The 56,155-nt window shown below is 60.2% G+C and carries 51 protein-coding genes and 1 pseudogene (2 of these 52 running past the window's edge); 25 read left to right on the top strand and 27 right to left on the bottom strand.

The features are described from left to right. Both ALTER154_RS13475 and ALTER154_RS13470 read left to right on the top strand, forming a co-directional pair. Positions 1–349: the 3' end of a YCF48-related protein gene (locus ALTER154_RS13475; protein ID WP_160090126.1), read on the top strand. It extends 725 nt beyond the left edge of the window; the window shows 349 of its 1,074 coding nt (coding positions 726–1,074); its start codon lies beyond the left edge, outside the window; its stop codon occupies positions 347–349. 15 nt (positions 350–364) lie between these two features. After that, positions 365–2,719 (top strand): RND family transporter, encoded by a 2,355-nt coding sequence (locus ALTER154_RS13470; RefSeq protein ID WP_160087813.1) that lies wholly within the window; start codon positions 365–367, stop codon positions 2,717–2,719. Positions 2,720–3,062: 343 nt separating this feature from the next. Here the strand turns inward: ALTER154_RS13470 and ALTER154_RS13465 are convergent, their stop codons facing one another. The 6 genes from ALTER154_RS13465 to ALTER154_RS13440 are packed head-to-tail and all read right to left on the bottom strand — an operon-like array spanning position 3,063 to position 9,878. Next, entirely contained in the window at positions 3,063–4,703 is a 1,641-nt protein-coding gene (locus ALTER154_RS13465; RefSeq protein WP_160087811.1) for a BatD family protein, read from the bottom strand. Next, complete coding sequence (locus ALTER154_RS13460) at positions 4,700–6,460, bottom strand: VWA domain-containing protein (protein ID WP_256665635.1); 1,761 nt, start codon at positions 6,458–6,460, stop codon at positions 4,700–4,702. The genes ALTER154_RS13465 and ALTER154_RS13460 overlap by 4 nt, the downstream gene beginning before the upstream one ends. Next, positions 6,457–7,488, bottom strand: a complete 1,032-nt coding sequence (locus ALTER154_RS13455; RefSeq protein ID WP_160087809.1) for a VWA domain-containing protein — start codon at positions 7,486–7,488, stop codon at positions 6,457–6,459. The genes ALTER154_RS13460 and ALTER154_RS13455 overlap by 4 nt, the downstream gene beginning before the upstream one ends. Further along, positions 7,481–7,975 (bottom strand): DUF4381 domain-containing protein, encoded by a 495-nt coding sequence (locus ALTER154_RS13450; protein WP_160087807.1) that lies wholly within the window; start codon positions 7,973–7,975, stop codon positions 7,481–7,483. The genes ALTER154_RS13455 and ALTER154_RS13450 overlap by 8 nt, the downstream gene beginning before the upstream one ends. Then, positions 7,972–8,913: a DUF58 domain-containing protein gene (locus ALTER154_RS13445; protein WP_160087805.1), complete on the bottom strand. Its 942-nt coding sequence runs from the start codon at positions 8,911–8,913 to the stop codon at positions 7,972–7,974. The genes ALTER154_RS13450 and ALTER154_RS13445 overlap by 4 nt, the downstream gene beginning before the upstream one ends. Before the next feature lie 5 nt (positions 8,914–8,918). Next, a complete protein-coding gene (locus tag ALTER154_RS13440; protein WP_090252347.1) occupies positions 8,919–9,878 on the bottom strand; it encodes a MoxR family ATPase in 960 nt (319 codons plus the stop codon). A gap of 185 nt (positions 9,879–10,063) precedes the next feature. On the opposite strand from ALTER154_RS13440, the gene ALTER154_RS13435 reads away from it, so the two are divergent. Then, on the top strand, positions 10,064–14,905 hold the full coding sequence (locus ALTER154_RS13435) for an NAD-glutamate dehydrogenase (RefSeq protein ID WP_160087803.1): 4,842 nt from the start codon (positions 10,064–10,066) through the stop codon (positions 14,903–14,905). Positions 14,906–15,006: 101 nt separating this feature from the next. Here the strand turns inward: ALTER154_RS13435 and rnt are convergent, their stop codons facing one another. Both rnt and pyrC read right to left on the bottom strand, forming a co-directional pair. Beyond that, complete coding sequence (rnt, locus tag ALTER154_RS13430; protein WP_090252353.1) at positions 15,007–15,681, bottom strand: ribonuclease T; 675 nt, start codon at positions 15,679–15,681, stop codon at positions 15,007–15,009. After that, positions 15,678–16,724: a dihydroorotase gene (gene pyrC, locus ALTER154_RS13425; RefSeq protein WP_160087801.1), complete on the bottom strand. Its 1,047-nt coding sequence runs from the start codon at positions 16,722–16,724 to the stop codon at positions 15,678–15,680. Before pyrC ends, rnt begins: the two co-directional genes overlap by 4 nt. Positions 16,725–16,929: 205 nt before the next feature. Between pyrC and ALTER154_RS13420 the strand changes: the two genes are divergently transcribed. The 3 genes from ALTER154_RS13420 (at position 16,930) to gloA (ending at position 19,690) form a co-directional block, all read left to right on the top strand. Then, positions 16,930–17,853 (top strand): OmpA family protein, encoded by a 924-nt coding sequence (locus ALTER154_RS13420; RefSeq protein WP_160087799.1) that lies wholly within the window; start codon positions 16,930–16,932, stop codon positions 17,851–17,853. Between the two features lie 131 nt (positions 17,854–17,984). Then, positions 17,985–19,202 (top strand): argininosuccinate synthase, encoded by a 1,218-nt coding sequence (locus tag ALTER154_RS13415; protein ID WP_090252361.1) that lies wholly within the window; start codon positions 17,985–17,987, stop codon positions 19,200–19,202. Between the two features lie 95 nt (positions 19,203–19,297). Continuing rightward, the gene (gene gloA / locus ALTER154_RS13410) at positions 19,298–19,690 is read left to right on the top strand and encodes a lactoylglutathione lyase (RefSeq protein ID WP_160087797.1); all 393 of its coding nucleotides are present in this window, start codon (positions 19,298–19,300) and stop codon (positions 19,688–19,690) included. A 69-nt stretch (positions 19,691–19,759) separates the two neighbouring features. On the opposite strand, the gene ALTER154_RS13405 is transcribed toward gloA, so the two are convergent. The 9 genes from ALTER154_RS13405 to metG all read right to left on the bottom strand — a co-directional run bounded on the left by ALTER154_RS13405 (position 19,760) and on the right by metG (position 29,141). Further along, positions 19,760–19,939, bottom strand: a complete 180-nt coding sequence (locus tag ALTER154_RS13405) for a PA3496 family putative envelope integrity protein (protein WP_090252365.1) — start codon at positions 19,937–19,939, stop codon at positions 19,760–19,762. Between the two features lie 107 nt (positions 19,940–20,046). Further along, positions 20,047–20,685 carry an endonuclease III gene (gene nth, locus ALTER154_RS13400; protein ID WP_160087795.1) on the bottom strand — a complete coding sequence of 213 codons (639 nt, stop codon included), beginning with the start codon at positions 20,683–20,685 and terminating at the stop codon, positions 20,047–20,049. Further along, a complete protein-coding gene (locus ALTER154_RS13395) occupies positions 20,682–21,395 on the bottom strand; it encodes an electron transport complex subunit E (RefSeq protein ID WP_160087793.1) in 714 nt (237 codons plus the stop codon). The genes nth and ALTER154_RS13395 overlap by 4 nt, the downstream gene beginning before the upstream one ends. Continuing rightward, entirely contained in the window at positions 21,388–22,002 is a 615-nt protein-coding gene (gene rsxG / locus ALTER154_RS13390) for an electron transport complex subunit RsxG (protein WP_176600645.1), read from the bottom strand. Before rsxG ends, ALTER154_RS13395 begins: the two co-directional genes overlap by 8 nt. Before the next feature lie 29 nt (positions 22,003–22,031). Then, the gene (locus ALTER154_RS13385; protein ID WP_160087789.1) at positions 22,032–23,063 is read right to left on the bottom strand and encodes an RnfABCDGE type electron transport complex subunit D; all 1,032 of its coding nucleotides are present in this window, start codon (positions 23,061–23,063) and stop codon (positions 22,032–22,034) included. Positions 23,064–23,102: 39 nt separating this feature from the next. Next, positions 23,103–25,790 carry an electron transport complex subunit RsxC gene (gene rsxC, locus ALTER154_RS13380; RefSeq protein ID WP_160087787.1) on the bottom strand — a complete coding sequence of 896 codons (2,688 nt, stop codon included), beginning with the start codon at positions 25,788–25,790 and terminating at the stop codon, positions 23,103–23,105. Then, positions 25,787–26,362, bottom strand: a complete 576-nt coding sequence (rsxB, locus tag ALTER154_RS13375; RefSeq protein ID WP_160087785.1) for an electron transport complex subunit RsxB — start codon at positions 26,360–26,362, stop codon at positions 25,787–25,789. Before rsxB ends, rsxC begins: the two co-directional genes overlap by 4 nt. Continuing rightward, positions 26,359–26,943 (bottom strand): electron transport complex subunit RsxA, encoded by a 585-nt coding sequence (gene rsxA / locus ALTER154_RS13370; protein WP_090252381.1) that lies wholly within the window; start codon positions 26,941–26,943, stop codon positions 26,359–26,361. Before rsxA ends, rsxB begins: the two co-directional genes overlap by 4 nt. A 155-nt stretch (positions 26,944–27,098) precedes the next feature. Continuing rightward, entirely contained in the window at positions 27,099–29,141 is a 2,043-nt protein-coding gene (metG, locus tag ALTER154_RS13365) for a methionine--tRNA ligase (RefSeq protein WP_160087783.1), read from the bottom strand. A 156-nt stretch (positions 29,142–29,297) separates the two neighbouring features. Between metG and apbC the strand changes: the two genes are divergently transcribed. Continuing rightward, on the top strand, positions 29,298–30,389 hold the full coding sequence (gene apbC / locus ALTER154_RS13360; RefSeq protein WP_160087781.1) for an iron-sulfur cluster carrier protein ApbC: 1,092 nt from the start codon (positions 29,298–29,300) through the stop codon (positions 30,387–30,389). A gap of 108 nt (positions 30,390–30,497) precedes the next feature. On the opposite strand, the gene ALTER154_RS13355 is transcribed toward apbC, so the two are convergent. Further along, positions 30,498–30,707, bottom strand: coding sequence for a cold-shock protein (locus ALTER154_RS13355; RefSeq protein WP_090498617.1), 210 nt, complete (start codon positions 30,705–30,707; stop codon positions 30,498–30,500). A gap of 323 nt (positions 30,708–31,030) precedes the next feature. On the opposite strand from ALTER154_RS13355, the gene dcd reads away from it, so the two are divergent. Next, a complete protein-coding gene (gene dcd, locus ALTER154_RS13350) occupies positions 31,031–31,597 on the top strand; it encodes a dCTP deaminase (protein ID WP_090252387.1) in 567 nt (188 codons plus the stop codon). A gap of 59 nt (positions 31,598–31,656) precedes the next feature. Here dcd and nadE read toward each other — a convergent pair whose 3' ends face one another. From nadE to ALTER154_RS13325, 5 genes are all read right to left on the bottom strand, one after another. Next, positions 31,657–32,484: an ammonia-dependent NAD(+) synthetase gene (gene nadE, locus ALTER154_RS13345; protein ID WP_160087779.1), complete on the bottom strand. Its 828-nt coding sequence runs from the start codon at positions 32,482–32,484 to the stop codon at positions 31,657–31,659. Between the two features lie 362 nt (positions 32,485–32,846). Continuing rightward, a complete protein-coding gene (locus ALTER154_RS13340) occupies positions 32,847–35,360 on the bottom strand; it encodes a penicillin acylase family protein (RefSeq protein WP_372239954.1) in 2,514 nt (837 codons plus the stop codon). Positions 35,361–35,512: 152 nt separating this feature from the next. Next, complete coding sequence (locus tag ALTER154_RS13335) at positions 35,513–35,977, bottom strand: DUF2489 domain-containing protein (RefSeq protein ID WP_160087775.1); 465 nt, start codon at positions 35,975–35,977, stop codon at positions 35,513–35,515. A 7-nt stretch (positions 35,978–35,984) separates the two neighbouring features. Further along, on the bottom strand, positions 35,985–36,188 hold the full coding sequence (locus ALTER154_RS13330; protein ID WP_160087773.1) for an SEC-C metal-binding domain-containing protein: 204 nt from the start codon (positions 36,186–36,188) through the stop codon (positions 35,985–35,987). Between the two features lie 5 nt (positions 36,189–36,193). Continuing rightward, positions 36,194–36,685, bottom strand: a complete 492-nt coding sequence (locus ALTER154_RS13325; protein WP_090252400.1) for an LEA type 2 family protein — start codon at positions 36,683–36,685, stop codon at positions 36,194–36,196. 112 nt (positions 36,686–36,797) lie between these two features. Here ALTER154_RS13325 and ALTER154_RS13320 point away from each other — a divergent pair, with 112 nt between their 5' ends. Continuing rightward, positions 36,798–37,370 carry a hypothetical protein gene (locus ALTER154_RS13320; protein ID WP_160087771.1) on the top strand — a complete coding sequence of 191 codons (573 nt, stop codon included), beginning with the start codon at positions 36,798–36,800 and terminating at the stop codon, positions 37,368–37,370. A 59-nt stretch (positions 37,371–37,429) separates the two neighbouring features. On the opposite strand, the gene ALTER154_RS13315 is transcribed toward ALTER154_RS13320, so the two are convergent. Both ALTER154_RS13315 and ALTER154_RS13310 read right to left on the bottom strand, forming a co-directional pair. Then, positions 37,430–37,900 carry a YchJ family protein gene (locus ALTER154_RS13315; protein WP_160087769.1) on the bottom strand — a complete coding sequence of 157 codons (471 nt, stop codon included), beginning with the start codon at positions 37,898–37,900 and terminating at the stop codon, positions 37,430–37,432. Between the two features lie 4 nt (positions 37,901–37,904). Then, complete coding sequence (locus tag ALTER154_RS13310; RefSeq protein WP_160087767.1) at positions 37,905–38,402, bottom strand: DUF6231 family protein; 498 nt, start codon at positions 38,400–38,402, stop codon at positions 37,905–37,907. 437 nt (positions 38,403–38,839) lie between these two features. On the opposite strand from ALTER154_RS13310, the pseudogene ALTER154_RS21050 reads away from it, so the two are divergent. From ALTER154_RS21050 to ALTER154_RS13290, 4 genes and pseudogenes are all read left to right on the top strand, one after another. Continuing rightward, a pseudogene (locus ALTER154_RS21050) lies at positions 38,840–39,193 on the top strand (OmpA family protein); the annotation flags it as partial. A gap of 127 nt (positions 39,194–39,320) precedes the next feature. Then, positions 39,321–40,058 (top strand): OmpA family protein, encoded by a 738-nt coding sequence (locus ALTER154_RS13300; protein ID WP_160087763.1) that lies wholly within the window; start codon positions 39,321–39,323, stop codon positions 40,056–40,058. Between the two features lie 189 nt (positions 40,059–40,247). Next, positions 40,248–40,550: a DUF1145 domain-containing protein gene (locus ALTER154_RS13295; RefSeq protein WP_160087761.1), complete on the top strand. Its 303-nt coding sequence runs from the start codon at positions 40,248–40,250 to the stop codon at positions 40,548–40,550. Next, the gene (locus tag ALTER154_RS13290; protein ID WP_160087759.1) at positions 40,543–41,304 is read left to right on the top strand and encodes a collagen-like protein; all 762 of its coding nucleotides are present in this window, start codon (positions 40,543–40,545) and stop codon (positions 41,302–41,304) included. The genes ALTER154_RS13295 and ALTER154_RS13290 overlap by 8 nt, the downstream gene beginning before the upstream one ends. A gap of 51 nt (positions 41,305–41,355) precedes the next feature. Here ALTER154_RS13290 and ALTER154_RS13285 read toward each other — a convergent pair whose 3' ends face one another. Then, the gene (locus tag ALTER154_RS13285) at positions 41,356–41,820 is read right to left on the bottom strand and encodes a CopD family protein (RefSeq protein WP_160087757.1); all 465 of its coding nucleotides are present in this window, start codon (positions 41,818–41,820) and stop codon (positions 41,356–41,358) included. A 194-nt stretch (positions 41,821–42,014) separates the two neighbouring features. Here ALTER154_RS13285 and dinG point away from each other — a divergent pair, with 194 nt between their 5' ends. The 5 genes from dinG to pdxH all read left to right on the top strand — a co-directional run bounded on the left by dinG (position 42,015) and on the right by pdxH (position 49,282). Then, positions 42,015–44,159, top strand: coding sequence for an ATP-dependent DNA helicase DinG (gene dinG / locus ALTER154_RS13280; RefSeq protein ID WP_160087755.1), 2,145 nt, complete (start codon positions 42,015–42,017; stop codon positions 44,157–44,159). 208 nt (positions 44,160–44,367) lie between these two features. Further along, the gene (locus ALTER154_RS13275; protein WP_160090122.1) at positions 44,368–46,503 is read left to right on the top strand and encodes a beta-agarase; all 2,136 of its coding nucleotides are present in this window, start codon (positions 44,368–44,370) and stop codon (positions 46,501–46,503) included. A gap of 116 nt (positions 46,504–46,619) precedes the next feature. Beyond that, positions 46,620–47,765 (top strand): serine hydrolase domain-containing protein, encoded by a 1,146-nt coding sequence (locus ALTER154_RS13270; RefSeq protein WP_160090120.1) that lies wholly within the window; start codon positions 46,620–46,622, stop codon positions 47,763–47,765. A gap of 94 nt (positions 47,766–47,859) precedes the next feature. After that, on the top strand, positions 47,860–48,546 hold the full coding sequence (locus tag ALTER154_RS13265) for an OmpA family protein (RefSeq protein ID WP_090252426.1): 687 nt from the start codon (positions 47,860–47,862) through the stop codon (positions 48,544–48,546). A gap of 88 nt (positions 48,547–48,634) precedes the next feature. Next, on the top strand, positions 48,635–49,282 hold the full coding sequence (gene pdxH, locus ALTER154_RS13260; protein WP_160087753.1) for a pyridoxamine 5'-phosphate oxidase: 648 nt from the start codon (positions 48,635–48,637) through the stop codon (positions 49,280–49,282). A gap of 4 nt (positions 49,283–49,286) precedes the next feature. Here the strand turns inward: pdxH and ALTER154_RS13255 are convergent, their stop codons facing one another. After that, positions 49,287–49,526 carry a hypothetical protein gene (locus ALTER154_RS13255; protein WP_160087751.1) on the bottom strand — a complete coding sequence of 80 codons (240 nt, stop codon included), beginning with the start codon at positions 49,524–49,526 and terminating at the stop codon, positions 49,287–49,289. 175 nt (positions 49,527–49,701) lie between these two features. On the opposite strand from ALTER154_RS13255, the gene ALTER154_RS13250 reads away from it, so the two are divergent. The 7 genes from ALTER154_RS13250 to ALTER154_RS13220 form a co-directional block, all read left to right on the top strand. Then, on the top strand, positions 49,702–50,163 hold the full coding sequence (locus ALTER154_RS13250) for a glycine zipper domain-containing protein (RefSeq protein ID WP_090254068.1): 462 nt from the start codon (positions 49,702–49,704) through the stop codon (positions 50,161–50,163). Between the two features lie 325 nt (positions 50,164–50,488). Further along, positions 50,489–53,281, top strand: coding sequence for a monovalent cation/H+ antiporter subunit A (locus ALTER154_RS13245; protein WP_160087749.1), 2,793 nt, complete (start codon positions 50,489–50,491; stop codon positions 53,279–53,281). A 1-nt stretch (position 53,282) separates the two neighbouring features. Further along, a complete protein-coding gene (locus tag ALTER154_RS13240; RefSeq protein ID WP_160087747.1) occupies positions 53,283–53,612 on the top strand; it encodes a Na+/H+ antiporter subunit C in 330 nt (109 codons plus the stop codon). Then, positions 53,609–55,114: a monovalent cation/H+ antiporter subunit D gene (locus ALTER154_RS13235; protein ID WP_160087745.1), complete on the top strand. Its 1,506-nt coding sequence runs from the start codon at positions 53,609–53,611 to the stop codon at positions 55,112–55,114. Before ALTER154_RS13240 ends, ALTER154_RS13235 begins: the two co-directional genes overlap by 4 nt. Continuing rightward, positions 55,111–55,614: a Na+/H+ antiporter subunit E gene (locus tag ALTER154_RS13230; protein WP_160087743.1), complete on the top strand. Its 504-nt coding sequence runs from the start codon at positions 55,111–55,113 to the stop codon at positions 55,612–55,614. The genes ALTER154_RS13235 and ALTER154_RS13230 overlap by 4 nt, the downstream gene beginning before the upstream one ends. Further along, positions 55,599–55,868, top strand: coding sequence for a K+/H+ antiporter subunit F (locus ALTER154_RS13225; RefSeq protein ID WP_090252444.1), 270 nt, complete (start codon positions 55,599–55,601; stop codon positions 55,866–55,868). The genes ALTER154_RS13230 and ALTER154_RS13225 overlap by 16 nt, the downstream gene beginning before the upstream one ends. 23 nt (positions 55,869–55,891) lie before the next feature. Then, positions 55,892–56,155, top strand: the 5' portion of a protein-coding gene (locus ALTER154_RS13220) for a Na+/H+ antiporter subunit G (protein WP_160087741.1). 69 nt of this gene lie beyond the right edge of the window; only the first 264 of its 333 coding nucleotides appear in the window; it begins with the start codon at positions 55,892–55,894; the stop codon falls past the right edge of the window.

Raw genomic sequence — 56,155 nt, 5'->3', positions numbered from 1 at the left:
TGAAGCCGGTGCGTTGCTGGTCTATGGCCTGCGCGGGCATCTGTTCCGTTCGGCAGATTTTGGTACGACCTGGCAGGCAATCAGCTTGAACACGACTAACAACGGTCCTTTGGAGTTTGGTCTGGCTGACGGTAATCGTCTGGCTGACGGTTCCATCGTGGTGGTTGGGCATGGCGGTACCGTACTCAAGAGCACCGACAGCGGCCGCACTTTCAATGTGACCAATCGTGCCGACCGGCTCTCGCTGGCAGGCGTTGCAGCAATGGAAAACGGCAATCTGATTCTGGTAGGGCAGGGTGGCGTCCATGCTGCTACGCCTACTGGCGCCGATCTGGGCCAACAACAATAAGCCGGGAGCCTTTGCATGAGTAAGCATCAACAACAATCTGCCTCCTTCCTGGAGCGGTTGATCTTTAACAATCGCCCGGCCGTGATTCTGCTGTGCCTGTTGATCAGTCTGTTTCTGTTCTACCAAGCGGCGCAGGTGCGTCCGCAGACCAGCTTCGAGAAGATGATTCCGCTGGGGCATCCGTACATCCAGAAGATGCTCGAACACCGCAATGACCTGGCTAACCTGGGCAACACCGTGCGTATCTCGGTGGAAGCGGTGGATGGCGATATCTTCAGCAAGGAATACATGGAGACGCTGCGTCAGATCAACGACGAAGCCTTCTATATTCCGGGCGTTGACCGTTCCGGGCTGAAGTCACTTTGGAGCCCAAGCGTACGCTGGACCGAAGTGACTGAAGAGGGTTTTGCCGGCGGCGAAGTGATCCCGCAAACTTACGATGGCTCTTCCGAAAGCCTTGAGGAACTGCGCAGCAATATCCTCAAATCCGGGCAGATCGGCCGTCTGGTCGCCAACAATTTCAAGTCGAGTATTGTTGACTTGCCATTGCTGGAGACCTATGCCGATCCGAACGATCAGAGCAAGCAGATCCCGCTGGATTATCAGAAGTTCTCCCACGAGCTGGAAGAGAAGATCCGCGATAAGTACCAGGCGCAAAACCCCAACGTCAAAATCCATATCATTGGCTTTGCCAAGAAAGTGGGTGATTTGATTGATGGTCTGATCGGCGTAGCGCTGTTCTTTGCTGTGGCAATCGCCATTACCTTCGTGCTGCTGCTGTGGTTCACCCACTGCTTCAAGAGCACCTTGGCGGTGGTCGTGGCAACCTTGATCGCCGTGGTTTGGCAGCTGGGCCTGCTGCACACCCTGGGCTTTGGGCTGGACCCTTACTCGATGCTGGTGCCATTCCTGGTCTTCGCCATTGGCATTTCCCACGGTGTACAGAAGATTAACGGCATCGCCATGGCCTCCGGCGAAGCAACTGATTCGTTGTCCGCTGCACGTATGGCTTTCCGTCAGCTGTTTGTTCCTGGCTTGGTGGCATTGCTGTCGGACGCCGTGGGCTTTATCACCCTGCTGCTGATTGATATTGGTGTGATCCGTGAACTGGCCATCGGCGCATCCATGGGTGTGGCGGTGATCATTCTGACCAACCTGATTCTGCTGCCAGTCATGATTTCCTATGTCGGTATCAGCAAGAAGGCGGTGAAGATCAGCCGCGAAGAAGCCGACAAGGAGCACCCGTTCTGGCGCTTTATCTCCAACTGCGCGCATCCGATGGTAGCGCCGATTTCCGTGGTGGTTGCGGTCGCGGCGTTGGCCGGTGGTGTGTGGTACGGGCAGAACCTGAAGATCGGTGACCTCGACCAGGGTGCGCCTGAGCTGCACCCGGATTCGCGCTACAACTTGGATAACGACTTCGTCATCCGCAATTACTCCACCAGCTCCGATGTACTGGTGATCATGGTCAAGACGGCAGCTGAAGGTTGCTCGACTTATCCGACGCTGTCGGCCATGGATGAGTTGATGTGGAAGATGGAGAACACCGAAGGCGTGCAGTCGGCCATTTCCATGGTCACCGTGTCGCGTCAGGTGATAAAGGGCATGAACGAGGGCAATCTGAAATGGGAAACCCTGTCGCGCAACCAGGACGTGCTGAACAACTCCATTGCCCGAGCTGATGGCCTGTACAACGGTGATTGCTCGGTGGCGCCGCTGCTGGTGTTCCTCACCGACCACAAGGCAGAAACCCTGTCGCGTGCGGTTAAGGTTGCCGAAGACTTTGCCAAGGAAAACAACAAGGACGGCCTGGAGTTCATCCTGGCAGCGGGTAACGCGGGTATCGAAGCCGCTACCAACGAAGTGATCGCCAAGTCCGAGACCACCATGCTGCTCGCGGTATACGCCGCAGTGGGCATCATGTGTCTGCTGACTTTCCGCTCCTTCGCTGCGACGCTCTGCGTGATGCTGCCGCTGGTGCTGACTTCGGTACTGGGTAACGCCCTGATGGCCTTTATGGGCATCGGTGTGAAGGTAGCGACTCTGCCGGTAATCGCCTTGGGTGTGGGTATTGGTGTCGACTACGGCATCTACATCTACAGCCGTCTGGAAACTTACCTGCGTCAGGGGTTGTCGCTGCAGGAGGCTTACTACGAGACCCTCAAGTCGACTGGTAAGGCTGTGCTGTTCACCGGTATCTGCCTGGCGATCGGTGTGGCCACCTGGATCTTCTCGGCAATCAAGTTCCAGGCTGACATGGGCCTGATGCTGACCTTTATGTTCCTCTGGAACATGATTGGCGCTATCTGGCTGCTGCCTGCACTTGCCCGCTTCCTGATTAACCCTGAGAAGCTGCGCAACAAGGCTTGAGCCTGATACGCAGTCGTAACACTAAAAGCCGCGGCCCCCGGGTCGCGGTTTTTTATTGTGCGTGGATTAAGCCGGGTTTTTTGCCGGTTGCTGTTATGCGAATCGCGCAGCATCTGACTTGTAGTCCATTGGCGTTCTGCGGACACGTCATTGGTGCTATCCGGGCTAAACACTGCAGAAGCATGCTTGCCCGCGACTTGCACAAGCCGTTAGCAGTATCGCGGACTCGCCTGTGCTCAACGGCTAATAGTTATCCTTCCAACAACCGTGAGGGGAGTGGAGGGCACGGCTGCTGAACCGTTGTGGTTCAGCGCCTTAAGGCACCGTGATGGAGTTTGACTGGCTAGCGCGGATACAGCGGAGGCAGAGCGCTGGTATCCGGATTGGTGGTGCTCTCAAGGTCTTCTGTGGGGGGCAGACTGCGAATCGCCAGCCACAGGTTACGGCCCTGCCAGTGCTGGCCGCTTTCGCTGTACAGTGCGCCGTTCAGGCCGTCTAGGGCTTCAGACAGTGGGATAAAACGCGCGGCCATATCGGCGAGGGTTTCCGGCTGCTGCCGGGCCCAGGCGTCCAGCGCATGGCGCGTGGCCTGCGAGTCATTCGCCAGGCAGCTTCGCTTAAGGTCATCGAGCAGGTTGCGCTGGCTTGGCCCCGTCTGCTGGCTAGGCAGCACTGGAGGCTGGCGCCGCGCGCGCCACCACAGGGTAAACCCGAGCAGGGTGGTCAGGCCTAGGAGTGCAGTGCTGAGTTGCCAGGGCCAGAGGTGGGCATTGTCCACCTCGCGCACGGTTGGGCTTGCTACCTCGATCGGTAGGGTTTCCAGGTTAGGATTTGCGGCCACCTGCAACTTACGCGTGGGCAGGCTGCTGCGTTCGAGTTGGTCGGTTGTGGTGTTCCACCACAGCACTTCGATTGCCGGCAGGGTGATCTCGCCTTCACGGTTGGCTACCAGTGCTTCACGCTCTTCACGGCTGGCCACTAGGCCGTTGTCGCTGGTCTGGTTGGCTAATTGGGGTTGGTCGGGGTAGCGGCGTAGGCCGGCTACCTGGGTGGCCGGCAAGGGCGGTAATTGTGCGCTGGCCAAACCTTCGACCTTGAGCAGTAGGCTGCGGGTCAGCGAATCACCGGCGCGGGCCGTCTCCGGTTGCGGACTCCAGACTTCACTCAGGCTAAGTGCGCGCGCTGGCAGCCAGGGCGCGTCGGTAGGGTAGCCGGCCGGCTTAGCTTTTACCGTCAGCGGAATTTCCGGCGAACGGACCCGCACCACTTTGCCGGGGCGTGGACCGAACGGGTTGTAGGCATTGCTGGCGGAGCGATCAACTGCAGTGGCGGTAAAGGCTTGCGAGGGGATCAGCAAGTCGCCACTTTCCTGGGGAAAAATCGCGTAGCGCAGTTCTATTACCCCATGGCGTATGCCGTTGATGTCCTTCTCATAGGTGCGCGGTTCACCAAGCGCTTCAACGCGCGCCTGGGGCATCTCCAGTTGGGTCAGGCTGCTGTCGTCGTACAGTGAAACGGAGTGGTAGATGCGCAGTGTCAGCACGGTTTGCGCCTGCACATAGACACTTTCCTGGTCCAGGCTGGCATCGATAAACACCGGTGCCAGGCGACTGTCATCGGCGCTCGCGGCTTGCTGAACATGCAGGGTAATCGGCTCGCTTTGCAGCTGGCCGAGTGTGAGCGGCGGTATCACCACATAACCGCTGTGTTTGGGTTGCAGGGTGACGATCCAGCGCGTGCTGGCCTGGGCACCGTTGCTGCCGCTGGTCAGGCGGTTGACCTGGCGGGTGCCTAGCACCTCAAACAGCTCATTGAGCGGCTGCAGATCGGGCTTGCCGAACAGCGTGGCGTCATCCGATTCCAGGGTCAGCTCAACGCTCTCGCCGGCATCCAGGCGCGTGCGGTCAACGCTGGCGGTCAGGCTTTGCGCGCTGACGTTCAGCGCCAGCAGGCCAAGCAGAAGGGTACAGAGCAGTCGGCTCATTGCAGTTGTTCCTGGCGCTGTTGTTGTTCCAGCCTGAATTTACGCCGCAGTAGCTCGCCCGGATCGTCCGGAATCTGCCGCAGCCATTGTTCCAATGCCTGACGCCGTTCGCCATCGAGGGCCGGCTCGGCGCTGGCGATCTGTTCTACGCCGCTGTCGCTGTCGTCTTCTTCTGGTTGTTTCGGCGGTGTATCCGCGTCTTTGTAGGCGCTAGGTTGTGCGGGTTTTTCGCCCTGATCTTCAGGCTCTGAAGGCTCGGCCTGCGATTGCTCAGCCTGTTGCTGTGCGTCTGGATCGGACTGGCCTGCCTGCGGCTGGCTGCTGGGCTGATTCTGCTGCTCGTCGGGTTCTTGCGGGTCGTCGGTTTGATTCTGCTGTTGCTGCTGGTTTTGGCGCAGCAGCTCTTCGACCAGAGCTTTGTTCTTTTGCGCCTGAGCCAAGTCGGGTTGCAGTTCCAGCGCCTGGGTGTAGGCGTCTAGGGCCGCTTCCAGTTCGTTGCTACGCGCCAGGGCGTTACCACGGTTGTAGTGATCGCTGGCGCTTTCGCCATTGGCGAAGCGTTCGGCGGCCGCAGCGTAATCGCCGGCCTGGTAGAGCGCCTGGCCTTGCCAGCGCGGATCGTGGAAACGCTGCGCGGCTTCTGCCGGTTGTTGCGCCTCAAGCAGGCGCTGGCCTTGTTGGTCGGCACGCAGCCAGAGGTCGTCGAAGCTGAAGGCGTAGCTGTTCTGCGGCAGGCTCAGCAGTAACAGTGGCAGGCAAAGCAGCCAGCCGCGGCGAGCAGCGCAGGCAGCGAGTAACAGCAGCGGCAGGAGTAGCCAGTGGCTCTGGTCTGCCCAGGCTTGCAGCTGGGTCAGCTCACCATCGCGGCGCAGCTGTTGCGGTGCGTCGAGTAGGCCGAGGTTGCGCAGGTCGCGTTCATCCAGCGTTACGCTCTGATACAGCCCGCCCAGTTCACTGGCAAAGCGCTTGAGACCGTTGCTGTCCAGGCGTGGCAGCAAGATGGTGCCCTGTGCGTCCTTGAGGAATGAGCCGTCCTCCTGAATGATCGGCGCGCCCTGGGTGCTGCCAATGCCGAGAATGCGTAGGCGCTCACCACGGCGGCCGAGCGCCTGGGTGATGGCCTGGCGCTGCGTTACGTCGAGGCTGCTGGTTAGCAGCAGCAGGCGGCCATTGCCCTGGGCGCCCCGCTCGAGCAGTTGCAGCGCCTTGATCACCGCCAGGTCAGCGCGCTTGCCAGGCTCGGGCATGATTTCTGGGCTTAGTGCATCAAGCAGGTTGCGGCTGGTGGCCAGGTCGTCGGACAGCGGCACCAGGGTGTGTGCGCTGCCGGCATACACGACAATGGCGGTTTGCGCATCCTGGCGCGCCTCCAGCAGGTCGAGCAGCTTGCGCTTGGCCTGGGCCAGGCGATTGGGCGAGGCGTCGCTGGCGAGCATCTCTGGGGTCAGTTCGAGCAGTACCACCAGCGGGTCTGCCGGCTTGGGGTTTTGCTGTTCGATGCGTTGCCAGCTCGGGCCGAGCAGTGCCAATAGTGCAAGCAGCCAGGCCAGGCCGAGGGCCAGCCAGGGCAGGCGACTGTTGCGCCCACCGGTGGCGGTTAGCAGCGCGGACTGGAACGCGGCCGGCAGCAATGCTTGCCAGCGACCGCTACGTTTCTCCCGGTGCCAAAGCTGCCAAAGCAAAAAGCCCAATAGCGGTATCAGCAGCAGCCAGAAGGGTCGTTGCCAGTGGGGCCAGAGGCTGGTCAGTTCGCTCATGACGGTTTCCCCCGTAGCCGTGTCAGCTGAGTACGCCAGCGTTGTTGCAGGCTTGGCCAGAGTGTTTGGCTGACCAGCAGCAGGCTGAACAGCAGGGCCAGGCCCAGCGGCCAGGGATAGAGTGGCAAGGTCGGGCGCGCCAGAGTCGGTTTCTGCGCCACCGGCTCCAGTCTATCGAGAGTGGCTTCGATCGCCTGCAGTTCTTCACTGTCGCGGGCGCGGAAGTATTCGCCGCCGGTGGCTTCGGCAATTGCCCGCAGGCTAGGCTCGTCCAGATCGATACCGGGGTTGAAACCGAGCATGCCGAGTACGCCGCCTTTCTCGGGGTCGGCACCGATGCCTATCGGGTAAATGGTGATGCCTTCCTCTGCGGCCAGGCGTGCGGCAGTCAAGGGATCGATTTCGCCGCCATTGTTGGCACCGTCAGTCACCAGCACCAGTACGCGGCTCTGCGCCGGACGCTCGCGCAGGCGCTTGACCGCCAGGCCAATGGCGTCGCCGATGGCGGTCTGTGGTCCGGCGATGTTTTTCTGCGCTTCATCCAGCCAGGTATGCACGGTCTGCCGGTCGAAGGTCAGCGGCGACTGCAGGTAGGCGCGGCTGCCGAATAGGATCAGGCCAACCCGATCACCCTGACGGCCATCGATAAACTCACCGAGCAGGTGTTTGACCAGGGTCAGACGACTGACTTCCTGGTCCTCCCACACCATGTCGGAATAATCCATGGAGCCGGATACATCCACCGCCAGCAGCAGGTCGCGGCCGCTGGCCGGCAACGGCAGCGGCTCACCCAGCCATTGCGGGCGCGCGCAGGCGAGCAGCAGTAACAGCCAGATCAGTGCAAACGGTGCTTGTTGTCGCAGGGCAGGTAGCCGTACGCGGGCGCGGCGGCCGCTCAAACCTTCCAGTTCGGCCAGGAAGCTGATTTTCAGCGCTGCTTCGCCGCTGTCCGCAGGCGGTAGCCAGGCGCGCAGCAGCCAGGGCAGCGGGGCGACCAGAAAGACCCAGGGCCAGGCAAACTCAAACATGTTTGCGAATCCAGATCGCTACGGCCTGGTTGAGCCCGGCGATGGCCTTGTCATCCAGGTTGCAGTGCGGGCGATAAGCGCCTTCCACCAGGATCATCCAGCGAGTCAGGCCGGCGGCTGGGCAGCGGCTGTCGAGAAAGGCCAGCCAGGCGCGGCTGCTGAGGATATGGCTGTTGCTTTGTGGGTAACGTTCGCGGCACAGGCGTTTGAGGATGGCATTGAGTTGTTGCAGCCAGGGGCCGGCATCTACGCCGTCGTAAGGTTTGCTCAGGCGTTCGAGTTCGTTCAGCGCGGCCTGGCGCAATGGGTCGAGCGGCGCTTCGGCCAACTGCCCGGCCGCTTTGCGCGGCAGGCGTTTAAGCAGTTTGAACGCGGCCCACAAGAGTAGCGGCAGTAGCACCGCGAGCAGCCACCAGCCCGGTGCCGGCGGCCACCAGCTGATCGGTGCAGGGGCGATCAGCGGTTCGAGTTGATCCAGCGGGTTCACAGGGCTTTCCTCGGCCGCTGGGCATTCAGGTGCTCGCGCAGCTGCTCGATCATCTCGCTCTGGGTGTTCAGGGCCAGCAGCGGCACGCCGAGCTTCTGCGCCAGGCGCTGCCAGCGCGCCTGGCGGGCATCGGCCAGGCTACGGTAGGCCTGGCGCAGTTCGGCGTCCTGGGTGTCCAGCTCCAACTGTGCGCCATGTTCGGTAAAGCGCAGCAAACCGGCATTGGGCAGGGCGTGGTCGAGCGGGTCGGAAAGGGGCAGCAACAGCAGGTCGGTATGCCGCGCCAACAGCAGCAGCTGCTGTTCGCTGCTGTCGCTCAAGGTGCGCTCATCACACAAAATCACCACTAGGCTGCCGGGGCGCAGTACTTCGCGGGCGCGGCGTAAGGCCAGGCCGAAGCTGTCGCGGCCGCCCTGACTGTCGTTGCTCAGGGCCTGATTGGCTTTGGCCAGGCGGCTGAGCAGTTGCAGCAGGCTTTGCTTGCTGCGACGTGGTTTGATTTCGTGGTGTTCCAGATCACCGAATACCAGGCCGCCGATGCGGTCATTGTGGCCCAGCGCGGCCCAGCCGATCAGGCTGGCGGCCTGGGCGGCGAGCACCGATTTGAACATCAGCCCGGAGCCAAAGAACAGGCGTTTGCTCTGCTCGACCATGATGTAGATCGGCCGCTCGCGCTCTTCATGGAACAGCTTGGTGTGCGGCTCCTGGGTGCGCGCGGTCACTCGCCAGTCGATGGTGCGCACGTCGTCGCCGGGCTGATACACGCGCACCTGATCGAAGTCCACGCCGCGCCCGCGCAGTTTGGAGTGGTGCAGACCAATCAGCGGGCTGCGCCGCGCCGGCGTGGAAAACAACTGCACCTCACGCACACGGTGGCGCATCTCGATCAGTTCACCGAGGCTGACGCGAATGCCGGGCTGCGTGGGTTGGTCGTGCATGGTGGTTAGGCGACCGCCACAACGTCGAGAATGCGCTGCACCACGCGGTCCTGGTCGATGCCGGCGGCTTCTGCCTCAAACGACAAAATGATGCGGTGCCGCAGCACGTCGAACAGCACCGCCTGGATATCTTCCGGGCTGACGAAATCCCGCCCGGCCAGCCAGGCGTGGGCCCGTGCACAGCGGTCCAGGGCAATCGAGCCACGCGGGCTGGCGCCGTAGGCAATCCACTCGGCCAGCTCAGGGTCGAACTTGGCCGGGGTGCGCGAGGCCATCACCAGTTGCACCAAATACTCTTCCACTGCGTCGGCCATATACAGGCCGAGAATTTCCTGGCGCGCGGCAAAGATTGCCTGCTGGCTAACCAATTGCTCGGGTTTGGTTTCACCGTTGAGCGCTTCACCACGGGCCTGAGCGAGGATCTTGCGTTCCACGCTGGCGTCGGGGAAACCGATCTTCACGTGCATCAGAAAGCGGTCGAGCTGGGCTTCGGGCAGCGGGTAGGTGCCTTCCTGCTCAATCGGGTTCTGCGTGGCCATCACCAGAAACAGTGGCGACAGGTGATAGGTGCTGCGGCCCACGCTGACCTGGCGTTCGGCCATGGCTTCGAGCAGCGCCGATTGCACCTTGGCCGGGGCACGATTGATTTCGTCAGCCAGCACCAGGTTGTGGAAGATCGGCCCCTGTTGGAACACGAAGCTGCCGGTTTCCGGACGATAGATCTCGGTGCCGGTGATATCCGCCGGGAGCAGGTCAGGGGTGAACTGGATGCGGTGGAACTCGGCCTCGATACCTTCGGCCAGCTCCTTGATCGCCTTGGTCTTGGCCAGACCGGGAGCGCCTTCGACCAGCATGTGGCCATCGGCGAGCAAGGCAATCAGCAGCCTTTCGATGAGTTTTTCCTGGCCGAGGATCTGACTTGAAAGAAAATGTCGCAGCGCGACAAGCGCTTCACGGTGTTCCATCGTTAAGCTCATCCGGCAAATGTGACCAGCGAGTCTTGAATCTCGCCAGAGTTAAGTGGCAGCCACTTTAATGCAATCGCGGCCTCCTAGACTAACGTTGAACAACAAGGTTGTGGCGAAGGTCATTACTCGTGACTGCCTTGATCGAGTCCCCTGACGAATAACAAGCCAAACGGAGCAAACCCATGGCGTTCTTTACGGCGGCCAGCAAAGCCGATTTTCAGCACCACCTGCAAACGGCGCTGGCGCAGCACGTCAGTGAACAGGCTCTGCCACAAGTAGCCCTGTTCGCCGAGCAATTCTTCGGCATCATCGCCCTCGAAGAGCTGACCCAGCGTCGCCTCTCTGATCTGGTCGGCTGCACTTTGTCGTCCTGGCGATTGCTGGAGCGTTTTGAACCGGCCAAGCCCGAAGTGCGGGTATTCAACCCCGATTATGAAAAACACGGCTGGCAGTCCACCCACACGGCCGTGGAAATTCTGCACAGTGACATTCCGTTCCTGGTCGACTCGGTGCGCATGGAGCTGAACCGTCGTGGTTACAGCATCCACACCTTGCAGAACAGCGTGTTTAGCGTGCGCCGCAACAAGAGTGGCGAGCTGCAGGAAATCCTGCCCAAGGGTGCCCAGGGCAAGGATGTACAGCAGGAAGCGCTGATGTTCCTGGAGATTGACCGCTGCGCTAACGTCGGCGAGTTGAAGACCCTGGAAAAAGACCTGCACGAAGTATTCAGCGATGTGCGCCTGAGCGTCGCCGACTTCCAACCGATGAAAGCCAAGGCCAAGGAACTGCTGGCTTGGCTGGATAAGGCCAAGCTCAAGGTCGAAGGCGCCGAGCTGGAAGAGATCAAGGTATTCATGAGCTGGTTGCTCGACGACCACTTCACCTTCCTCGGCTATGAAGAATTCACCGTTGCCGACAGCGCCGGCGGCGGCAGCATGGTCTACGACGAGAAGTCCCTGCTGGGCATGTCCAAGCGCCTGCGCACTGGCCTCAAGACCGATGAGCTGCATATCGAACCAGAAGCTGTGGCCTACCTGCGTGAGCCGCAGCTGCTGTCCTTCGCCAAGGCTGCCGTACCAAGCCGCGTGCACCGTCCGGCGTATCCGGATTTGGTGTCGATCCGCGAACTGGACGCCAAGGGCAAGGTGATCAAGGAATGCCGCTTTATGGGCCTGTACACCTCGGCGGTGTACGCCGAGAGCGTGTGGAACATTCCGTTTATCCGCCGCAAGGTAGCGGTGATCAAGCAGCGTTCCGGTTTTGACAGCAGCGCGCACCTGGGCAAAGAGCTGGCTCAGGTATTGGAAGTGCTGCCGCGTGACGACCTGTTCCAGACCCCGGTGGACGAGCTGTTCAACACCACCATGGCGATCGTGCAGATTCAGGAACGCAACAAGATTCGCGTGTTCCTGCGCCGCGATCCTTATGGCCGTTTCTGCTACTGCCTGGCCTATGTGCCGCGTGATGTGTACTCCACCGAAACCCGCATGAAGATCCAGCAGGTGCTGATGGAGCGTCTGCAGGCTACCGATTGCGAGTTCTGGACCTTCTTCTCCGAATCGGTACTGGCGCGGGTACAGTTCATCCTCAAGGTTGACCCGAAGAACCGCGTGCAGATCGACCCGCTGCGCCTGGAAAAAGAAGTGATCCAGGCCTGCCGTTCGTGGAAGGACGATTACACCAGCCTGATCGTCGAAAGCCTCGGCGAAGCTCAGGGCACCGAAGTCCTCAGCGAATTCCCCGGCGGCTTCCCGGCCGGCTACCGCGAACGTTTCGCCCCGCACTCGGCGGTGGTCGACATGCAGCACCTGCTCAGCCTGAACAGCGAGCGCCAGCTGGTCATGAGTTTCTACCAGCCGCTGACCCAGGGCGAGCAGCAACTGCACTGCAAGCTGTACCACGCCGATACGCCGCTGCCGCTGTCGGACGTGCTGCCGATTCTGGAAAACCTCGGCCTGCGCGTGCTCGGCGAGTTCCCTTACAAACTGCGCCGCGCCGATGGCCGCGAGTTCTGGATTCACGACTTCGCCTTCACCTATGCCGAAGGCCTGGATGTCGATATCCAGCAGCTCAACGACACTCTGCAGGGCGCCTTCGTCAATATCGTTGGCGGCGCGGCGGAGAACGACGGCTTCAACCGTCTGGTGCTGATGGCTGCCATGCCGTGGCGTGACGTGGCGCTGCTGCGTGCCTATGCGCGTTACCTCAAGCAGATTCGCCTGGGCTTCGACCTCAGCTATATCGCCAGCACCCTGGTCAACCACGCTGATATCGCCAAGGAGCTGGTGCGCCTGTTCAAGACGCGCTTCTACCTGGCGCGCAAGCTCACCGCCGATGACCTGGAAGACAAGCAGCAGAAGCTTGAGCAGGCAATTCTCGCTGCGCTGGACAACGTTGCGGTGCTTAACGAAGACCGCATCCTGCGCCGCTACCTGGACCTGATCAAAGCCACCCTGCGCACCAACTTCTACCAGACCGATGCGGCCGGGCAGAACAAGTCCTACTTCAGCTTCAAGCTCAACCCGCGGGCGATTCCGGATATTCCGCGGCCGACGCCGAAGTTCGAAATCTTCGTCTACTCGCCGCGTGTTGAAGGCGTGCACCTGCGCTTTGGCGACGTCGCTCGTGGCGGCCTACGTTGGTCGGACCGTGAGGAAGACTTCCGCACCGAGGTGCTGGGCCTGGTCAAGGCGCAGCAGGTGAAGAACGCGGTCATCGTGCCGATGGGCGCCAAGGGAGGCTTTATTCCACGGCGTATGCCGGTCGGCGGTACCCGTGATGATGTGCTGGCCGAGGGTATTGCCTGCTACCGCATCTTTATCAGCGGCCTGCTGGATATCACCGACAACCTGAAAGACGGCGCCGTGGTGCCACCGCAGAACGTGGTGCGTCACGATGGCGACGATCCGTACCTGGTGGTAGCGGCCGACAAAGGCACCGCGACCTTCTCCGATATCGCCAACGGCATTGCTGCCGAATACGGCTTCTGGCTAGACGATGCCTTCGCCTCGGGCGGCTCGGCCGGTTACGACCACAAAGGCATGGGCATCACCGCCAAGGGCGGCTGGGTCTCGGTACAGCGCCATTTCCGCGAGCGCGGCATCGACGTGCAGAAAGACAACGTCACCGTAATCGGCATCGGCGATATGGCTGGCGACGTATTCGGCAACGGCTTGCTGCTGTCGGAAAGCCTGCAGCTGGTCGCAGCCTTCAACCACATGCATATCTTTATCGACCCCAACCCGGACGCGGCGAAGAGCTTTGTCGAGCGCCAGCGCATGTTCGATCTGCCGCGCTCCAGCTGGGCCGATTACGACGCCAAGCTGATTTCGACGGGTGGCGGGATCTTCCTGCGTAGCGCCAAAAGCATCGCCATCAGCCCGCAGATGAAAGAGCGCTTCGACATCAGCGCTGACAAGCTGGCCCCCAACGAACTGCTGAACGCCTTGCTCAAAGCACCGGTGGATCTGCTGTGGAATGGTGGTATCGGCACCTACGTGAAATCCAGCCGGGAAAGCCACGCCGATGTTGGCGACAAGGCCAACGACCTGCTGCGCGTGGATGGCCGCGAACTGCGTGCCAAAGTGGTGGGTGAGGGCGGTAACCTCGGCATGACCCAGCTGGGCCGCGTCGAGTACGGTCTGAATGGCGGCAAGAGCAACACCGACTTTATCGACAACGCCGGTGGTGTGGATTGCTCCGACCATGAAGTGAACATCAAGATTCTGCTCGGCGAAATCGTCGGCGCTGGCGACATGACCGGCAAGCAGCGTAACAAGCTGCTGGTGGAAATGACCGATGCTGTTGGTGGCCTGGTTTTGGGCAACAACTACAAGCAGACCCAGGCGTTGTCGCTGGCTGAGCGCCGTGCGCGTGAGCGGGTGAGTGAGTACAAGCGCCTGATGACGGCTCTGGAAGCGGCCGGCAAGCTGGATCGTGCCCTGGAGTTTCTGCCTACCGACGACGAGCTCAACGAACGTGCCGCCAATGGTCTGGGTCTGACTCGTCCTGAACTGTCGGTGCTGATCTCCTACAGCAAGATTGACCTCAAGGAGTCGCTGCTGAAATCCTTGGTGCCGGACGACGAGTACCTGGCGCGCGAGATGGAAACCGCCTTCCCGCCGCTGTTGGCGAAGAAGTTCGGTGAGCCGATGCGTCGCCATCGCCTCAAGCGCGAAATCGTCAGCACGCAGATCGCCAACGACTTGGTCAACCATATGGGCATCACCTTCGTGCAGCGCCTGAGGGAGTCCACTGGCATGAGCGCGGCAAATGTCGCCGGCGCCTATGTGATCGTGCGTGACCTGTTCCGCTTGCCGCATTGGTGGAAACAGATCGAGGCCCTGGACTATCAGGTTCCTGCCGAACTGCAACTGCAGTTGATGGATGAGCTGATGCGTCTGGGCCGCCGTGCCACGCGCTGGTTCCTGCGCAGCCGCCGCAACGAGCTGGATGCGGCCCGTGACGTGGCGCATTTCGCGCCGCGCATCGAAGCACTGGTGGGTCGACTCGACGAACTGCTCGAAGGCCCGGCCCGTGAACAGTGGCTGGCACGCTTCCAGGGGTATGTTGAAGCCGGCGTGCCGGAAGAACTGGCGCGGGTAGTGGCTGGCACCAGCCATCTGTATACCCTGTTGCCGATCATCGAAGCCTCGGATGTGACCGGACAGGAGCCGGCTCGGGTTGCGGCGGCGTACTTCGCCATTGGCGGGTCGCTGGAGCTGTCCTGGTACCTGCAGCAGATCACCAGCCTGCCGGTGGAAAACAACTGGCAAGCGCTGGCCCGCGAGGCCTTCCGCGATGACCTGGACTGGCAGCAGCGCGCCATTACCGTGTCGGTACTGCAAATGGCCGAAGGCCCTGCAGATATCGAGGAACGGGTCGGTGTGTGGCTGGATCAGCACCGCCGTCTGGTGGATCGCTGGAAGGTCATGCTCGGCGAACTGCGTGCGGCCACCAACACCGATTACGCCATGTACGCTGTGGCTAACCGCGAGTTGATGGATCTGGCACAGAGCGCCTGATAAAGGCAGCGCAGGCTTGGCCTGCGCTGACTGCAGTAATAAAAAAGCCCCGCGATTGCGGGGCTTTTTTATGAGCGATGGTTATGCGGCGACTGTGGTTATCAGTCGTCGAAATCCATCCAGCCGCCCATCTCTTTCCAGCGGTTGACGATGCCGCAGAACAGCTCCGCGGTCTTCTCGGTGTCGTAACGTGCCGAGTGCGCTTCCTTGCCGTCGAAGTCGATGTCGGCGGCCTGGCAGGCTTTGGCCAATACGGTTTGACCGTACGCCAGACCAGCCAAGGTGGCGGTGTCGAAGCTGGAGAATGGGTGGAACGGGTTGCGCTTGATGCCAGTGCGGTTAACCGCAGCATTAAGGAAGCCCAGGTCGAAGCTGCTGTTATGGCCAACCAGGATCGCACGCTTGCAGCTGTTGGCTTTCAGCGATTTGCGCAGGCCACGGAAGATTTCCGTCAGCGCATGCTCTTCAGTGACGGCCATGCGCAGCGGGTGGTCGAGCTTGATGCCGGTGAAGTCCAGCGCCGCTTGTTCGATATTCGCGCCTTCAAACGGCTCGATACGGAAGAATTGTGTGTGCTCAGGGTAGAGGAAGCCGCCTTCGTCCATGCCGATGGTGGTGGCAGCAATTTCCAGCAGAGCATCGGTGGCGCAGTTGAAACCACCGGTTTCCACGTCCACGACTACCGGAAGGTAGCCACGAAAGCGCGCGGCCATCGGGTGGCGCGGGCCGGAGTGGCTGCCGCTTTCGGCTTCGTCGTCGTACAGGTCTTCACTCACGCTTGGTTCTCCAGCAGACGCCAGCGCAGGGTTTCACCGGCGCGCAGCGGGATAACGGTTTGCTCGCCCAATGGCAAGCTGGTCGGTGCGGTCCAGTCTTCACGCACCAGGGTGATGCTGTCGGTGTTGCGCGGCAGGCCGTAGAAGTCCGGGCCGTTCAGGCTGGCGAAGGCTTCCAGTTTGTCCAGCGCATTACGCTGCTCGAAGGCCTCGGCATACAGCTCGATGGCCGCATAGGCGGTGTAGCAACCGGCGCAGCCGCAGGCGGCTTCCTTGGCGTGCTTGGCGTGCGGCGCCGAGTCGGTACCGAGGAAGAACTTGGCGTTGCCACTGGTGGCCGCATCCAGCAGAGCGTCCTGGTGGGTGTTGCGCTTGAGAATCGGCAGGCAGTAGAAGTGCGGGCGAATGCCGCCAACCAGCATGTGGTTGCGGTTGTACAGCAGGTGGTGGGCGGTGATGGTGGCGCCGACGTTGGCCGAAGCGCCTTGCACAAACTCCACCGCATCACGGGTGGTGATGTGCTCGAACACCACTTTCAGGGTAGGGAAGCGCTCGACCACACGGCTCAGATGCTCACCGATAAACACCTTCTCGCGGTCGAAAACATCGATTTCGCTGCGCGTCACTTCACCGTGCACCAGCAGCGGCAGGCCGACTTCGGCCATGGCTTCGAGCACCGGGAAAATCTTGTCGATGCTGGTCACGCCAGAATCGGAGTTGGTGGTCGCGCCGGCCGGGTAGAGCTTGGCCGCATGCACAAAACCCGAGGCCTTGGCCGTGCGCACATCGTCAGGCTGGGTCAGGTCGGTGAGGTACAGCACCATCAGCGGCTCGAAACGGCTGCCGGCAGGACGGGCGCAGAGAATGCGCTGGCGATAGGCATCGGCTTCGCTGGCATTGCGCACGGGCGGCACCAGGTTGGGCATGATGATGGCGCGGCCGAAGGTGCGGGCGACATCGGCGACGGTATGCGGCAGAACGCCACCGTCGCGCAGGTGGATGTGCCAGTCGTCGGGACGCAGCAGGGTAAGGCGGTCAGTCATGGAAGCTTCCAGGCGGGCAAAACGTGGTGAGAATGCTACCGGAAAAGCCCCGTGGCAGCACGCTGAAAGCGGCTGTCGCGGGTAAAGCGGATTGAAGGCGGGGTTGGTTTATGGTCCGCCCCGAGCAATAGCCATAAAGCACTGCTCAAGTTTTCCGCCGTGGCACCGATAGACAGAAGGTAAGCCGTATTCCCTGGAGTCTGTCGTGCGACCCTACCCACTCGCGGTGCTCTGCCTGCTGGCAAGCCAGCCCGTCCTAGCCATCAGCTTCCAGACTCGTCTGGAGAAGATTGAGTGGCAGGTCGAAGGCGATCAGTTCGAGTGCCGCCTGTCGCAACCGATCACCGATTTCGGTTCTGGGGTGTTTGTACGCCGTGCGGGCGAACAGGTCACCTTCAGCTTGAAAGCCCGTGAGCGCTGGCTGGGGGCCGGTAATGCAACCTTGCTGGCGGCGGCGGCGCCCTGGCAGCCGGGGCGTGGTGATATCAACTTGGGCTCAGTCAGTGTGGTGCCGGCCGAGGTGCTGTTCAACAGTTCGCAAGAGCAAGGCACGCGCTTGCTGACGGGGCTGTTGGAGGGGCGCAGTCCTCTGGTACGCCATCGCGCAGCCATGGGGGGGGATGCGGTTGAGGTGCGCCTGCTGCCGGCCAAATTCAATAAGGCCTACCACGAATACCTGGATTGCACGGCCAAGCTGCTGCCGGTGAATTTCGATCAAGTGCGCAAGAGCCAGGTCGGATTTCCAGGTGGGGGGGTGGCGCTGGAACCACTGGCCCAGGCCAAGCTCGATATCATCCTCAGCTTTCTCAAGGCCGACCCCAGCGTCAATCGCATTCAGTTAGACGGTCATGCCGACAATGGCGGTAATCGCCTGACTAATCGCGATTTGTCGCGCCGTCGTGCGTTGGCTGTGATGGAGTACCTCAAGGCCAACGGCATTCCTGCCGAGCAGATCACCATGCGTTTTCATGGTGAGCGCTACCCGGTGGCGCCGAATAACAACGAAGCCAATCGGGCGAAGAACCGCCGAGTAACCATTCTGCTTGACCGGGTGCCGGAAGTTGCAGTGCCTCCTGCGCCAGCAGCGGAGCCGGCGCCTGCTGCTGCGGATCCTGCGGCCACCTCCTAGCACCTGCAACTCGTCTGTTGTCCAACAATTATCCGTCGCTTGGTCGTCACAAGCTGTCGCGCCTCTGTAAATCAGGCGGCATGGGCAGTAGAATCGTCGGTTTTCCCGCACAACCCCGTGGAGTTGATGGCATGGCCGACGTAAACAAGGTAGTCCTGGCATATTCCGGTGGCCTGGACACTTCCGTGATCCTCAAGTGGCTGCAAGATACCTATAACTGCGAAGTGGTGACCTTCACCGCTGACCTCGGCCAGGGTGAGGAAGTCGAGCCGGCACGCGCCAAGGCACAGGCCATGGGCGTCAAGGAAATCTATATCGACGACCTGCGCGAAGAATTCGTCCGCGATTTCGTCTACCCAATGTTCCGCGCCAACACCGTCTACGAAGGTGAGTACCTGCTGGGCACGTCCATCGCTCGCCCGCTGATCGCTAAGCGTTTGATTGAAATCGCCAACGAAACTGGCGCCGACGCCATTTCCCACGGCGCCACCGGCAAAGGTAACGACCAGGTGCGCTTCGAACTGGGCGCTTACGCGCTCAAGCCCGGCGTAAAAGTGATTGCCCCATGGCGCGAGTGGGACCTGCTGTCGCGCGAGAAGCTGATGGACTACGCCGAGAAGCACGCCATTCCGATTGAGCGTCACGGTAAGAAAAAGTCGCCGTACTCCATGGATGCCAACCTGCTGCACATCTCCTATGAAGGCGGCGTGCTGGAAGACACCTGGACCGAGCACGAAGAAGACATGTGGCGTTGGACCAAGTCGCCAGAAGCCGCGCCGGATACCCCAACCTATATCGAGCTGACCTACCGCGCCGGTGACATCGTCGCCATCGACGGCAAGGCCATGAGCCCGGCCACCGTCCTGGCTGAGCTGAACCGCATCGGCGGCGAAAACGGCATCGGTCGTCTGGATATCGTTGAAAACCGCTTTGTTGGCATGAAGTCCCGTGGCTGCTACGAGACCCCTGGCGGCACCATCATGCTAAAAGGTCACCGCGCCATAGAGTCGATCACCCTGGACCGTGAAGTCGCTCACCTCAAAGATGAGCTGATGCCGAAATACGCCAGCCTGATCTACAACGGTTTCTGGTGGAGCCCTGAGCGTCTGATGCTGCAACAGATGATCGATGCGTCTCAGGCCAACGTGAACGGCGTGGTACGGATGAAACTGTATAAAGGCAACGTGATCATCACTGGTCGCAAGTCTGATGATTCGCTGTTCGATGCCAATATCGCCACCTTTGAAGAAGATGGCGGTGCATACAACCAAGCGGACGCCGGCGGTTTCATCAAGCTCAACGCTCTGCGCATGCGCATCGCTGCGGGCAAAGGCCGCAAGATGCTCTGATAGACTTGAGCACCTGAGCCACACCAAGCCCCGGCCATAAGCCGGGGTTTGCATTTATAAGCCCACACAGCCGGGCATTGATGAGGAGACACCTGATGAGACTGCTGCATACCATGCTGCGCGTCGGCGATATGGATAAATCCATCGCGTTCTACACCGAAGTGCTCGGCATGACCCTGCTACGCCGCAAAGACTACCCAGAAGGGCAGTTCACCCTGGCCTTTGTCGGCTATGGCGATGAAGCGCACAACAGCGTGATCGAACTGACCCAGAACTGGGGCGTGGAAAGTTACGAGCTGGGCACTGGCTATGGCCATATCGCCCTGGAAGTGGCCGATGTGTACAAGGCCTGCGAAGACATTCGCACCCGCGGCGGCAAGATCACTCGCGAGCCCGGGCCGATGAAGCACGGCACCAGCATTCTGGCGTTCGTCGAAGATCCGGATGGTTACAAGATTGAGCTGTTGTCGCCGTCGCGCGCCGATTAAGGCCGGCTGAGTCAACTGAGCCACAAAAAAGCCCCGCAGTATAGCGGGGCTTTTTTGTTGGCTATATCGTTAAAGGTCGAAGTCGTATTCGGCCAATTGCTTGTGCAGGCGGCGCTCTTCAAGGAAGTTATCGATGATGCGGCGCTTGGTCAGGTTGGTCTTGGCCACCTCGACCGGTGCTTCGGCATCGTCCGCTTCTTCAGCAACAAAATCTTCGTCGAGCTCAAGTTCTTCTTTGTCAGTGCTCATTAGTTCTGCTCCAGGCTACAAGGGCCATTTGCGCACCTTATAACGGCAAAACCTGGGCGGGTAAAAAAGATTTTTTCAATGAGCTTATTGAGCGACTAAATAGTGGCTCAATCGTCGGAGGTTTTCTGTTTGTATTCGCACAGGTCTTCGATGCGGCAGCTGCCGCAGCGCGGCTTGCGCGCTTGACACACATAGCGGCCATGGAGGATCAGCCAGTGGTGTGAGTCGAGGAGAAATTCCTTGGGCACAAACTTCATCAGCTTGTTTTCCACTTCCACGACATTCTTGCCGGGGGCGATGCCGGTGCGGTTACTGACGCGGAAAATATGCGTGTCCACCGCCATCGCCAGCTGGCGAAACGCCGTGTTGAGCACCACGTTGGCGGTCTTGCGGCCGACGCCGGGGAGGGCTTCAAGGTCTTCACGGTTGTCAGGCACCTGACTGCCGTGCTTCTCGATCAGAATACGGCAGGCCTCGATTACGTTCTTGGCCTTGCTGTTGTAAAGGCCGATGGTCTTGATGTATTCGCTCAACCCCTCGACGCCCAAGGCGTAAATCGCCTCGGGCGTATTGGCCACCGGGAACAGTTTGGCGGTGGCCTTGTTGACGCTGACGTCGGTGGCCTGAGCGGACAGGGTGACCGCTACCAGCAGCTCGAACGGCGAACTGTAGGCCAGCTCGGTCTTCGGCTCGGGGTTGTCTTCGTGCAGGCGGCGGAAGATCTCGTAGCGCTTGGCGGCGTTCACTCGATCACTCCGGTCACCCGCACGCGGCGGCTTTGCACTGGAGCATCAACCTGCTGTGCCTTAGCTTGCTCGGCCAGCACTTCATCCACACGGTTTTTACAGGCGATCAGCAAGCCCAGCACGATAAAGGCGCCAGGCGGCAGGATGGCCAGCAGGAAGCCCTTGTACTCGGGGATCAGTGTCAGCTGCCAGTTGGCGGCGATAGGGCCGAACAGCAGGTGCATATTGGCCAACACCGCGCCGGTGCCGAACAGCTCGCGCAGCGCGCCGATCATCACCAGCACCACGCCAAAGCCCAGGCCCATCATCAGGCCGTCATAGGCGGCGCGGGCCGGGTCGTTCTTCGCGGCGAAGCCATCGGCGCGGCCGAGGATCACGCAGTTAGTAGTGATCAGCGGGATAAAGATGCCGAGAATCTGGTACAGCTCGTAGGTGAAAGCCTGCATCAGCAGTTCGATGCAGGTGGTCAGGGCGGCGATGATCATCACAAAGGCCGGCAGCCGCACCGCCGTGTTGACTACGCCGCGCACCAGCGATACGGCGGTGTTGGAGCACACCAGCACCACGGCACTGGCCAGCGCCAGGCCGAGGGCGTTGACCGCCGAGTTGCTTACCCCGAGCAGCGGGCAGAGGCCTAGCAGCTGCACCAGCGCCGGGTTGTTCTTCCACAGGCCGTTAAGAGTGATTTCGCGGTAGCTGGGACTAGCCATTGGACTTCACCTGGGCTGCGAACAGCTGCTCTTGATTGGCATCGAAATACTGCAGGGCTTTATGCACGGCCTTGACCACCGCGCGCGGGGTGATGGTGGCACCGGCAAACTGGTCAAACTCGCCGCGATCTTTCTTCACCGCCCAGCCATCCTCGCCGGGATTGCTCAGTGACTTACCGTCGAAGCTGCGAATCCAGGCGCTCTTGGCCAGCTCGATCTTGTCACCCAGGCCTGGGGTTTCCCGATGGCCGAGGACGCGCACACCGGCCAGGCGACCATCTGCCTGGATACCGATCAGCAAATGGATCGCGCCGCTGTAGCCGTCCGGCGCGGTGGCACGCAGGATCACCGCGCTGGGTTTGCCGTCTTTCAGGGCGATATAGGCGGTCTGCGGCGATTTACTGCCGAGCAGCGGGTCGTGCAGCTGGATGCTGTTGTCAAGTAGGTGATTGTCGTAGCTGCCCTGGGGCAAAATTTCGCTCAGTGCGCGTACCTGAGCTTCGCGCTCGGCGTTGGCGATGCGCCCGGCAGTGGCTTGTTGCAGTACGGCCACCAGGCCTACGGTGGCGATGGCAAACAGCCCGAGCACCAGAGCGTTCTTCAGCATCGAGCGGCTAATTTCAGGCAGGGCCACGGTTACTCTCCCAACTTGAAGCCGCGAGTCGGCTTGCGGTGGCCGTAGGTGCGCGGCCGCGTGTAATAGTCGATGGTCGGGGCTGCCAGGTTCATAAGTAGCACGGCGAAGGCGACGCCGTCTGGGTAACCGCCCCAGGCGCGGATCACATAGACCAACACGCCAACGCCTATGCCGAAAATCAGCCGGCCGAGGTTGCTGGTGGCGCCGCTGACCGGATCGGTGACGATAAAGAAGGCGCCGAGCATGGTTGCGCCGGTCAGCAGATGAAACAGCGGCGAGCCGTTAGAGTCCGAGCCTGAGCCGTTCCAGAACAGCAGGCTCATCACGGCCAGGCCCGCGAGCATGCCCACTGGCGCATGCCAGGTGAACAGGCGCTTGTGCAGCAGGTACAGGCCGCCGGCGAGGAAGGCCAGATTGACCGCCTCGGTGGCGGCGCCGCCGAGATAGCCGAACGCGGGGTGCTGCGCCCACAGCTCGTCAATGGTCAGGCTTTTATTGACCTTCAGTGCGTCCAGCGCAGTGGCCTGGGCCCAGCCGTCAGGCAAGTTGGCGATGCCGAGAATCTGTTGCAGCCCTTCAAGCAGGCCTACCGTATGCGGCGCTGGCCAGCTGGTCATTTCCACCGGGAAAGAAATCAGCACCACCACATAACCGAGCATGGCCGGGTTGAAGGGGTTCTGCCCGAGGCCGCCATACAGCTGCTTGCCGAACACCACGGCAAACCCGGTCGCCACCAAGGTCAGCCACCAGGGCGAATAGGGCGGCAGCGCCAGGGCCAGCAGTACAGCGGTCACCAGTACGCTGTAGTCCTTGAGGAAGAACAGCACCGGGCGTTTACGCAGGGCCAGGATAACCGCTTCAAAACCCAGTGCGCAGGCGCTGGCCCACAGCAGGTTGATCAACGTGCCGGCGCCGAACAGCCAGGTCAGGGCGAGAATCCCCGGCACCGTAGCCAGCAGCACCTGCAGCATCACTTGCTGGGTGCGATTGCTGCCCTTGGCGTGGGGCGATGTGATGCGGGGCAGGGCCATTGGCACTCCGGTTGTTGAGTTGGCTACGCAGGGCTGTTATCAGCTGCCAGCGTGCTCCTGTAATTGGCGTTCGGCATCGGCCAGGCGTTGACGTGCAGCCGTCAGGGCGTCTGCTGGGCTGTTGGCGTCACGTTCAAGCTTGCGTAGATCCGCACGGGCAAAGGCCACTTCGGTCTTCAACGCACGAGTGGTTTCATCAATCGGTTTTTTGTCGGTGCGCACCAGCTCAGGTGCCGGCTTGCCGGATGCGTCCTCGGCCTGGTGCAGCGCCTGCTCGGCGGCTGCCAATGCCTCGCGCAGGCTGATAAGCGCGGCTTCATCGCTGCCGGCTTTCTCGGCCTTTTTCAATTCGGCGCGCTTCATCGCCAGTTCGATCTTGGCTTTTTTCAGCGGATCGGAGGCTTCTGCATCGGGCGCTTTTGCGGGGGCGGTCGGTGCCTGGGCTTCCAGGCTGGCCAGCAGTTTTTCGGCGGCTTCCAGCTGGCTGCGCAGCTGCTGCAATTCGCTTTGCTGCTCGTCGTCGGGTGCTTCGAGTTTCTCCAGCTTGCGTACTTGCGCGCGTAGCATGGCAGCGTCGATTTTGGCTTTTTTCAGCGCGCCATCGTCGGCAGCGGGCTTGGCGATTGCTGCTGGCGCCTGGGCTTCCAGGCTGGCCAGCAGTTTTTCTGCGGCTTCCAGCTGGCTGCGCAGTTGCTGCAGTTCGCTTTGTTGCTCGTCGCTGGGTGCTTCAAGTTTTTCCAGTTTGCGCACTTGGGCGCGGAGCATGGCAGCGTCGATTTTGGCCTTTTTCAATGCGCCGTCGTCGGCAGCCGGTTTGGCGATTGGTGCTGGCGCTTGAGCTTCCAGGCTGGCCAGCAGTTTTTCTGCGGCGTCCAGTTGGCTGCGCAGTTGCTGCAGTTCGCTTTGCTGCTCATCGCTGGGTGCTTCAAGCTTCTCCAGTTTGCGAACTTGGGCGCGGAGCATGGCGGCGTCGATTTTGGCTTTTTTCACTGCGCCATCGTCGGCAGCTGGCGCTGCGGCCGGGGCAGGCGGGTTGGCGGCCATGGCGCTGTCGAGCGCTTGCTGGGCGCTTGCTGCTGCGCTGCGCAGCTCGTCAACCTGGGCCTGCAACTCGGGGCTGGCGTGGGTGGCCAGCTGCTTTTCGGCCTTTTTCAGGGCTACCTGGGCCATGCTGGCTTCGATCTTGAGTTTTTTCTGCTCGTCACTCAGTCCGGCCGGTTTGGCCGCTGCTGTATCACTGCTAGCCGTAGCGGGTGCGGCCTGGGCTTGCGCGGCCTTGGCTTGGGCTGCTTTGGCAGCGCGGGCCTGACGTTCGGCTTCTTTCTGCTCTTCAGCGCGGCGCAGGCGTTCCTGGCGCAGCTCGAAGCGCTGCTTCGACTGCTCGGCCTTGAGTTGTTTCTGCTCCAGATCGCGAATCTCACCCTTGGCCGCGCGGTAGTACTGCACCAGGGGAATGCTCGACGGGCAGACATAGGCGCAGGCGCCGCACTCGATGCAGTCGAACAGGTTATGTGCCTTGAGCTGCTCATGCTCCTGGCCGATGGCGAAGAAGTGCAGTTGCTGCGGCAACAGGCTGGCCGGGCAGGCTTCGGCACACTCACCGCAACGAATGCACGGCATGGCTGGCGGTGGTGGCGGCAGCTCGGCTGTGGTCGAGGCCAGCAGGCAGTTGGTGGTCTTGATCACGGGTACGGCGAAGTCGGGCAGGGTAAAGCCCATCATCGGGCCGCCCATGATCAGACGGTTCAACTTGCTGCGGTTCAAGCCAGCAAACTCCAACAATTCACCCGCCGGCGTACCGAGCAGTACCTCGACGTTCATCGGTCGGGCTAGAGCCTCACCGGTCAGGGTGGTAATGCGCGAGATCAGCGGTTTGCCGTGCATCACCGCGTCATGGATGGCTACGCAGGTGCCAACGTTCTGGCAGAGCATGCCGATATCCGCCGGCAGGCCACCGCTGGGCACTTCCACGCCGGTAAGAATCTGGATCAGCTGTTTTTCGCCACCGGAGGGGTATTTGGTGGGGAATACCTTGAGCTGATAGCTGCGCTCGTTCAGCGCGCTGCGCACGGCGGCGATGGCTTCGGGCTTATTGTCTTCGATGCCGATCAGCACCTGATCCGGCTGGATCAGCTGCACCAGAATGTCGATACCGCTGATCATCTCGTTGGCGCGTTCGCGCATGAGCAGATCGTCGGCGCTGATATAGGGTTCGCACTCGGTGCCATTGATGATCAGCGTATGGATCTTCTGCGTTGGCCGCGCGTTGAGTTTCACTGCGGTGGGGAAGCCCGCACCGCCCAGACCGCTGATCCCTGCCTGGCGAATCAGCTCAACCAAAGCGCTGCTTTCCAGGTGACGATAGTCAGGCTGTGGACTCAGCTCGATCCATTCATCCAGCCCATCGCTTTCGATGACGATGGCTGGGGCGAGCATGCCCGAGACATGCGGGTAAGGTTGCGGGCCGATAAAACTTACGGTGCCAGAGGTCGGCGCATGCACGGGCACGCTGACAAAACCATTGGCAGCGGCGATCAGCTGGCCTTTCAGCACGCGCTCACCCACGGCGACTACAGGTTCTGCGGGCGCGCCGATATGCTGGTTGAGTGGCAGCGTTAGGCGCTTGGGCAGCGGCGCCGGCTGGATCGGCGTGCGGTTGGACAGCTCCTTGCGCTCGGCCGGATGAATGCCGCCGGGGATATCCCAGATACGTTCCTGCGCACTCATGCCGCTTGCTCCCGGTCACTGGCAATCAATTGGCCGGGGGCCAAGGGTTTTTCCCATTTCCAGCTTTGCACGGTGCTGCCCACTTCCAGCATGTCGATGCAGTCCACCGGACAGGGTTCGACGCACAGGTCGCAGCCGGTGCACTCGCTGACGATCACCGTGTGCATTTGCTTGGCCGCACCGACGATGGCGTCCACCGGGCAGGCCTGGATGCACTTGGTGCAACCGATGCACTCGGCTTCGCGGATGTAGGCAACCATCTGCGGTTTTTCGCCTTCCGCGGCGTCCAGCGGCTCGGCTTCAACGTCGAGCAGATCCGCCAACGCCTGAATGGTGGCTTCGCCGCCGGGCGGGCATTTGTTGATCTTGTCGCCGCCAGCAATTGCCTCGGCGTAGGGCTTGCAGCCCGGATAGCCGCATTGGCCGCACTGGGTTTGCGGCAACAGGGCATTGATCTGCTCGGCAATCGGGTTGCCTTCAACTTTAAAGCGCACCGCGGCGAAACCAAGAATCGCACCGGCCACCAGGCACAGGGCAAGCAGGGCGAGAACGGCGATCAGCACCAGGCTCATAGCTTGATCAGCCCGGTAAAGCCCATAAACGCCAGGGACATCAGCCCGGCGGTGATCATGCCGATGGCTGCGCCCTGGAAGGATTTGGGTACGTCGGCAATGGCAATACGTTCACGCATAGCCGCAAACAGCACCAACACCAGAGAAAAGCCAAGTCCAGCAGCAAAGCCGTTGGCGGTGGCCGTGATAAAGGTGAATTCGGCCTTGTTGGCGTTGAGCAGGGCCACGCCGAGGACGATGCAGTTGGTGGTGATCAGGGGCAGGAAGATGCCCAGTACGCGGTACAGCAGCGGGCTGGTCTTGTTCACCACCATTTCGGTGAACTGCACCACCACGGCAATCACCAGAATAAAGCTGATGGTGCGTAGGTATTCGATATCCAGCGGCTTCAACACGTACTGCTGCACCAGGTAGCTGCACATGGCGGCCAGGGTCAGCACGAAGGTGGTGGCCAGCGACAGGCCAATGGCCGTCTCGATCTTCTTCGAGACGCCCATAAAGGGACACAGGCCAAGGAACTGGACCAACACGAAGTTGTTGACCAGGATGGCGCTGACCATGATCAAGGCGAGTTCGGTCATTGCAGGTTCCGTGAATGGACGGGCAAAGGCCGCAGGAAAGGGGTGGCTATTATCGGTAAGCCGATCCTGCCATACAAGCCGGATCAGCCTTCCTGAGGTGCTGCCATAAGGCTAGCGCAGCCTGATCAGAGTGGCTGCGCTATTGGGTCGCAGGTTTACTTGACCCGCTGGCCTGGTTTGGCACCGCTGTCCGGGCTGAGCAGGTAAATCTCTTCACCGCCAGGGCCGGCGGCCAGCACCATGCCTTCGCTGATGCCGAACTTCATCTTGCGCGCGGCCAGGTTGGCCACATACAGGGTCAGGCGGCCTTCCAGCTTGCTCGGGTCCGGGTAGGCGCTCTTGATGCCGCTGAACACGTTGCGTTTGGCGTCACCGATATCCAGGGTAAGGCGCAGCAGCTTGTCTGCACCTTCAACGAACTCGCACTTCTCAATCAGGGCGATACGCAGATCGACCGCAGCAAAGGCGTCGAAGGCGATTTCGGCGGCCAGCGGGTCTTTCGTCAGCTCGCCGTTCCCAGCAGCTGCTGGAGCGGCTTCGCTGGCGGCCAGGTCTTCTTTGGAGGCTTCGATCATGGCGTCGATTTTCGCAGGCTCGATACGGGTCAGCAGAGCGCTGAACGGGTTCAGCTGGTGGTTGGCCAGCAGTGTTTGGTGGTCGTCCCAGGTCAACGGCGCGACATTGAGGAAGGCCTCGGCGTCGCTGGTCAACTGCGGCAGCACTGGTTTCAGGAAGATCACCAACTGGCGGAACAGGTTTACGCCCAGGGCGCAGATGGCCTGCACTTCATCCTGCTTGCCGTCCTGTTTGGCTAGGGACCAGGGCGCTTTGTCGGCGATCCAGGCGTTGGCGCGGTCGGCCAGGGCCATGATCTCGCGCATGGCGCGGGCAAAGTCGCGGGCCTCGTAGGCTTCGGCAATGCTCGGTGCGGCGGCCTGGAAGGCCTCGGTCAGCTCGGGTGCGGCATTGCCGGCTACCAACAGGCCGTTGTTGCCTTTGTGAATAAACCCGGCGCAGCGGCTGGCGATATTGACCACCTTGCCGACAAGATCCGAGTTGACCTTCTGTACGAAGTCTTCCAAGTTCAGGTCGAGGTCATCCACGCCACGGCCCAGCTTGGCCGCGTAGTAGTAGCGCAGGTACTCCGGGTTCAGATGATCGAGGTAAGTGCGCGCCTTGATAAAGGTGCCGCGCGATTTGGACATTTTCTGCCCGTTGACGGTCAGGTAGCCGTGAACGGCGACGGCGGTGGGTTTGCGGTAGCCCGCACCTTCGAGCATGGCTGGCCAGAACAGGGTGTGGAAGTTGACGATATCCTTGCCGATAAAGTGGTACAGCTCGGCGGTGGAATCCTTGCCCCAGAACGCATCAAAATCCAGCTCCGGGCGCTTGGCGCAGAGGTTCTTGAAGCTGGCCATGTAGCCGATCGGCGCGTCCAGCCAGACATAGAAGTACTTGCCCGGCTCGTCGGGGATTTCAAAGCCAAAGTACGGCGCGTCGCGGCTGATGTCCCATTCCTGCAGGCCGGAATCCAGCCATTCGGCGATTTTGTTGGCCACGGCATCTTGCAGAGCGCCGCTGCGGGTCCATTGCTTGAGCATGGCCTCGAAGTCCGGCAGCTTGAAGAAGAAATGCTTGGAGTCGCGCAGCTCCGGCACCGCGCCAGAGATGGCGGAGCGCGGATTTTTCAGCTCGGTGGGCTCGTAGGTGGCGCCGCATTTTTCACAGTTGTCGCCGTACTGATCTTCCGCTGCGCACTTGGGGCAGGTGCCTTTGATAAAGCGGTCGGCGAGGAACATGCCCTTTTCAGGGTCGAAATACTGGGTCACCGAACGGGTGGCGATATGGCCTTTGTCGCGCAGCGCGCGATAGATCGAGGACGCCAGCTCGCGGTTTTCGTCCGAGTGAGTTGAATGGTAGTTGTCGAACGCCACGCCAAAATCGGCAAAGTCGGCGGTGTGTTCGGCCTGCACGTTGGCGATCAGCTGTTCGGGCGTGATGCCTTCTTTTTCGGCGCGCAGCATGATGGCTGAGCCGTGCGCATCGTCCGCACAGACGTAGATGGCTTGGTTGCCGCGCAGCTTCTGGAAACGCACCCACATGTCGGTCTGGATGTACTCGAGCATATGGCCAAGGTGAATCGAACCGTTGGCGTAGGGCAGGGCGCTGGTAACGAGAATCTTGCGGGCTTGGCTCATGGGATCGGCTGCACTGGTAACTCAGGGAAGCCGGCAACTATATAGGGGCGGCGGATATTTTTCACCCTTGCGCGCGCAACGCCTGCGGGTGTGCGCCTATGGAGTTAGCCTGGGGTAAGATGCCAGCCTGCTTTACTCAGCCTTTCGGAGCCTTCCATGAGTGTCGTTACCCGCGCAGCGGTCGAAGCCGCCTTGTCCCAATACACCGACCCGCACCTGAATCAGGACCCAGTCAGCGCCGGTTGCCTGCGTGAGGTGGATATTCAGGGCGGGCAGGTCAAGGTGCGTCTGGTGTTGGGTTATGCCGCAGGGCTGTTCAAGAGCGGCTGGGCGCAGATGCTGCAGATGGCCTTGGAAAGCCTCGACGGCGTCGAGCGTGCGCAGGTGCAGGTCGACTGCGTGATCGAGGCGCACAAGGCGCAGGATCAAGTGCCGGCGCTGGCCAATGTAAAGAATGTGATTGCCGTGGCGTCCGGTAAGGGCGGTGTGGGCAAATCTACCACCGCAGCCAATCTGGCGCTGGCGCTGGCTCGTGAAGGTGCCAAGGTCGGCATCCTCGATGCGGATATCTATGGGCCGAGTCAGGGCATCATGTTCGGTATCCCGGAAGGTACGCGGCCGCAGGTGAAGGATCAGAAGTGGTTTGTGCCGCTCAAGGCGCATGGCGTGGAAGTGATGTCCATGGCTTTTCTCACCGACGAAAATACTCCGGTGGTATGGCGTGGGCCAATGGTGTCTGGCGCGCTGCTGCAGTTGATCACCCAGACCGCATGGGATGACCTGGATTACCTGGTGGTCGATATGCCGCCAGGTACCGGCGATATCCAGCTGACTTTGGCGCAGAAGGTGCCGGTGGCCGGTGCGGTAATCGTCACCACGCCGCAGGATCTGGCGCTGCTGGATGCCAAGAAGGGCGTGGAGATGTTCCGTAAAGTAAATATCCCGGTGCTCGGTGTGGTGGAAAATATGGCCGTGCATATCTGCTCGAACTGCGGGCATGCCGAGCATTTGTTCGGCGAAGGCGGCGGCGAGAAGCTCGCTGCGCAGTTTGGCGTCGATCTGCTGGCGTCGTTGCCGCTGTCGATGGCCATCCGCATGCAGTCCGATGGCGGTAAGCCAACTACCATCGCCGATCCGGAAAGTCAGATCGCGATGATCTACCAGGAAACCGCACGCAACGTCGGTGCGCGCATTGCTCAGGGTGGTGTGCAACAGGTAATGCCAACCATCGTGATCAGTGAAGACTAAATCGGGTGTGGCGCACGCAGGTGCGCCACATGCTGCTCACAGATAAATATGCGCCCATAAAAAAGCCCCGCACTAGGCGGGGCTTTTTCTCAAGCGGGTTAGTGCAGGTTATACAACCTGAACTTCCTCAGCTTGCATGCCTTTCTGACCACGGGTGGCCACGAAAGTCACTTGCTGGCCTTCTTTCAGGCTCTTGAAGCCATCGCTCTGGATAGCTTTGAAGTGTACGAAGAGGTCGTCACCGGACTGTGGGGTGATGAAGCCGTAGCCTTTTTCATCGTTGAACCACTTGACGGTGCCATTCTGACGATTCGACATGTTATGTCTCCTAACAAATTTATTAACAGCCCTGGAAAAGCCCAGGCCGGGACTGAGTGCAACGAGTACTAGGAGTCGGACGATGTTTGGATCGAAATCTAGGCATCAAGTAGCGATTCGCGGTGACACATGCAGCACAGTGGGCCAACCATACTCGCTTTTAACGCTAAGCGCGAATGCTCTGTGCATCTTTCTGTTATTTGGCGACAGATAGACGGTTTACCGTTTTACGTCCCGTGCTTGCTCAAGAGCCTTTGAACCCTGCCGCCGGCCCCGGTAAGATGCGTGCACTTTTCACCCTTCGCTACAGCAGGACAGCCGCCATGAGCATCAAATCGGATAAGTGGATTCGCCGCATGGCGCTAGAGCACGGCATGATTGAGCCCTTTGTTGAGCGCCAAGTGCGCGCTGAAGGTGCCCAGCCGCTGATTTCCTATGGCGTTTCCAGCTATGGCTACGATGTACGCTGCGCTGATGAGTTCAAGGTATTTACCAACATCAATTCGGCAACTGTCGACCCGAAGAACTTCGACGAAAAGAGCTTTGTCGATGTGAAAAGCGATGTTTGCATCATTCCGCCTAACTCGTTCGCATTGGCTCGCACTGTTGAGTTCTTCCGTATTCCCCGTGATGTGCTGACCATCTGCCTGGGTAAGAGCACTTATGCGCGCTGCGGCATCATCGTCAACGTCACCCCGTTGGAGCCAGAGTGGGAAGGTCATGTGACCTTGGAATTCTCCAACACAACCACTTTGCCGGCGAAGATCTATGCCAACGAAGGTGTGGCACAGATGCTGTTCCTGCAGTCCGATGAGCCTTGCGAAGTGTCCTATAAGGACCGCGGTGGTAAGTACCAAGGCCAGCTGGGTGTGACCCTGCCTCGAGCCTAAGCGGTTGATGGAACGAAAAAAGCCGGGCAATGCCCGGCTTTTTCATGTGTATCGGAAACTCAGGGAACCAGTGGCAGTTCGCGCTTATGGCGAGTGGCGTCATAGGTGCGCACGATGATGGCGTATGCCTCGTCGCGAACTGTCTGGCCGTGCAGGAAAGCGTCAATTTCGCTGTAGGTGACGCCATGCGCTTCTTCGTCCGGTTTGCCGGGACGCATTTCTTCCAGATCAGCTGTAGGCACTTTGAACACCAGATTCTCCGGTGCTCCCAGATGCTTGGCGATGGCGCGCACCTGGCCTTTGACCAGGCCAGACAGCGGGGCAAGGTCGCAGGCACCGTCACCGAACTTGGTAAAGAAGCCCATCACCGCTTCAGCGGCGTGGTCAGTGCCAATGACCAGGCCGTTGTTGGCGTTGGCAATGGCAAACTGCGCAACCATGCGGATGCGCGCCTTGATATTGCCGGTAACGAAGTCGCGCCGTGCATCACTGAGCTTCTGCAGATGAGTCACCTGCTCGCCAAGACCCGATACGCTGTCTGCGATATTCACCGTGTCTTCTTCATCAGCTCGAATGAATTTCAGTGAGTCCTGGGCGTCTTGTTCATCATGCTGGGTGCCGTGAGGGAGGCGCACGGCGATAAAGCGATAGGCCTGATCACCGGTTTCTGCCCGAAGCTCTTCCACAGACAGCTGTGCCAGGCGGCCGGCGGTCAACGAGTCAACGCCGCCGCTGATACCCAATACCAGCACCTTGAGGCCCGAGTTGCGCAGGCATTGCTTGATGAACGCCTTGCGCTTTTCGATTTGCGCCACCAGTGCGGCGGAGTCGGCAAAGGGCGGCACAACATCAAGTGCCGCAGCGATTTCGGCTTGGCGGTTGCTCATTTCAAAGTCCTCACTGGGAGCAGAACAAGTGGCTGATGCAGGTTGCGCAGCAGAAATGCTGGCGGTAACGCATCAAGCGTTAGCGTAATGACAAAGCTTACGTTGAACCGGTTGTGAAGTGCACGCTAGAGCTGCATGACTTTAAGGCGTAGAGCCTGTCGAAGGAAAATGCTCAGTTGTGATCGAAAACGGTATGAGAGAGGGCTACGCAGGCGTTGCACTGAATCGCGGTCAAAAGAAAGGGCGCTAAAAAGCGCCCTAAAACGATGATGATCTATGGAGTAAGTCCACTTGATCAGAGTGGTATGCCGCAGAATTGGTTCAGTGGCGGCCGACGAACGGTAGTCGGCCGCTGGTGAGCTTCAATTTGCAGGCATCAGCAGTAAACGTTTATTGCCATAGACCTTGTCGAGATTCTGCGATTGGAACGGGAAGCTCATGTAGCTGCCCTTAAGCCAGGCGTCGATGCCGTCTGCGTAATGCTTGCTGGCCGGGTTGCCGGATTGTCCGGAGCTGTTAAGGCCAATCAGGGGCTCTTCGCGGCCGAAGTCGACGACGATGCGCATAGCTGGAATTAGCCAGGTATCGAAGTTCTCGCCCCAGTTGTAAGCCGCTACATTCAGCGTGCCGTGGTCACCGCCTGCAGGGTAGGGGCCGCGATCCAGATAACCCTTGATGGCGTTGATGCTGGTGCGTTGGCTGGAGCTCATGTATTGCGCCAGTTGGCTGGTTTCGGTGGTCCAGTTGTAGGTGTGTAGCTTGCCCCATTGCCAAGCGCTGCGCTCACTGCCCAATTTGGTTTCAAGCAGGGTGACGGCGCCGGCCAGGCTGCGTGCCAAGATGGTCGGTTTATCTTCGCGCTGCGCCGTGCGGGTGTCATTCCAGAACGGGCTGTCTTCGCGGCCGAGCAAATGATCGGCCTGAGCGGAGTAGGAGTTATTAGCGGTATCGACTAGGGCTTTCCAGGCCGGCGTGCTGTCGGGGCCGAGTTCGTCGAGGAAGGTCTCCCGTGCGCTCTGGTGGAGGAACGCACTGTAGAGCGCGGCGTCCGCTGATGTTGCGGCCATCCTGCCGTCAAACTTCATCAGTCGGTCATGCGCTTCGCGTGCCTTGCTGCGTTCGATGGCGGGTAATGCATCGATGGCGGCTTGCAGGCCTTCCGCCATACCCGGTGCGCTGAACATATTTTGCAGTTTGGCGACAAAAGGCGAGGTCTGGTCGTACTGCATGGCAATCATACTTTGGGTGTCATGCCTGCCCGTTGCCGCCAGAGCGGCGATACGTTCGGCGCGTTCCGGGTAGAACCAGGAGTTGGACAGCTGCATGCCATAGCCGCGCGGTACGGTGCGGTGATTGGCGGTACCCAGCCAGCCATCTGGCGGGTCCTGATCGTAGGGGTGCAGCATCGGGTCGGCGAAGCCGTCCCAGTCATACTGGCTGTCCCAGCCGGGGGAGGGCATCAGGCCTAGGCCGGCGCGGCGGTTGGGGAAGCGCCCGGTAACTTGCCAGCCGATATGCTGCGCATCGGCGAAGACAATGTTCAATGGCATGGCGCGTACTTCACGGGTGGCCTCGAAGGCTTGCTCGACTGATTGCGCTCGCGACAGGTCGAAGAAAGCGTCCAAGGTCTTGTCAGCTTCAAACTGCGTAGTTTTCAGGGCCAAACCGTAGCGACTGCTCAGCTGCATGGGCTGCAGCATGTGTTTACGCTCGCCCAGTACCGAGTTCAGCAAGGGGCCATGACGGGTTTCGAAAATGGTTTCGCGAATCGGCCGCTCACCTTTGATAAAGAAGGTTTCCTGGCGTTCCTGCGCCGGTAGCCATTTGCCCTCGGCCAGGTAGTGCAGACGGCCGCCTTGCTGCTTGACCTGCTCAAGAAAAAGGTCCTGGTTGTCGCCCATGACCATGGTCATGCCCCAGCCCAGCTTGCCGTTGAAGCCAGCGACCACCGCCGGTACGCCTGCAATCGACACGCCCGCTGCCTGATATTTGGGTGAGCGAATTTGTACGAAATTCCACACGGACGGCATCGATAGCGGTAGGTGGGTGTCGTTGGCCAACAGGCTTTTGCCGCTGCGCGTACGTTGCGGGGCAAAGGCCCAATTATTGGAGGCGGCCACGCCGAGCATATGGGCGTCAGCAAACTGGCTGACAGCGGCGCTGACATCACTCAAACCCGCCAGTTGACCGTTAAGGTCGAGTCCTTTGAGTTTGGCTGCTTCTTCTAGGGGTAACGGCTCATCGGGGTAGGTTGGCAGCAGCCAGGCAAGCTGCTCGCTCCCGACCTTCTGCGCCAGTACCAAAGAGGCTATTTCTTCCTGCAGGTTGACTGCTAGGCCGAAATTCAGGAGGCAGAACACCAGTACCGAGTCTTCAGCCTTCCAGTACGCCGGGCGGTAGCCAGACTCGGCCAGGTCCATTGGCAGCTTGTCGCGGTAGCGGAACAGATAGGCGTTGACCCCGCGGGTATAGACCTCGAAGAATTTTTTAATCCGAGGCGAGGCGTTGCTGTAGAGCACTTCAGCGCTTTTTTTCAGGTTAACCGCGCGCATGAAACGGTCCATTTCCAGCACACCGGGGCCGGCCATTTCGGCCAGCCGGCCTTCAGCCATAAGCCGTAGGCCAACCATTTGGCTAAGCCGATCGCTAGCGTGCACGTAGCCCAAGGCGAACAACGCGTCATGGAAGGTGGTGGTTTCGATTAGTGGCATACCCAGCGGATTGCGGCGAATCACCACGCTTTGCGCCAGGCCCTTGACCCGCACGATGCCCTGATCAGGGTGCACGCTGTCGCTGTAGCGGCTGTTCAGGAATGACTGACAGCCCGTAAGCGCGACAACGGCCGTCAGTAAGGCGGCGACGCTTAGATGGGCCATGGGGCGTAACGCGCGCGCTAGCATGCAGCAGGCTCCTTGCGGATGGAAAACGGTCGGTTGGGGTGTGCGCTTTCCAGAAGCGTAAGCGCGCAGGTGAGGAGGTATTAAGTTAGCCAGCCGCCATGCACCTGACAAGGCGCATGGCGAGTGAGTCAGGCGCTTTGCCGCAACGGCGGTAAAGCCTCATCAAGCAGCCAACGAGCGGCGGCGCGGGCGGCTGCCTTGTGCTGCAACTCAAGCTCACTGAAACGTTGCTCATGCTGACGGCGTACGCTTCTTTCAAGCGCTTTCCAGTCGGCGTGGGTCGGCACCTGGGCGGTGGCGGTGAACAGCAAGTGAAAAACCTCACAGCGCGGGTCCTGACTGAGGCTGCTGTCGTAGTTATCCAGCAATACCTTGATCCGAATAGCACCTTCAATCAGCGGAAGCTGACCCTCAAGTAAGCAGCTGGCAAGGATGCGCAGATCACCACCAATGCGTTCGCGCTGTGTATTGAGTGCCTGAGTCTGGATTTTTTCCTGGGCCCAGACTCGCCGCCACAGATGCAGGGCGTAGAGCGCGAGCGCGGCAATCAATACAGCACTGCCAAGCAGGACAAGTAGCGTGAGGTTGTTCATCACAGGCTTATGCGCCGTGGCATTTCTTGAATTTCTTTTCGCTACCGCATGGGCATGGGTCGTTGCGGCCAACGTCTTTCAGGGCGTTGCGCGCAGGTTCCTGGTGGCCGTGGTTGCAGTGCGGGCCATGCACGTGGCCGTGATCATGGCTGTGTGCGTGATCGTGGTCGTGGTTGCAGTCAGGGCCGTGGACGTGTTCTTGCTGGGTCATGCGAGTTACTCCGGAATGTAATCGCCGGGAATTATCTCGCCATTGCGCGACATGTGCACGCTCTGTCCGAACAGCCAGCCGGTTTTTACTGCACCTTGTAGGCGGTAAGGGATGGGCTGGTCCGGTTTATCCAGGGCCTTGACGATCTGTCGCAGGTGGCGCCAAAGGTTTGTGCGCACCGGTATGGAAAAGTTGTGGTGGCCATGGGCCGGAACGGTAAATGAAACGCTCGATTCGCCTTCAGCCAGTTTGACCTGGTTCAGGTGCACCAAATAGTCCATCCCGCGGACAGGCAGGCTGAAATTATTGGGGTTATCGATGCGAAAGCGCAGCGTGAAATGCTGCTCCAACAGCTTGGCTTTAACGACGTCGACTTTAACGAGGCGTACTTCAGGCGACTTCAGATCGCCTGGAGAGGAGCATCCGCTAAGGCCTGACAGAAGGCCAAAAAACATCAATAGGCTGAGAATTCTTATCGTTTGCGCCTGATAAAACATTGCATACTCCGAATGACGCATCAGTGTAACAAGCAAGTGCTTGGCTGCCACCTGTTGTGACGGTAAAAAAACCTGCGCCATACTGAGCAACGAATAGGACAGGAGTATGACCATGGCTCGCTACGAAATTGCCTTCAGTGCGCAGCTGGTTCCGGGTGCCCAGTTGGAACTGGTGCAGGCCAACCTGGCCAAGCTGTTTCAAGCGGATGAACAGCGCCTGGCGTTGCTGTTCTCGGGGCGACGGATCGTGATCAAAAGCAACTTGGATGCAGTGGGTGCGGAAAAATATCGCTCGACCCTAGAGCGGGCGGGCGCCGTGGCTGAAGTGGCTTGCCTGGATGATGAGATCGAGGAAATCGAGTTGACTGCGCCGCCAGCGATGGCCGTCACGCCGATTGTGTCTCCGGCTGCTGCATCAGTGCAGGCGGGAAGTGGCCAGCCTGCTGGGCGCCTGAAGGTCGCGCCGCGAGATGAGTACATGGCCGCATTTAGCGAAGTTGATGCTCCGGATTTTGGCATTGCGCCACTGGGCGACGACGTTCAGGACGGCAAACCGCAGGTGCAGGCGCCAGCCCTAGACCTGTCGCAGTTCAGCTTGGCGCCGTCCGGCAGCGACATGGGCGAGGCTAAAAAAGCCCCAGCCGGACCACCACCGGATATTTCCCATCTGAAACTGCAGGACTAGCCTGCAATGCGCCGAGAGTCCTAGGAGGAGGCTCTCGGCTAAACACTGGGTGTCAGTGATCAGAAATAACTCGCGCAGCACTTCTTGAATTTCAGTCCACTGGCGCACGGGCAGGTATCGTTGCGGCCAAGTTTCAGCTCAACAGTAGGGTCAATGAAATACCAGTGGCCGTTGTTGCACACAAATGCCGAGCGTTCGCGGTTGCTGTGTGTGCCGCTTTCATCACGCCAGTGCGCGTTAAAGGTGACGTAGGCGTGCTGCGGTTCGCCTTCGATAAGCTGCGCTTCTTCAACCTCAAGCCCGAGCCAGGTGCTGTCCAGGCTCCAGGCCAGGATGGCGTCACGGTCGAGGCCAGCATGCTGGGCGGCAAGTGTGCTGCGCACCAGGTAATCGATCAGTCCCAGGGTGTAGGCGCTATAGCGTGAGCGCATCAACGCTTCTGCGCTAGGGGCTGGAATGCCTGCGTGATAACGACCGCAGCAGGATGCCAGCGGTTGGTCGCTGCCGCATGGGCAAGGTGTGCTGCTCATGGCTTTACCACCAGTACTTGCCAAAATTTTCCGGGTTGGCCCAGAACTTGGCGTTCAGCCAGTCAGGTACTTGCTTGTATTCCAGCAGGTCGTAGGTGAATAGATTGAGCGTCTGCTCATCGCGCTGGAAACGCTCACTAGCCTGAAGAGCCAAGGCAAAGAAGTCGGTTGCTTGCCACTCACAGGCCTGCAGATCGACCAGCACAGCCATTCGGCTGGCATTCAGGTTGCGAATTCCCCCAAGCAGCTCCAGTCCGGTACGTTTTGGCAGGTGTTCAAGGCAGTCGACAATCAGAGCCAGATCGAAACGTTGGGCGGCTACTTCATTAGATAGAACGCCTGCATCCGCGTGCACCAAGTGGCAACTTGGATGAGCCTGGATAAATGCTTCAATGGCAGGTAGTTTTCGGCTACCGACTACCAACAGGCGTTCTGGCGTGTAGCGTGCCAACAGGGCGGCAAGGGCTTGCTGGGGTGTTCGGGTGGATGGGGTTGCAGGCATAACGGCTCCTCGCTCAAGTGTGCAGAGACTAACGTGCTGCAGTAATGCGGCCTAGTGCGGATCGTGCTAGTAATGTGTTTGCATATTCTCTGGCATATTTTGTTACTGGCGTCTTTACTTCGTCAGTATCGGTTTTTGCCGATTTACCAATAGGAGACGTATATATGAGCATCACCAGGAAAGCATTACCCCTGATTGTCGCGAGTACCTTTTTGACCGGTTGTGCCGGGCTACAAAAAACGGATTGGCCAACCTGTGCCGCAATCGGCGGTGTAGGTGGTGCTGCTCTGGGCGCTATTGAAAGCTCCTCGTGGGCCGGTGGTGGTGCCGTCGTAGGTGCCGGTATGGCTGCTGCTTATTGCTGGGTTCATGGCGCCAGCGATGAGCAGGTTGTTGTGGTTGAAGAAGTGGTTGAAGAGGTTGTCGTTGCTGAACCAGCTGAAGCCGTACGTGTAGAGCTGGACGTCAAGTTCGACTTCGACAAGGCTCAGGTCAAACCAGAAAGCTACGGTGACATCAAAAACCTGGCTGACTTCCTCACTCAATACCCACAAACCACCACCGTGGTTGAAGGTCATACCGACTCCGTCGGTAGCGACGCATACAACCAGACCCTGTCCGAGCGTCGTGCCAATGCGGTGCGTGATGTACTTGTTAACCAGTACGGCGTAGGTAGCGATCGCGTTAACGCTGTGGGCTATGGCGAAACTCGTCCGGTTGCGGACAACGCCAGCGCTGATGGTCGTGCCGTGAACCGCCGCGTAGAAGCAGAAGTAGAAGCTCGTCCTTGATCGTCTGACTCCAGACGTTCTGAAGAAAACAAGCCAGGCCCTCTAGGGGTCTGGCTTGTGTAGCTTCCAGGGTAGGTCTTTACTCCTAAGTTACCGGCAGTAGCCGGTATTACAGGAGATTCCTACCATGAGAGTTAGATCCATCATGGGGCTAGCCCCCATTCTCTTGGTCAGCAGTGTTCTTTCAGGTTGCGTCACAACTTCCAGTACGGGAGATGCGCCGCTCAACCAAGGGAACTGGCCCCTGTGCAGTGCGATTGGCGGTCTGACCGGTGCAGGTCTGGGCGCAATCGAAAGTTCTACGTGGGCAGCAGGTGGAGCGGTGGCCGGTGCGGTCATTGGCACGCTGATTTGCTACGCCCAGGATGGTGATGAAGACGACGACGGCGTGTTTGACCGCCGTGACCGTTGCCCAGGAACCCCGCCTAATACACCGGTTCACCATAACGGCTGCCCGATCAAGGAATATACCGGTACGCCTGCCGAAGCAGAGCCTGAGTCCATTGAAATGGTGGAGTCGGTTCGGGTAGAGCTGGATGTTAAGTTCGATTTCAACAAGTCCGACGTTAAAGAAGACAGCCAGGCCGATATCAAAAGTCTTGCTGACTTCATGAAGCAGTACCCGCAAACCACCACGACTGTTGAAGGGCATACCGATGCGGTGGGCAGTGATGCATACAACCAGGGACTTTCCGAACGGCGGGCGAATGCTGTGCGTGATGTACTGGTCAATCAACATGGTATCGACAGCAGCAGGGTTTCGTCGGTCGGCTATGGTGAATCGCGACCGGTAGCGGATAACGATACTGACTCCGGGCGTGCAATTAATCGTCGTGTTGAGGCGGAGGTTGAAGCGCAGCCGTAACCGACGTGATCCGCTGTTAGGCCGTTGCGAAGCCATCTGCTATGTTCGCAACGGCCTAACAGCGAAGCGTAGTTTTAAACCAGTAAAAGCTGTGAAGGCATTCGTTCCCCATGGTTTTTACTGGTCTTCTGGCAGCTCACTCCCAAAGCAGATAAGGTGCAGCGAAATAAAAAACTGCCGGGGGCGGATATGAAGGTATTTCTGACGTTGGGTAAGGTGCTGACGGCATTATTCTGGGGTGTTGTACTGGCAAACCTGCTGCAGCCCTTTGCACAACCCTTTGCGCTGCTGTTGAACGGCGCTGGGGCTTTTATTCTGCTGATCCATGCCCTTGAACTGTGGTTTTTTAGCAAGCGCATCGCCGCTTGCCCCAAACCGGCTCACGAGCGTGTGCACGTCATGCTGTTCGGCGTATTTCAGTTGCTTGGGCTGCCCGCTGAGCCAGTAGCCGAGCCTGAGCCAGCGCAGCATATGGAGGCCGAAAATGCGTAAGCTCATCGTCCTCGCTGCGCTGTTCAGTCCGCTGGCATTAGCCCAGGCGGTGATTGAAGTTGATTCCCATGCGGTTATGCGTCTACCCAGCACTACCAGCGTGTTGCTGTTAGACCGTCTGGCGATTGCCGATAATGGCACCTTGCTGATTCCATCCGGCTTGACCGAAATTCGTGTCGCACAGCTGCACCTGGGGCGTGATGCACGGCTGGCGATTGCCCCTGGTGATCAGGTGTTGCGGCTTGAAATTGAAACCGCCGATATTGCCAGTGGCGCACAGATCAGCGCGCGTGGCGCACGCGGCAGTGCTGAAAAGCCGGCGCTGCCGGGGCGCAACCTGAGTCTGCGACTGCAGGCCGTTACCCTGGAAAATTTAGTGCTGGATGCCCGCGGCGGCACAGGTGCGCCAGGCTATGCAGGTCTGGCTGGTGCTGATGGCAAGCCAGGTGGCTGCACCTGGGGTGAAGCCAGTCGCGGTCATGATGGTTTAAATGGGGGCGACGGCCAGCCGGGTGCTGCCGGTGCGCAGGTGCGCTTGGAAGTGCCACAGGATTTCCCTGTTGAGCAGGTACAGGTGCGTTTGGATGGCGGCAGTGGCGGTCAGCCGGGCGCGCCTGGTGCAGGCGGTCAAGGCGGCGTGAGCAAGGGTTGCTGGTTGTACAGCACCGATGGCGCTCGCGACGGCAAGCCAGGGCAAGCAGGGCGGGCTGGTGAGCCAGGCCCTGCAGGTGCGCTGAATATCGTGCAGTTCTAAGCTGCTTTGAGGGCCAGCCGCTGCCCGAAAGCAGCGGCTGTGTAAGTAGGTTTAGAGCGAAGGGCGCAGGCCCGCGATTGTTACCACCAACAATCCCAGCAACAAGTTGATACCAACCAGTCGTCGAATACGCCCAAGCACGGCGCCACCATTCGGCCAATCTTCTGCCGCCACGGCGCGTCGTAACTCAGGTAGTTGCAGTGCCTGAATCCGCAGAAACAGCGCCAGCATGGCGATATACAGCCCCATCATGATGTGCACGTAGCGCGGTGCGGTATCGAAGCCGCTAAAGCGCAGGTGCAGCATGCCTACACCGGTGACCGGCAGCACAATCACCGCCGCCCATACCCAGTAGAAAAACCGTGGGAAGACCTCCAGCCAGAGTTTCAGGCGCGGTGGGGCTTCCAGTGCGGCGACTGCGGCTGGGCGCAGGATCATCCACGCGAAGAACATACCGCCCACCCAGATCAGGGCTGCGAGCAGATGCAGGCTGTAGACGAAAGCGTATGGGGTCATGCAGGCACTCCTGTTTAGTTGAGGCGCTTTTTGCGATCTGCGGCGCGTCGGCCCTGCTGCGATAGAAACAGGCTCTCGCTCGCGAGTTCGTAAACAGGGCCTAAGCGATTCAGCGCTGGATCGATTAGCGCGCTATGATAGCCGCCGATTACAAACACTGAAAATTTATCCAGCCTTTTCGCGTCAAAATCCCCATGCTCAGTACCGAACTCAAGTCCCAGATCCAGGGCGCTTACTCCCGTTTCCTCGAGGCCAAGTCGCTCAAGCCGCGCTATGGCCAGCGCCTGATGATTGCCGAAATTGCCAAAGTGTTGGGGGCGATTAAAACGGACGACGAAGGCCGTCGCCTGGGTGACCCTGCCGTCGTAGCGGTCGAGGCCGGTACCGGTACGGGCAAAACAGTGGCCTACAGCCTGGCGGCGATTCCCACTGCCAAGGCGGCGGGCAAGCGCCTGGTGATCGCTACGGCCACCGTAGCCCTTCAAGAGCAGATCGTGCACAAGGATCTGCCGGACCTGATGCGCAATAGCGGCCTGAATTTCAGCTTTGCCCTGGCCAAGGGCCGAGGGCGTTATCTGTGCCTGTCCAAGTTGGATATCCTGTTGCAGGAAGGTCAGGCGCAAAGCGCCACCGCCCAGCTGTTCGAGGAAGAAGGCTTCAAGATCGATGTGGATGAACAGAGCCAGAAGCTGTTCACCACGATGATCGAAAAACTCGCCGGCAATAAATGGGACGGCGACCGTGACAGCTGGCCGGAAGAGCTGGAAGACACGCGCTGGTCGCAACTGACCACTGATCACAGCCAATGCACCAACCGCCATTGTCCGAACTTTCAGCAATGCGCCTTCTACAAGGCACGCGAGGGCATGGGCAAGGTGGACGTCATCGTCACCAACCATGACATGGTCCTGGCTGACCTGGCCCTGGGCGGCGGTGCGGTGCTGCCGGACCCGCGCGACACCCTTTACGTGTTCGACGAAGGCCATCACCTGCCGGACAAGGCCATTGGCCATTTCGCCCACTTCACCCGCTTGCGCTCGACTGCCGATTGGCTGACCCAGATCGACAAGAACCTGACCAAGTTGCTGGCACAAAATCCGCTGCCCGGGGATCTAGGCAGGCTGATCGAGCAGGTTCCGGAACTGGCGCGGGAGCTCAAAACCCAGCAGCAATTTATGTTCGCCGCCTGTGAGCAGGTGGCCGATTTCAAACCGGGCGAGGATATGCAGGGCCGCGAGCGGCCGCGCCATCGCTTTATCGGCGGTGTGGTACCGGAGCACTTGACCGAGCTGGGTCTGGAGCTGAAAAAGGGATTTTCCAAGCTCAATGATCTGTTCACTGGCGTAACGGAACAGCTCAAGGAGGCCATGGATGGTGAGGGCTCTGTCGGTATCGCCAGTCACCAGGCTGAGGAATGGTACCCGCTGTTCGGCAGCCTGCTGGCGCGGGCCAAGGGCAATTGGGAGCTGTGGCTAGCCTTTACCGCTGAAGACCCGGAGGAAAGCCCGCCCATGGCGCGTTGGCTGACCCTGGCCGATAGCGGTGCACTGTTTGATATCGAGGTTAACGCCAGCCCGATCCTGGCGGCGGAAACCCTGCGGCGTAATCTGTGGAATGTCGCCTATGGCGCCCTGGTGACTTCGGCCACCCTGACGGCGCTGGGCACCTTTGATCGCTACCGTATGCGCGCCGGTTTACCGAAAGTGGCGGTTACCACCGTGGTGCCGAGCCCGTTCCATCATGCCGACGCCGGTGTGCTGCGGGTGCCCAACCTGAACGCCGATCCGCGTGATGCGGTGGCGCACACGGCTGCGATTATTCGCGAGCTGCCTGGTCTGGTAGAGGGTTCACGCGGCACCCTGGTGCTGTTTTCGTCGCGCAAGCAGATGCAGGAAGTTTTCGACGGCCTAGAGCGTGACTGGCGCAAGCGGGTGTTTATCCAGGGCAATCTGTCAAAACAGGAAACTTTGAACAAACATAAGGCGCGGGTCGACAGCGGTGAAGAAAGCGTGTTGTTTGGTTTGGCCAGTTTTGCCGAGGGTGTCGACCTGCCGGGTGCCTATTGTGAGCACGTGGTGATCGCCAAGATACCCTTCGCCGTGCCGGATGACCCTGTGGAAGCGGCCTTGGCCGAGTGGATCGAAGCACGTGGTGGCAACCCCTTTATGGAGATTGCCGTGCCGGATGCTTCGCTACGTCTGGTGCAGGCCTGCGGCCGACTGCTGCGTACCGAAGCGGATCGCGGCATTATTACGTTGCTGGACCGGCGTGTGGTCACCCAGCGCTACGGCAAGTCGATTCTTAATGCTTTACCGCCATTTCGTCGGGAAATCAGTTAACACTTCACTGGCTTGGCAACTCATCGCGCCATGTCGGTTCCAAGTGACGCGTAAACAACGTCCTGGTTCACATCAGGACCTGAATTTGGCCTTGGGCATTGCTGCCCAAGGTGGTTGAAACAATGGGGGAGTGTGGTTCGTGAAGGGTAAGCGCAGGCTGCAAACGGCTGTTCTGGTATCAGCGCTCGCGGGCTTTATCGGTGCAGCCATGGCGAAAGAGCCGCAGGAGCTGTTCAACTTTGTGCGGCCGATGGATGCTGTGCAGGTCACCACGCAAGATGCTGACCTGCCTAATCGCATTGGCGAACCGACGCCGCAAGGCGAGGTGCTACGCCGTGTGACCTTTCACACCGCTGCACAGCCGAGTTTGAAGCTTACTCCGCAAAGCGGCAGCTGGGACTGGTCGCAGCAAACTCAAATGAGCCTGCGTGTGCAGAACGCCATGGATTGGGCGCTGACCCTGGATGTGTTGATCGAGAGCACGGATGGTCAACGCTTGAGTGCGCGCATTGCCCTGCCTGCCGGTCCCGCGCAAACCCTGTTGATACCCTTACAAGCCACGTCGCACCGCGATCACGGCATGCGCGCCGGTGTACCGATGCCCTGGACGCACAAGGGCCAGCGGCTGCTGTTGGCGGACACCGTCACGGGTGCGCTGGACCTGAGCAAGGTCAGCGCGGTTACCCTGTCCATGCCGCAGCCGAAAGCTGCGCAACATATTCTGATCAGCCAGTTTGGCGTGAACGCCGAGCCACTTTCGGCGGCGGCCTATGCTGGCATCGTCGACAGTTACGGCCAGTACTCGCGGGCTGATTGGCCGGGCAAGGTCAAGAACGACGAGCAATTGCAGCAGGCTGTGGCTCAAGAGCAGAAGCAATTGCATACCTGGCTGGCTGAACGCCCTGCGCAGGACAAGTTTGCAGGCTGGACCGGTGGGATGCCATTTGAGGCGAGCGGCTTCTTTCGCACCGAGAAACGCGACGGCCGTTGGTACCTGGTAACGCCAGAGGGCCATCCGTTCTACTCGCTAGGCGTGAATGCGGTCACTGCGCAGCAGAGCGCTACTTACGTCGAGGGGCGTGAGGCGATGTTTGCCGGCTTGCCACAACCGGGTGAGGCGCTGGCGGCCTATTTCGGCACGTCCGACAGCCGCAGCGACACCGGCGCCAACCAGGGCCGGGCTTTTGCCAGCGGGCGCTGGTTCGATTTCTACAAGGCCAACCTGCAGCGCAGCTATGGCCAGGTTGACCCCGCGGCCTGGCGTACGCTGAGCCAGGATCGTTTGCAGGCCTGGGGTTTCAATACCCTAGGGAACTGGAGCGAGCCGGCCTTTGGCAGCGATACCCGCATGCCGTTCAGCATCCCGCTGTCGATTCATGGCGATTACGCCACTATCAGCACCGGCGTTGATTGGTGGGGCGCGATGCCTGATCCATTCGACCCGCGTTTTGCCATGGCCACCGAGCGCGCTGTGGCGATTGCCTCGCGCGATCACCGCGACAATCCCTGGCTGCTCGGTTATTTCGCCGATAACGAATTGGCCTGGGCTGGCCCGGCGGATGACCCCAACGGCCGTTACGCCCTGGCCTACGCCACGCTGCGCCTGACCACCGATGTGCCGGCCAAGCGCGCCTTCCTCAAGCAGCTGCGCGACAAGTATCGCAATCAGAATGGCCTGTCTCGCGCCTGGGGTATCGAGCTGCCGGCCTGGGAGCTGATGGAAGATCCGGGCTTTAAGGCGCCGCTGCCAAGCGCCGAGTACCCGGCCATCGAGAAAGACATGCAGGCATTCTTGCGTCTATATGCCGAGACCTACTTCAAGACTATTGCCGACTCGCTCGACTGGCACGCGCCCAATCACCTGCTGCTGGGCGGACGTTTCGCCAGCAGTATTCCCGAGGCGGTGAATGCCTGCGCCGAGTTCTGCGATGTATTGAGTTTCAACTTCTATACCCGTGAGCCGCAGCACGGTTATGACTTCGCCATGCTGCGCCAGCTGGACAAGCCGCTGATGGTCACCGAGTTCCACTTCGGCTCGCGTGACCGTGGGCCGTTCTGGGGCGGTGTTGCCGAGGTTTATAAGGAAGAAGAGCGTGGCCCGGCCTATGCGCATTTCCTGGCCAAGGCCCTGGAAGAGCCGCAGATCGTGGGCTTGCACTGGTTCCAGTACCTCGATCAGCCGGTTACCGGGCGTTTGCTGGATGGCGAGAATGGTCATTTGGGCCTGGTCGCCATTACCGACCGGCCTTGGGATGGCTTTGTCAAAGCCGTGCGCAAAGCCAACCTCGATGTGCCTAAAACGCTGCTCAAGCCTGTTACTGCGCCAGTTCCTGCGGCCCCGTAAACGGCTATTCGCCTAGCTGATAGTAGGATTACCAGCCTTGTGCTGGGTTCACCGCAGGCGTCAGAGCTGAAACAATCTGCCGAACATTTGGCCGAGTATAAAAAGGGGGCAGGGTGGTGCAGATACAGGGTTATTTCGACCTCAAGTTCGAAGCGCTGAGAGACGCCTTTGCGGCACTGTTCGATGAGCCACAGGAGCGCGGTATGGCGCTCTGCGTGCAGGTCGGCGGTGAAACCGTGGTGGATTTGTGGGCCGGGGTTGCCGACAAGGAGGGTCAGCAGGCCTGGCACAGCGACACCATCCTTAACCTGTTCTCCTGTACCAAGACCTTTACTGCAGTCACCGCCTTGCAACTGGTGGGCGAGGGCAAGCTGGAACTGGATGCGCCAGTCGCACGCTACTGGCCCGAGTTCGGCGACGCCGGCAAGGGCAAGATCACCCTGCGTCACTTGCTCAGCCATCAGGCCGGGCTGCCTGCCTTGCGCGAGATGTTGCCGGCCGAAGCCTTATACGACTGGCATGCGATGACCACGGCTCTGGCCGCCGAACAGCCTTGGTGGCCATTGGGTGAGGGCCACGGTTATGCGCCGATCACCTATGGCTGGCTGGTGGGTGAGGTTTTGCGCCGAGTTGAGGGGCGTGGGCCGGGCGAGTCCATCGTCGCGCGCACGGCCAAACCACTGGGTCTGGATTTTCATGTCGGTCTGGCCGACGAAGAGTTCGACCGGGTGGCGATCATCTCCCGTGGTAAGGGCAACTTTGGCGACGCCGCAGCCCAGCGTCTGCTCAAAACCATGATGAGCGAACCAGCGGCCATGAGCACGCGGGCCTTTACCAACCCGCCGTCGATCATGACCAGTACCAATAAGCCTGAGTGGCGGCGCATGCAGCAGCCTGCGGCGAATGGCCATGGCAATGCCCGTAGTCTGGCCGGTTTCTACAGCGGTCTGCTGGATGGTCAGTTGCTGGAAAGCGAGTTGCTGGCCGAGCTGACCCGTGAACACGCGGTCGGTGAAGACAAGACCCTGCTGACCCGCACCCGCTTCGGTTTGGGGTGCATGCTGGATCAGCCCGAGGTTGCCAACGCCACCTATGGCATGGGGCCGCGCGCTTTTGGTCACCCTGGAGCCGGCGGTTCCATTGGCTTTGCCGACCCGGATCGGGATGTGGCCTTCGGGTTTGTCACCAACAACCTAGGACCGTTCGTCTTGATGGACCCCCGTGCGCAGAAACTTGCGCGTCTATTGGCTGATTGTTTGTAGCCAGCTCGGCTAAACTGCTGCGCAACATGGTTTGGCCCGCCGCCCGCGCGGGCCACTGACTGGCTTCTTTTTGCTTACCACGTGTGGATACCCGATGCTCGCCAACAAAACTCTCGCCATCGCTTTGTGTGTACTGATCAGCGGTTGCAGCCTTTTCGAGAAATCCGAAAAGCCCGCGCCGAAAGCGGTGCCAATGCCGCCGCCGGCAGTGACTCAGGCCTGGTTGGATGTATACGAGCCGAAGGTGCGTGAAGCGATCAAAGGCACCCATTTCGAGTTTGAGCGTCGGGAAAATCTGCTGGTGGTCACTGCGCCGGTGCAGGGCTCCTTCAACCCGGATCGTCCGCACATGATGCTGCCAGCCACCCTGGCCCCGCTGAGCCGCATGGCCAAGTTGCTGGAAAGTGATGAAACCATCGGGGTGTTGATTCTCGGCCATGCTGACAGCAGCGGTGAAGTAAACGCCAACCGTGATCTTAGCCAGCAACGCGCCCGTGCATTTACCTCGATTTTCCGCCTTAGCGGGCTCAAGCAGAACCGTTTAATGGTCAAGGGCCTGGGCTCGGACATGCCGCGTGCGGCCAACGACAGCCAACAAGGCCGTGCGCTGAATCGCCGGGTGGAAATTCTCCTGACCTCGAAAGCCACCCTGAACGCGCTTATCGCCAAATACAGCCAGCCGGCAGCGGCTCCCGCCCCAGCAGTCGCGGCCAGCAAAACCGTAGCAGACAAAAACGCCAAAACTGTCGCCAAGGCCGATAAGCCCGCCAAAAGCCAGTAAGGGCTTTGTCGCGGCGTGTTGCCGCAGATCAAGCCAAATAGAGCGCTCGCGGGTAAGCTAGGCACCATCTGTTCGAGAGGATGTGCCCATGACTCAAACCCTGGCTGATATGCGCCGTGACTACACCCGTGATGGCTTGAGCGAAACGCAGGCGCCGCTCGAGCCGTTTGCGTTATTTGAGCAGTGGTTTGCCGAGGCGGTGAAAACCGAGCAGGTACCGGTCGAACCCAATGCCATGACCCTGGCGACCGTTGATGCCGACGGTCGCCCGCACTGCCGGGTGCTGTTGCTCAAGGGGCTGGATGCGCGCGGCTTCACCTTCTTCAGTAATTACGACAGCGCCAAAGGTCAGCATCTGGCTGCCAACCCCTTTGCCGCCATGACCTTCTTCTGGCCCAGCCTGGAGCGTCAGGTGCGCATTGAGGGGCGTGTTGAGCGGGTCACGGCCGATGAGTGTGATGCTTACTTTAAGGTGCGTCCGCTGGGCAGCCGACTGGGGGCATGGGCCTCGCCGCAGAGTCGGGTGATTGCCGATCGTGCTGAGCTGGAAGCCCTGCTTGAAGAGACCGAACAACGCTTCCTGGATCGCGCGCCACATTGCCCGCCGCACTGGGGTGGCTATCGCCTGCTGCCGGAGCGCATCGAGTTCTGGCAAGGTCGCTCCAGTCGTCTGCATGACCGCCTCAACTTCCGTTTGCAGGGCACCAACTGGCTCCGCGAGCGTTTGGCTCCCTGAGTTCTCAGCAGTCGCCGGCGTATTCTCTGGCGGCTTGCTCAAGCCAGGCGGGTAGGTTACTGCGCGTGATACCGGCGGCTTGGGCTTCAGCCAGGCGAGTGAGCATATAGCTGCGTCTGGCTGCGCAGTCGCCCGCCAGTGATAACGCCAGGTCGCGGTCCATCCAGCGTTTGATTCGCACATACAGCCACCAGTGGAAGTACAGCCCAGCCACACTGGTGATGACGACGATAAAGTAATCCATAAGTCCTCCAAGCCAAGTCTTAGCTTAGGCTGATTGGGTATTGAGGTTGCACGCGGCGTAGTGTCGCGCTAACGCTCTGCATCGCAGCTTGGGTAAAGATTTGCTGCATATTGGCGGGTGACAGCTAAGCTGCGCAGGCGGTTTAATGAACACCTGCCTAACTGGAGAAATGATCATGCGTAACCCTGTTCTGTTGGCCGCTTCGTTTGCCGTGCTGACCCTGTTGGGCGGCTGCGCCTCCAGCCTGACTGGTGACACCTACTCGCGTGATGAGGCGCGAACCGTGCAGACCGTGCGCATGGGCACCATCGAAGCACTGCGCCCAGTCAAGATCGAAGGCACCAAGACCCCAATCGGCGCCGGTGCCGGTGCGGTTATCGGCGGTGTCGCCGGCAGTGGTGTGGGCGGTGGTCGCGGCAGTGCCGTGGCGGCCGTGATCGGTGCAGTGGCCGGTGGTTTGCTCGGCGCGATGACCGAGGAAGGGCTGACCCGCACCCAAGGTGTGGAAATCACCGTCCGCGAAGACGATGGCAGCATGCGTGCCTATGTTCAGGCCGTTGAAGAAAATCAGGTTTTCCGCGTTGGCGAGCGCGTGCGCATCCTGACGGTAAATGGCACCAGCCGCGTTTCTCACTGAGTTTTGAAAAGGCCGGATCAGTGCTGACTGATCCGGTTTTTTATTGCCTTTTTTCTAGATAAACCAGATGGTTATCCGTGTTTTAAGGGATTTTCAGGCGACTTCGCGGAAAACGGAGTGTTTAGTAATAATTCTATCCATGACGATTGACCGATAGTTATGGATAATCGCGCTCGCTGTTGTCCCGGCAGGCGCTCGTAACGCCGCGGTGCAATACTTTTGTGTGAGTGCGGCTTCGGTCAGTGCTGTGGCGGGCCGCCAGTAAGCAGGTTAGGGAGTCAGCCGGGTACGGGAACGTGCTGGGTTCGTATTAAGGGGTTTTTCTATGACGCTTGCGCTGATCATCGCCTTGCCATTTCTCGGCATTTTTCTGCCATTACTGGCCGAGCGTCTGGGCCGCTCCGCCTGCGCCGCGGCGGCCGGGGTGGCGCCTCTGATGGCTCTGGTACTGCTGCTTTCGCAGCAGTCGGCGGTGTTCTCTGGCGAGCTGCTGAAGGTCAAGCTGGAGTGGTTACCGGCCCTGGGCTTGAATCTCAGCCTGCGTCTCGATGGCTTGGGCTTTCTGTTTGCCCTGCTGATTCTCGGCATTGGCCTGCTGGTCATTCTTTACGCGCGTTACTACCTGTCGAAGAAAGAGCCGATGGGGCGCTTCTTCGCCTTCCTCTTGCTGTTTATGGGCGCCATGCTCGGCGTGGTGCTGTCGGAAAACCTGCTGCTGATGCTGATGTTCTGGGAGCTAACCAGCCTGTCGTCGTTCCTGCTGATTGGTTTCTGGGGCGCCCGTTCGGATGCCCGCAAAGGCGCGCGCATGGCCTTGGCCGTGACCGGCGGCGGTGGTCTGGCATTGTTCGCCGGGATTCTGCTGATCGGCCATATCGCCGGCAGTTTCGAGTTATCCCAGGTGCTGGCGGCCGGTTATGCGATCCGCGCCCATGAACTGTACCCGCTGGCGCTGATTCTGGTGCTGCTGGGCGTGTTCACCAAGTCGGCGCAGTTCCCGTTCCATTTCTGGCTGCCCCATGCCATGGCCGCGCCGACGCCGGTCTCGGCGTATCTGCATTCGGCGACCATGGTCAAGGCCGGGGTGTTTCTTCTGGCGCGTCTGTATCCGGCGTTGGCGGGGTCGGAGTGGTGGTTCTACCTGGTCAGTATCACCGGCCTGGTGACCTTGCTGGTTGGTGCCGGGATGGCCCTGTTTCAGCATGACCTCAAGGGCTTGCTGGCCTATTCAACGATCAGCCACCTGGGCCTGATCACCTTGTTGTTCGGCCTGGACACCCGCCTGGCGGCAGTGGCAGCGGTGTTCCATATCATCAACCACGCCACCTTCAAGGCCTCGCTGTTTATGGCGGCAGGGATCATCGACCACGAAACTGGTAGCCGCGATATGCGGCGCATCAACGGTATGTGGAAGTACATGCCGCACACGGCGGTTCTGGCGATGGTGGCAGCCTCGGCGATGGCCGGGGTGCCGTTGCTCAATGGCTTCTTGAGCAAGGAGATGTTCTTTACCGAAACGCTCAATCAGCACCTGCTGGGCAGCTTCAACTGGGTAATTCCGGCGGCGGCCACATTGGCCGGGGTGTTCTCGGTGGCCTATTCGCTGCGCTTTATCCACGACGTGTTCTTCAACGGCGAGCCGGTCGACCTGCCGCATTACCCGCCGCATGAACCGCCGCGCTACATGAAAGTGCCGGTGGAGATTCTGGTGTTCCTCTGCCTGCTGGTGGGGATTATTCCGGCCTATACCGTGGCACCTTTGCTGGCTGCTGCCGCTTCCGCCACCCTGGGCGGTGATGTGCCAAGTTACAGTCTGGCGATCTGGCATGGTTTCAACCTGCCGCTGCTGATGAGCTTTATTGCCTTGTTCGGCGGGATTTTGGTGTACGTGTTCCGCCAGCCGCTATTCCGTTGGTATGCCGGGCTGCCGAGTGTGGATGCCAAGTTGATCTTTGAGCGCGGCATACAGTTGCTGGTCAAGGCGTGCAGTGGCTTTACCCAATGGCTGGAGAATGCTTCGCTGCAGCGCTATCTGGCACTGTTGCTGGCGGCCGCCTTGTTGGTGGTGACTCAGGGGCTGAGCTCCTTGCCGCAGATCAGTGGGCCGGTGGCGATGACCGAGATTGACGGCATCACTGCTCTGGGGCTGGGCATCATGGCGTTTGCCGCGCTGGTAACGGTGGTGTTCCACCGGCAGCGTCTGGTTTCGTTGTTGATGCTTAGCGTGGTCGGTCTGATGGTGGCCTTGGCCTTCGCCCGCTATTCGGCGCCGGATTTGGCCCTGACCCAGCTCTCGGTCGAGGTGGTGACCATCATCCTGTTGATGCTCGCCTTGTTCTTCCTGCCGGCGCAGACGCGCATCGAGTCCAGCAGCCTGCGCGGCCTGCGCGATTTCACCCTGGCGGTTGGCAGTGGGGTGATGGTGGCGATGCTGGTATTCGCCGTGCTGACGCGGCCGTACGACAGCATTTCAGCGTTCTTCCTGGAGAACAGCGTACCGGGCGGCGGCGGCACCAACGTGGTCAACGTGATTCTGGTGGACTTCCGTGGCTTCGATACCCTCGGTGAGGTCACTGTGCTGGCGATTGCGGCCGTGGGCATCTTTGCGTTGCTTGATGGTTTGCGCCTGTTCCAACCCAAGGTCGATGCACAAGGCCGCAACTGGGCGCGGGACCGCCATCCGCTGATCCTCGCCACCTTGTCGCGGGTGCTACTGCCGATGGCGCTACTGGTCTCGGTGTTTATCTTCCTGCGTGGCCATAACCTGCCCGGTGGCGGCTTTATTGCCGGTTTGGTGACGGCCGTGGCGCTGATCCTGCAATACGTCGCCAGCGGCGTGCAGTGGACGCAATCGCGCCTGCCATTGAACTACCAAGGCATGGCGGGTCTCGGCGTGATGATCGCCGGCCTGACGGGTTTGGGCAGCTGGCTGTTTGATCGGCCGTTCCTGACCTCCGCCTTCGGTCATTTCCATATCCCGCTGGTCGGAGAAATTGAGCTGGCTACCGCCCTGTTGTTTGACCTGGGCGTGTACCTGACGGTGGTAGGCGCGACCCTGCTGATTCTCGCCAACCTGGGCAAGTTGACCCAGGAAAAAGCTGTAGAAGAGGTGCTTTGAAATGGAAGCCATATTTGCCGCAACCTTGGGCCTCCTCACCGCCAGCGGTGTGTACTTGCTGCTGCGTGCGCGGACCTTTCCAGTGGTGCTGGGGCTGACGCTGATTTCCTACGCGGTCAACCTGTTCCTGTTTGCCATGGGTCGCTTGCAGAGCGGTGTGGTCACGGTGATTGGCAAGGGCAGTGCCTACGCGGACCCACTGCCGCAGGCGCTGGTGCTGACCGCCATCGTTATCGGCTTTGCCATGACGGCCTTCGTGGTGGTGCTGGCGCTGCGCAGCGTGGGCGAAACCCAGACAGACCATGTTGACGGCCAGGAGCCAGCACAATGAATCACGGCGTGATCCTGCCCATTCTGCTGCCGATGTTTGCCGGCAGCCTGTTGTTGCTCGGTGCGGGCTTGAGCCTGCGGGTCAAACGTAGCCTGTCGCTGGTGGCGACCCTGTTGCTGCTGCCATTGAGCGGCTATCTGCTCTGGCTGGCTGATCAGGACGTGCTGCAGGTCTATGCCGCCGGTAACTGGGCGGCGCCTTTTGGCATCATCCTGCTGCTCGATCGGCTGAGCGCCTTGTTGCTGGTGGTCACGGCGGTGCTGGGTAGCTTTGCTCTGTTGTATGCGGTGCGTGGCGACGATGAGCGCGGGCAGAGTTTTCATGCGCTGTTCCAGTTTCAGCTAATGGGCATCAACGGCGCCTTCCTCACGGGTGATCTGTTCAACCTGTTCGTGTTCTTCGAAATCCTGCTGATTGCCTCCTATGCGCTGCTGGTGCATGGCGGTGGGGCAGAACGGGTGCGCGCGGGGCTGCATTACGTGGTACTGAACCTGGTGGGGTCGGCGTTCTTCCTGCTCGCCGTGGGCGTGCTGTATGGCATCACCGGCACCCTGAACATGGCTGATATGGCCATTCGCGTGGCGGCTGCCGGGCCAGATGATGCGGCGCTGCTGGGCGCTGCTGGCTTGCTGCTGCTGGTGGTATTCGGCCTCAAAGCGGCGTTTCTGCCGCTGTATTTCTGGCTGCCCAAGGCTTATGCCTCGGCCACTGCGCCGGTCGCGGCGCTGTTTGCGATCATGACCAAGGTCGGCCTGTATTCGATCATCCGTGTGTACACACTGATCTTTGGTGATGAGGCCGGCAGCCTGGCCAATATGGCCAACGACTGGCTCTGGCCGATTGCCTTGCTGACCCTGGCGCTGGGTGTGATCGGTGCACTAGCAGCCGTTAGCTTGCAGGGGCTCCTGGCGTATCTGGTGGTGGTATCGGTCGGCACTTTGCTCGCCGGCATTGCCATCGGCACTGAGCAAGCCTTGGCCGCAGCCCTGTATTACCTGGTACACAGCACCTGGGTCGCCGGTGGACTGTTCCTGCTGGCGGACCTGATTGCCCGTCAGCGTGGCGATAAGCAGGCGCTGCTGGTGCAAGGTCCCGCGCTGCAGAACCCGCACCTGCTCGGCGGCCTGTTCTTCTTCGGCGCGATTGCCGTGGCCGGCCTGCCGCCGCTGTCTGGGTTTATCGGCAAGCTGTTGCTGCTGCGCTCGCTGGAGCCGGGTGTGCAGGCGCTCATGCTGTGGCCCGTGGTGCTGGGCGGCGGCCTGCTGACTTTGGTGGCCCTTAGCCGTGCCGGCAGCATGCTGTTCTGGCGCGTCGGCTTGAGCCAGCTGGACAGTGCCGAGCTGGATTTTGGCCGGCTGCTGGCCTGCGCTGGTTTGCTGCTGCTCAGCCTGGTGCTGATGGTTGGTGCCGCGCCGCTGCTGAGTTATGTCGAGGCTACCGCCAGCCAACTGCATGATTTGGCGCTGTACCGGCAAATCATCGAATCGGGAGCTGCACGATGAAAGCACGTCGCTGGTTACCCCATCCGCTGCTGAGCGTGTGCCTGCTGTTGGTCTGGCTGCTGCTGATGAATGACCTGAGCCTGGGGCACTGGCTACTCGGTGCGCTGCTCGGCTGGACCATTCCGCTGTTGACCCAGGTGTTCTGGATCAACCCGCCACGGGTGCACAAACCGTTCAAGCTGTGCCTGTTTTTGCTGCGCATCCTCGGCGATATCATCACGGCCAATCTGCAGGTGGCCAAGCTGATCCTTGGATCGACCGCCAAGCTGCGCCCAGCCTTCGTGGAAATTCCCATGCTGCTGGAAGATGAACTGGCCCTGACCATGCTCACCAGCATTATTTCTCTGACCCCGGGCACGGTCTCTGCCGACCTCAGTGACGACCGCAAGATGCTCCTGGTGCACGGCCTGGATGTGCCGGACCCTGACGCCTTGGTCGCAGAAATCAAACAGCGTTACGAAGCCCCCCTGCTGGAGGTGTTCACATGCTCGCCTACGTGATCCCGCTGTGCCTGATGATCATTGGCGTGGCCCTGGTGCTGACCATGGCGCGCCTTATCATCGGCCCGGATTTGCCCGACCGCATCCTGGCCCTGGATACCCTGTATATCAACGCGATTGCCATGCTGGTGTTGCTCGGTATCTGGCTGGGATCGGACCTGTATTTTGAAGCCGCCCTGCTGATTGCGGTGATGGGCTTTATTGGCACAGTGGCAGTGGCCAAGTATTTGTTGCGCGGCGACATCATCGAGTAACAACGTTCTACGGAGACTGCTGAATGGATACCTGGATCGAAGCGCTGGTGGCGCTGTTTCTGCTGATCGGCAGCCTATTCGCCTTGATCGGTGCGATTGGCTTGTACCGCCTGCCGGACTTTTTTATGCGCCTGCACGGCCCGACCAAAGCCAGCACCTTGGGCGTGGGCGGCATGGTGATTGCTTCGCTGATCTACTTCAGCTTTCGCGGTGAGGGCGTTAGCTTGCATGAGCTGCTGATTGCCCTGTTTCTGTTTATCACCGCACCGGTCAGCGCCCACATGTTG

Source organism: Pseudomonas sp. 9AZ (assembly GCF_902506525.1).
GTDB classification, from domain to species: Bacteria; Pseudomonadota; Gammaproteobacteria; order Pseudomonadales; family Pseudomonadaceae; genus Aquipseudomonas; species Aquipseudomonas peli.
The sequence above is the reverse complement of the archived record's forward strand: the minus strand, read 5'-3'. Positions and strand labels throughout refer to the sequence as shown.

What these genes read in the sequence shown, in the direction of transcription:
- gloA (WP_160087797.1), top strand. Translation starts at nt 19,298, where the DNA reads ATGAGACTGCTGCATACCATGCTGCGCGTCGGCGATATGGATAAATCC.
- ALTER154_RS13255 (WP_160087751.1), bottom strand. Translation starts at nt 49,526, where the DNA reads ATGGATTACTTTATCGTCGTCATCACCAGTGTGGCTGGGCTGTACTTC.
- ALTER154_RS13440 (WP_090252347.1), bottom strand. Translation starts at nt 9,878, where the DNA reads ATGGAACACCGTGAAGCGCTTGTCGCGCTGCGACATTTTCTTTCAAGT.
- ALTER154_RS13265 (WP_090252426.1), top strand. Translation starts at nt 47,860, where the DNA reads ATGCTCGCCAACAAAACTCTCGCCATCGCTTTGTGTGTACTGATCAGC.
- ALTER154_RS13250 (WP_090254068.1), top strand. Translation starts at nt 49,702, where the DNA reads ATGCGTAACCCTGTTCTGTTGGCCGCTTCGTTTGCCGTGCTGACCCTG.
- ALTER154_RS13320 (WP_160087771.1), top strand. Translation starts at nt 36,798, where the DNA reads ATGGCTCGCTACGAAATTGCCTTCAGTGCGCAGCTGGTTCCGGGTGCC.
- ALTER154_RS13295 (WP_160087761.1), top strand. Translation starts at nt 40,248, where the DNA reads ATGAAGGTATTTCTGACGTTGGGTAAGGTGCTGACGGCATTATTCTGG.
- ALTER154_RS13435 (WP_160087803.1), top strand. Translation starts at nt 10,064, where the DNA reads ATGGCGTTCTTTACGGCGGCCAGCAAAGCCGATTTTCAGCACCACCTG.
- ALTER154_RS13300 (WP_160087763.1), top strand. Translation starts at nt 39,321, where the DNA reads ATGAGAGTTAGATCCATCATGGGGCTAGCCCCCATTCTCTTGGTCAGC.
- ALTER154_RS13355 (WP_090498617.1), bottom strand. Translation starts at nt 30,707, where the DNA reads ATGTCGAATCGTCAGAATGGCACCGTCAAGTGGTTCAACGATGAAAAA.
- rsxC (WP_160087787.1), bottom strand. Translation starts at nt 25,790, where the DNA reads ATGAGTGCGCAGGAACGTATCTGGGATATCCCCGGCGGCATTCATCCG.
- dcd (WP_090252387.1), top strand. Translation starts at nt 31,031, where the DNA reads ATGAGCATCAAATCGGATAAGTGGATTCGCCGCATGGCGCTAGAGCAC.
- ALTER154_RS13240 (WP_160087747.1), top strand. Translation starts at nt 53,283, where the DNA reads ATGGAAGCCATATTTGCCGCAACCTTGGGCCTCCTCACCGCCAGCGGT.
- ALTER154_RS13415 (WP_090252361.1), top strand. Translation starts at nt 17,985, where the DNA reads ATGGCCGACGTAAACAAGGTAGTCCTGGCATATTCCGGTGGCCTGGAC.
- ALTER154_RS13225 (WP_090252444.1), top strand. Translation starts at nt 55,599, where the DNA reads ATGCTCGCCTACGTGATCCCGCTGTGCCTGATGATCATTGGCGTGGCC.
- apbC (WP_160087781.1), top strand. Translation starts at nt 29,298, where the DNA reads ATGAGTGTCGTTACCCGCGCAGCGGTCGAAGCCGCCTTGTCCCAATAC.
- ALTER154_RS13310 (WP_160087767.1), bottom strand. Translation starts at nt 38,402, where the DNA reads ATGCCTGCAACCCCATCCACCCGAACACCCCAGCAAGCCCTTGCCGCC.
- ALTER154_RS13460 (WP_256665635.1), bottom strand. Translation starts at nt 6,460, where the DNA reads ATGAGCGAACTGACCAGCCTCTGGCCCCACTGGCAACGACCCTTCTGG.
- ALTER154_RS13405 (WP_090252365.1), bottom strand. Translation starts at nt 19,939, where the DNA reads ATGAGCACTGACAAAGAAGAACTTGAGCTCGACGAAGATTTTGTTGCT.
- ALTER154_RS13275 (WP_160090122.1), top strand. Translation starts at nt 44,368, where the DNA reads ATGGCGAAAGAGCCGCAGGAGCTGTTCAACTTTGTGCGGCCGATGGAT.
- ALTER154_RS13285 (WP_160087757.1), bottom strand. Translation starts at nt 41,820, where the DNA reads ATGACCCCATACGCTTTCGTCTACAGCCTGCATCTGCTCGCAGCCCTG.
- ALTER154_RS13465 (WP_160087811.1), bottom strand. Translation starts at nt 4,703, where the DNA reads ATGAGCCGACTGCTCTGTACCCTTCTGCTTGGCCTGCTGGCGCTGAAC.
- ALTER154_RS13455 (WP_160087809.1), bottom strand. Translation starts at nt 7,488, where the DNA reads ATGTTTGAGTTTGCCTGGCCCTGGGTCTTTCTGGTCGCCCCGCTGCCC.
- ALTER154_RS13340 (WP_372239954.1), bottom strand. Translation starts at nt 35,360, where the DNA reads ATGGCCCATCTAAGCGTCGCCGCCTTACTGACGGCCGTTGTCGCGCTT.
- rsxG (WP_176600645.1), bottom strand. Translation starts at nt 22,002, where the DNA reads ATGCTGAAGAACGCTCTGGTGCTCGGGCTGTTTGCCATCGCCACCGTA.
- dinG (WP_160087755.1), top strand. Translation starts at nt 42,015, where the DNA reads ATGCTCAGTACCGAACTCAAGTCCCAGATCCAGGGCGCTTACTCCCGT.
- ALTER154_RS13395 (WP_160087793.1), bottom strand. Translation starts at nt 21,395, where the DNA reads ATGGCTAGTCCCAGCTACCGCGAAATCACTCTTAACGGCCTGTGGAAG.
- ALTER154_RS13385 (WP_160087789.1), bottom strand. Translation starts at nt 23,063, where the DNA reads ATGGCCCTGCCCCGCATCACATCGCCCCACGCCAAGGGCAGCAATCGC.
- ALTER154_RS13470 (WP_160087813.1), top strand. Translation starts at nt 365, where the DNA reads ATGAGTAAGCATCAACAACAATCTGCCTCCTTCCTGGAGCGGTTGATC.
- metG (WP_160087783.1), bottom strand. Translation starts at nt 29,141, where the DNA reads ATGAGCCAAGCCCGCAAGATTCTCGTTACCAGCGCCCTGCCCTACGCC.
- ALTER154_RS13315 (WP_160087769.1), bottom strand. Translation starts at nt 37,900, where the DNA reads ATGAGCAGCACACCTTGCCCATGCGGCAGCGACCAACCGCTGGCATCC.
- pyrC (WP_160087801.1), bottom strand. Translation starts at nt 16,724, where the DNA reads ATGACTGACCGCCTTACCCTGCTGCGTCCCGACGACTGGCACATCCAC.
- ALTER154_RS13245 (WP_160087749.1), top strand. Translation starts at nt 50,489, where the DNA reads ATGACGCTTGCGCTGATCATCGCCTTGCCATTTCTCGGCATTTTTCTG.
- nadE (WP_160087779.1), bottom strand. Translation starts at nt 32,484, where the DNA reads ATGAGCAACCGCCAAGCCGAAATCGCTGCGGCACTTGATGTTGTGCCG.
- ALTER154_RS13335 (WP_160087775.1), bottom strand. Translation starts at nt 35,977, where the DNA reads ATGAACAACCTCACGCTACTTGTCCTGCTTGGCAGTGCTGTATTGATT.
- ALTER154_RS13230 (WP_160087743.1), top strand. Translation starts at nt 55,111, where the DNA reads ATGAAAGCACGTCGCTGGTTACCCCATCCGCTGCTGAGCGTGTGCCTG.
- ALTER154_RS13330 (WP_160087773.1), bottom strand. Translation starts at nt 36,188, where the DNA reads ATGACCCAGCAAGAACACGTCCACGGCCCTGACTGCAACCACGACCAC.
- ALTER154_RS13325 (WP_090252400.1), bottom strand. Translation starts at nt 36,685, where the DNA reads ATGTTTTATCAGGCGCAAACGATAAGAATTCTCAGCCTATTGATGTTT.
- rsxB (WP_160087785.1), bottom strand. Translation starts at nt 26,362, where the DNA reads ATGAGCCTGGTGCTGATCGCCGTTCTCGCCCTGCTTGCCCTGTGCCTG.
- ALTER154_RS13290 (WP_160087759.1), top strand. Translation starts at nt 40,543, where the DNA reads ATGCGTAAGCTCATCGTCCTCGCTGCGCTGTTCAGTCCGCTGGCATTA.
- rsxA (WP_090252381.1), bottom strand. Translation starts at nt 26,943, where the DNA reads ATGACCGAACTCGCCTTGATCATGGTCAGCGCCATCCTGGTCAACAAC.
- ALTER154_RS13445 (WP_160087805.1), bottom strand. Translation starts at nt 8,913, where the DNA reads ATGCACGACCAACCCACGCAGCCCGGCATTCGCGTCAGCCTCGGTGAA.
- ALTER154_RS13235 (WP_160087745.1), top strand. Translation starts at nt 53,609, where the DNA reads ATGAATCACGGCGTGATCCTGCCCATTCTGCTGCCGATGTTTGCCGGC.
- pdxH (WP_160087753.1), top strand. Translation starts at nt 48,635, where the DNA reads ATGACTCAAACCCTGGCTGATATGCGCCGTGACTACACCCGTGATGGC.